The organism is Leuconostoc sp. C5 (assembly GCF_056530425.1).
On sequence record NZ_CP134351.1, the window covers coordinates 1,190,587 to 1,248,257 of the forward strand.

Sequence of the window (57,671 nt, forward strand, 5' to 3'; positions counted from 1 at the left end):
GTTGACTCATCATGAAACTCGTAATCCTCAAATTTTTTTGTGCCAAAAATAATTTTTGAAAAAATTGAATAAATTTTGGTTCGAATGTTAATGGGCACTTTGGCAATTTGAGATTCAAAGTCATCATGAAATAATATCTCTTCAAAATGATACACATTGTTTCCACCACGCGAAAACCTATCACCATTCAATATTTTTTGTTCTAATATATTATGAGTCCAATGTTTTTCTAAATAATCTAAAGTACTATTATCATCAAAAACGTTGTTTAATCGCATTGAAAAATTGTTACCAACAACATCAATAATATCCGTTTCCCAATTCTGACCCAAATTGGGTGAAAGTAAGCAAAAACAGACATTGGGAACTGGCTTGCATAAGGATACAACATCAGGCAGCTGTCCGATTTTTGGCGAACGATAATGGACCGGTACCGTTTCCTTAGGATGAAGGCTTGTTAAAAGTAAAGTCAAAGTTGTCCTTAGACTAGAATCTGAATAAACAATTGGATCCGCAAGTATTTTCTTCATCGTTTTGTCGTAATTCAAGGTTACTTCATCGAATTTTTGAATAATATTTCTCATTGCGACTAATTCATGAATTCTCTTTACCAAAATTTCTCTGTCTAAATTATCAAACAATTGTGTATTAAAATAAAACTCAATTTTATTCATAATAGCTCCAACAATTGTTTTTCGTACTGATCAAAAAAACCATCCAAGGATTTACTCATTCTGCCATCAGAATCAATTGAAAGCGGTTCAATCCTAGCGACACTCTTAAGAAAAAGAATACTTAAATCAGTCATAGCTAAATCAGAATTTTTAACCAAAACTCTAAGTGTATTTATAACATGATCACTATGGGTTTCCATAACTATTTGATTGTCCATTTCATAAGCAAGTTTATTTATTACTTTGACTAAGTTGACTTGTGCACTAGGATGCAAATGAAGTTCAGGGTTTTCAATGCATATAGTTGAGTCACGATTCGAAATGAGAGTTAGAAGCAGAGGTAATGTATATTTAATACCTGTTCCAACATGGTCAATTTCGACGTTATCTACTAGAATCTGGTAACTATCATATTTCTTATTGATTTTAATATCAGTTTTGATTAACCCTATTTCAACCATCAGTTTTGAAATCGTTGTCGTCAAATCGTCATCTGCTAGTGATTGCGAATTAGAATATAAATAATCAGCAAAGAAAGGGTTGCCACTTTCAGGTACATAACCTGATTCAATCCAGCCCCCTTCTTTCTGTCTGGTTGTACTTAGAAAACGATCAGCCCGTACAAAAATAAGATTCAATTTATTTTTGCCTTTTTTGTTCGACTTAACAGATGCATAATTATTTTTTGGAACACGTTGGAAAAAAAATTCAGAATATACTTTATTCTCACCATCAATTCCTATTTCAAATGATTCGGAGTTTGCATCATTTTTCAAGAGTTCATTGAAGCCTATGAAATCCCAATCTTTTTTGAATCTCAAATCAATTGTTGACTGTGAATTGGCTTTCATGGAAAAAAGTTTTAGAGACTGTATTATCGTTGATTTTCCGGAAGAATTTGTTCCAGTCAATAAATTTATTTTTTTAAAATCAATAGTTTGGTTAGCATAGCATTTAAAATTTTTTAATGATAATTCTTTAATCATGATGAATAATCCCCCATTATTTCGTTTAATAATTTTTTGATTTGTAAATCAACAAATTGAATATTTTTGTTATTATTTGTCGCTGATGATATCGACAACAACAGTTTTGAGTCCGTATTTAGAATATTATCAAGGTCGGATTTGAATATCCCAGCTTCTTTATTAGCTGTAGTGCCAATATCTACATTTAGCAAGTTAATTAGTATTTGAGTATATAACAAAGTATTAATTGGACCCTTACGTTTTTTGTAAGGTTTTCTAAAAGCGTCTTTGCCAAAAAGCCAATATGCTTTAAATAAAACTTTGTAATAAACATTCTCAATTTCATTAAGCTCATAATTGTTTAGACTTTTCATATAAATTAAAAGTTTATCCAAAAAAGTATTCATATTCCCGTTATAGCTAATTTCGTTCTTAACCTGCCACAAATATGCACCTGCAAATCTCAAAATAAACTCATGATGTACGAATCTATTGGTATTTACTGCGCTTGAGACTAATTCCTTAAAATATTCATTTTCTTCAATTTTTTTATAAAAATCACGGATACGGTTTGAAGTTACAGAATTTCGAAGTTCTTGTGGTGAAAGCCTAATTCCTGTCGTATTTAATCTCTTAAAAATATCAAGTTTCACTTCATCCGGTGTGCTGGAATTTATGACAAAACAAGTTATTTGATAATCCCTTATTTTCCTCTTAATGTGTATTGGTAGTTCTTTATCATTATCACGAATTTTTTTATATTTGAAGCCATTCAAATTCGACAAGTATTCCAAACCACTGAGCTTAAGATTTCCTGACATAAATTCATAAATAGCATTCAATCTTTGTAATCCGTCAGCTGGTAAATAACTTTCCGAACTGTTTTGATTCAAATAAATTGACGGTATTGGAATATTTAACAGCATCGATTCAATCAACAAACTTTTGGCTCTGTTTGTCCACACAAAGTTCCTTTGAAAATCTGGTCTTAAGTTAATAGTTGGTTCTTCATCTCCTTCGTAACCAGAAATGTAATTAAAAAGAGTTAAAACGGAAAAGAGCTTTAATGCATATCCAACATTTTCAGGATTATAAGGGGGTCTGTCAACATCATCATCATCTATCTCAGTACTTTCTAATCCATCTAACTCTCGTTCTGACTTTTCATGAAACTTTTTTTGATAAAACTCAATTATTTGATTTTTAGGGATTATGCCATTGTAATTTTCAGCGAAATCATAAATATCAGTATTTTCACCAATTTTTATTTTGTTGTCTTGATCGATTATGATGTATTCATTATCTGCTTTTAAGTCCACTTAGATACCGCCTTTGACTGTACTTTTTTCACTTACATAATTAATGAATCTAAAATTATGTAATGGTTGATTCACGTATCAAAAAATACTTATATAGTGTAAGAATATAAATACTTTTAACCATTTTATGCTCAATATTATACTCGTTTGGAAACATTAATCAAATACGGCTATTGAAGTTGATAAAAAAAATAAAAAATCATTTTCTTAATTTAATGCAATTTTAGTATTGCTTTTCAAGACAGGAGATACAACAGTTACATAATCAAAACGATTATGAATATTATTAATTTATAAAAACTTACTGCTAATTATGATCTCTAAACTGGTATTACCTATTATGAGAATTAATTGACTCCCCCCAAATCCGATTGAAAACATTTTGAAGCGCTTAAATATAAAAATATAGAATTAGAATTTTCTATAATTTAATTTTATAGAATTCATTGTCATCATTTGTTATTACTTCGAATAGCTTCTCCAATACTGTATCCGTGACTTCAAATTTATCAGCTAACATTTCTTTTCAATTTTGATCAAACGTTTTAGGTGAAAAAAATCCTGATAAAATACTGTTTTTTTTGTCACAGATGGTGCTGGTAAGTGATGATATTGATCGCTTTTATCATCCGCATATATTGTTAAATAGTCATTGATTGTCATGAATTAATCCTCTATCTTCCCCTTGAAACATGATTTTCATATTCTTCTTGTTGCCGTTCCACAACCTCTTTGTGCTGATTTTCCATAAAGCGTCGCTCAGCAGTTAACTCAGCGCGTACTTCTTGTTGCCAAATTTTACTAATTTTATTAATCGAACGGTTATTTTTAAAAATTTGAGGCTCTGATTTACGATTTAAGACAGCTTGATTATTCATTGAATATATTTGCTTATCGGTATCTTTTAAAGCCTCAGAACGCCATTGAGAGTCATTTGACTTCTTGTGAGCTTTTTGCGTTTTTATTCGTTGAAATATTGATGCCAACCGCTGATCAATCGTCTCTGGTTCATCTATGCCATTCAAATGCCGATACAATTGATTAGCTAAGCGTTTTTTAAGTTCTGCCTCCTTATTTTCAGACCATTTACGTTGCCCTTTCCTCATCACACCTTGATCTTCGATATTAATATCGTCGTATTTTCTTGCCAACGCGATAAATCTATTGTAAGCGTTTTCTTCATTATTTTGCAAGACTTTATCAATTAAATCACTAGTTAACAGATTAGCTTTAGCCATTCTCCCTCTACCACTGGTCAAAGTCGTATTACCAACTTGCCATTTGCCATGTAAATCTTGTGGTAAAGCCTGATAAATCTGTTTGATTTGTTTCGCATATTGGTCACTAGCTAAATATTGGTCTGTACTGGCAACGATTTCATCTTTACAGGAAGCTACGCCTTTCAATATTTCTTGGCGCCTATTAACCTCTGATTGAGACATTAACTGATTGCGAAATTGTCGTTTAGCCTTCTCAATTTTTTTTAATGGTATGACACCAACTTGCTGTCCTTTTTATGGCCCAGTTTGTTTTAACATCTCAGGGCGAGTTTCAGGACTGATTTTGGCAAACCATAGATGCATATTTAAGTGGTCCGTATCTTGATGAATAACACCAAACCATGCCACATCTTCTGGGGTTTCTCCTAAGGGCAAACTAAACCCCTGATTAATTAGCTTTTTGGCAACGACTTGCTCTGCACGTTTTAATTTGTTTTGATCTAATATCCCTGTTTCAGGGTCATAGAGTTTATTTTGAACTAACCAATCCCCTCTGATAGAAAAGGCCAACTCATAGATATTGTTGCCATTTTGTTGTGCTTCATCCAGTCTTTTTTTTAAACAAGAGATGTCATGGTTATCATAGTTTAGCTTGTCATGACTAAATACTGGTTGATTTTCAGTAACTGCGGTTGAACGTGTTGCATAGCCCTGCCTACGACTACCTTCAAATTGTTCTGACAACGTTATCACATCCTCTATTGTGCCGTTATTGGCCTCACTAGTTTTAACCTTGCCATTTTGGTCTTTAAGAGAGTAATCAACTAACTCACTATACTGCCAACCATTCCCGTTAGCGACATTTGCCGTGACAAAATGGGCCGGCAGATTCACCATAGCTGTCTTTTTTTCACCCATTGTAAAGGCGCCTAATTTACCAGTCTTCACCATTCTCAAGTGCCTCCTGAATTTCTTCTAAAGATGAAAAATCTTGTTTATATTTTTTAATTAAATCAAAGCCATGTTTAACTGATATTTGTAAGATATAGTCAATATTGTTATACGACATTTGATAATTATTTTTTAAGACCAAAGCCATCTGAGCTGTATAGTAATTTGTTTTGTCCCGTTCATATTGACTATCTGCCATTTCATTAACTTGCGCTGGATGATGCCAATTAAACTCATCAAGATGCTGTATATACTTTGCCAGTTTAATTTTTCTTTGTTTTTGGTCCTTAGTCCTCATCTATTTTCCCTCCTGCTTGATGATATTTTTTGATCAATTGCTTATCTCGGCTACGAATCTTTTTATATTCTCCATAGGACTGTGCTAGCTCATTGTTTGGATTGAGTTCTGTTGGTGCGCCAAATTGTTGAAATTCTGTCGGATTGATTGGATTAATGGCGTATTTGACAAACCCATTATCCAAATTAATCCCTTCTGGTATGTATTCTAATTGCCGCTGTTGCATGGTTAACAGAAAGCCGAGTAACGTCTCGATATTGCTGAGCTGTGTGTCCCGTTTTTTGTCTGCCTTAGACGGGCCAGTGTGATTAACCTTCTGGGCAAGATCACTATAATTCAAGTTTGCATTACTGGGATTTAATGCAACGTTTTCTACGAAAAAGTGCAAGGCAAATTTGTAGATACCGCCTTTTGAAAGTTGTCCATTTAAAGCAGCTGGATGACGTTGCACCCAATGACTCATCTGCTGAAAATACCATTCTTCTTCACGTGAATTTCTGATATTGATTGCTTTCGATTGTATGTTAAATACCTGTTCATCAACATTCATTTCTTGAATTACTTCGTCAATAAAATCTAATTCTGATTTCACGTCAAGCGGAATATCTTCGGGTAAATAGATATCATAAGCCTTTAGTAAATAGTTCTTACGCTTCAACAATGTTTTCATGTGCTGTGCTCTGATTTCAACAGTGTCCTTCATAATTGATGTCCTTCCTCTCAAAATAAATAACGATATTGTTCAACCATAATGAGCAACTCAAGTAAAGTAATCACAATGAGTTGCCTACTAGCATTTGGTTTAATTAATTTGTCTTGAATGCGCCAAACCTTGATACCATAAATCACATCCATACCTAGGTGAATAATGAGGACAAATGGCATCACTAAGATACCGTTTGGAATATTAAATTTTTTAAACAAACAAGCATATAGCAGCATCAACACAAAACTACCAATGGTACTTTGTATAATGATCAATTGCTTGATATTTTTTCTATCGTCGGATTTTTTTTTATTTTGCATCACTATCTTCTCTCTCTCGGCTGAACCGTTTAAATAATTAATTTTCCAGCCATCCTCAACATTGAAAACGTAGACGTTAAATTTTAAAGTGTTGTCATTTGACTGTGCCATCATGTGAATACCACGAGGGACTAACTCAACATTTTTGTAAACTGGTGTGACTTGATAACGAACATAATTATCTTTTGACTGATGCAAGTAATCAGCAATTTCTGTTTCGTAAGTCACCATACTTTTAGCATTGACACGGCTATCTGCGTTCAATTGTCGTGTTCCCGTGATTAGGTTTTTGGCTTCGTTGTTTAAACCAGTAAATTGATACCCAATCAAATGACTACGGTTGTATAACCAGTCGGTATTATTCGTTCCAGTTTTAATGACATGGTAGCCTGGCGTTTTAATTGTTAACCGTTCACGCGCTTGATACTTTTGAGATGGTGGCATCAATTTCTGGTTAAGCAGTGCATTAGCTACTTGTGGTCTGCCTAACCAATCTAGTGACGCAAGTTTTTACCAGCCACCCTGTTTAATTTGCAAATCCTCTTGACTAAATGTTGGTTGATTATGATTGATTTTGACAACGATTTGCCCCGCATATTTCAAATTAACTAATTCATCATTTTGTGTCGGTGAGCTACTTTGTTTATCAATATTAATCAGTTGTGAGTAAGAACCTATTGCGACTATTCTTTGCAAAATCGACACACGGTTTAAATACACAACGCCTATCAAGATGACAATAACTAATAAAATTCTTCTCGCAAATCGACCACGTTTATAATTTTTCATCTGAACTCCTTTTATTTATTCAAACTCATCAAAGTTAATCGAGTGCGGAAATTTTTTTCCTGAGGGCGAGCGTTGTTTTGTATTTGCTCAATATCATCTGCCAATGGTGGTAAATAAAAATCTAAACGTGAAATAATTTTTTTAGCTAACTCACCAAAGACAAGCGTGTTGTCATTATGATCTTGAATCAAATTATTGTTCGCATCAATCAGCTCATCAATATCCGCATCCAATTTTTTTTGAAGCATCCATCCTTTCCAATCGTTGCGCATAGACTTCAATTAGTTCTCGAATTAATTGATTAGCTGTCACATCTTCTTTCAATGCATGCTCCTCTATAATTTCTAGTGCATGCTTATCAATGTTTCTGACTGTTTTAGTTATCCCTGCCATACAACCTCCATAAAATTATTTAGTGAACTGGGAACAGGTTAAGGGGAAAGGAAATCCTAATCGGATTTATCCCGCCGTGCGGGTCTTTCAAAGGATTTCCAAACTATTGTCGTGTAAAGGCATTTCTTTACGCCTGTTTCACTATTTCTTTACGCTCAACTCGGATAAAAAATAGCCCTTTTGTGAGCTTTTTTCATGATTGTACTTTTACAAATCAATTGGTTTTGGCAAAAATGATTTGCCTTCTTGAACTTGCTTTTTAGTCTTTTGATATTGACTAATATTTGTCTTGGCACGTTGGATATTTTTTTGTGCATCACTGATTTGTGTTCGTATTTGTGTAATGGCATCACGCGCATTATCAATGCTAGTTTGTGTATCTGAGTCATCAGACTGGGCAAGTATTTTTTGGTACTTTTTGATGGAAGATTGTTGTTGATCAATTGCTTTTTGATATTCAACAATCGCGCTCGTATTCTTTGAAATCAGTTTTTGTTGTGCCGAAATTTTGGCATTACTTTCGCTAACTTCTAGTTCCTTTTGAGTGACAAATGTTAGTGAATTAGACTTAGAAACTTTGTCACGATTTATGATGAATTTGCCGCTTGCGGTATTACTGTTTGCGTTAGTTTTCTTTGCACTTGAACTATCAGCAACTACGCTACTTGGCGCTTCGACTGTGGCAGTATTGATGCTTTTATCATGAGCAGTTAGTGTTACAGCATTGAAGTTATGACTCAAGTTTTTAAATTGGATCACGAGTGTATTATTTGAAGTTGGCACAACACGCCCAGTAACTTGATTGCCACCATGATCGGTCATAGCAGTGAATTTAATTTTGCTAATATCAACCAAATCTTGATCAGAAACAGAGCCGTCAGAAATTGTATAATGCAGTTCCAAAACACCATTATTTTTATTAAAAACACTTTTTGTTAGACTAGCGGTTTTGTTCAAAGTGCCAAATGACACTGGCGTATTTAATTCCGTACTAGGCAAATTTGAAGGTCGAGGTGTGATACTAACCAGTACAGTTGTCCCAAAGTCTATCAAAATAAATAGGCTAAATATGCCAATTAAATTGCGTCGTTGATGCTCCAAAAACCAAGTACCAAAGCGACTAAATTTTTGAAAGATATTTCTAAACTTATCAGCTATTGTGATTATTGCAGTCATTGTCCTACCCCTCTACATATTCAAATGCGTTGCTACTAAAGTCAGGGTATCGTGGCAAATCATTATCCGTCATATCTTGTTGTTCAACTTGATTTTTTGATGACGAACTAGATTTATAAATGCGGAATTGTGTCACTTGATTTTGCATAGCATAAATTTTTTGACCTGTATTTTTGTCGGTGTAATTGTGATTGCGCATCACAAATTCAACCTCAACTACTTGACCAACATCAGTCACATAATCACGAATCAATTCTGCCGTTTTGTTAAAAGCAACATAATCAATATAAGTGGCTTTGCCATCCTTTAAATCATTAATGGCTAATTTGAAGTAGGCAATTTTGGTTTCTTTTTCACCTCTTACAGTGAAAGTTTACGTCACGAACTAAACGTCCTACGTGATGATTATTTTGCATAATAATTGTTCCTCTTTTGTCTTAATAATTTTAAAATTGGATCAGCTTGTGTCGCTAAATAATCACGCATAGCCGTTGACAAAATAAATACTTCCGTATCACATTGAATCTGTTTACTTGTTAAATCTTTGACGATTGTACAACCAACATAATGGTTGCCTGCTGAGTCGGTAAATAGCTTTCCTTTGATTCTCATGCTCCCTTCACCATGCCAATAGGAAACCAATTTTTTGTCCAAATCAATATGATCACCACATACTTTCTGAACTCCAATAACGTAGTATTTTTTGCCAGCCATCCTCTTTTGAGCTTTCTTTTTAAGCGTATTTGATTTCGTCATGTTGATACTCCCGTGGCTTAGCTACCAGATGAAAAGGTAAACGATAATTTCTCATCAATCTTTGAATCATCTTAAATGATTGATAAGAGGTACGGTATAATCTCACTGCACCTTCACTTTGTAATTCATGGTTTTCAATTGCTTTAATCACTTGTCGGCTTAGTTCTCCTGACGAGTTAGCCACAAAAAGAATATCAGCATTGAAAAAGTCTACTGCAATAAAAATGTTATATTGGTTTGCCATTTTGCCTCTCCCCTCTCAATTTAAAGTTAGAACCTTGATACTGATTGATTTGTTGTAACAGCGATCTTCAAACGATTTTCAAGTCCCTTAGCAAAATAATTACCGTATTGGTTAATACCAACCAAGTGGTATCGCATATACTCCAATTGCTTACCACCAATCTTTAACAAAAATAATTTGATACTGTCATCACCTTGCAACTGCTTTTGTAGTGCCAAAACCGAATTGTTCTTTTCAAGCTCACTTGTTAAAAATTTATAACCTCGATCAAGTGCAGTAACAACAACTTGTGCTTGCCCAGGTTCATTCAGCAGTAAATCAGGAATCAATGTTTGGACTACTACCCTTAAGGCTGGATTGTTCTGAATTGTTTTCCCGATAACCACCAAAGGTTGTTGAGAATTATTTGAACTCTTAATATTATTTTTTTCATCCTCATCCAAAAAGTCTGTTTCAGTATTAATCAACTCAGTCTTACTTAACTCAGTATTACTAGTGTCGTAATTTGCGACTTCTTGAAGTCTCGTTTTACGACTACCTTGTTACTACTGGCATCAGCTAACTTTTCTGTGACATCTTTAATTTCTAAGTTACCAACATAAATACGATTGGGCTTATTAAATCCCTGTCGTTCTTCTTCTAGAAGTCCGTATTATTGTAGTTCCTTTTTAATTCGAATAACTTTGTCTTTCCCCACGCCCAACATTTTAACCAGTTTGTCGTTTGGATAATATAAATACACGTTGCCAGACTCATCAATCCATTTATGTTTGATAGATAATTTGAAACGTTCTTTCAAAATGCTATAAGCCATTTTGGATTCAATTTTCATCTGTTGATAAGGTTCGGCAACAAATAGAGCTTTTGGAACCATGAAAAATTGTTCACTGGTCTGAACTTGGTTTAGGCTAATTCTTTGCATATTCTTTCCCCCAATCAGTCACATCCTTCTCGATACTCATTAATAATCCTCAACAATTCAATTTCGGAAATATCCAAGACTCTAGCTACTCTAGAAATTTCGTCCCCATATATTTTGACTGTCCCTCGCTCAATTCTTGATAAACGACTCCTATCAATTTTCATTGAATCAGCTGCTTCATTTTGTCCCATTCTTTTAGCCAATCTTTTCTGGATCAAAAAATCACCTAATTTCATAATTGCTCTCTCCAATCAAATATGAGTTACTTTTACTACTCTTTTTCTGGTACAATATACTTTCAACAAAAATCATGAAATTATTTGACGCTTATTTTGGTCAAAAAAAAAGCATACTACTCTAAGAGTAGAAATACTATCATATCAATCATTAAAACGTTATTTTAAAGTAATATTCTATTTCATAATAGAATGTACAACAAAAAAGGTTTCTCTGTCTAAACAGAGAAACCTTTAAAATTTATTTAGGTTTGACTAGTTCATCATATCGTTCAACAATCACACTAACATTTTGTTGTCCTCTATAAATGGCATAACCAATGATAAAAACAATTAAAATATTGATTGTGCCTAAAACTAATCCTGTACCAAATAACCAAACATTTCGATGGACAAAGAAATAAGTAAGAAGAATGCTTAGACCAACAATCATTGAGAAAAAGGATTGCCAATGTTGAAGATTTTTAATCATTTTCTGCTGATAAGAGATTTCACTTTGATATCCCTTGTCCAAATTTTGTATGCTCTTTGCCATAATAAATACCTTCTTTATGCCTTAATAACTTAGTCCAGGATTGAAGAATCCAACTAACACGCCGATCAAAGCAACAACCACCAAAATGAGCATAACCCGAATAGGTGAAATGTTTTTCTTAGCCATTAACCACCAACAAAATACAATAAACAAAGCGGTCAATAATCCTGGATACACCGAGTCTAATTTGTCTTGCAAAACTAAGTACGCTTTCCCAGATGAGTTTGTTAATTTAAAGGACGTTTTTACGGTCACCCAAGTGGCAGCGACGCCACCGACAACCATACCGCCGACGGTTGCAATCGCTTTACGAATCGCTTTTCCTTGAGCGCCAACTAAAATTCCTACCGCCTTATCTCCTAATTCATAACCTTTGAAGTAGGCAAAACGCATACCGAAGTATCCAAGTAAGTTCCAAACGATAATATAAAATATTGCACCAAGCGGTGATCCACCGTCGGACATCCCCAAAGCAATTCCAAGAATAACTGGGATCAATGTTCCGACAACTAGTGAGTCCCCAATTCCTGCAATTGGCCCCATTAAACCGGCTCGTAAACCATTGATTGTTGTATCATCAACATTGCCATGATTGGCTCTTGCCTCTTCCAAACTAGCCGTAACACCGACTATAACAGTACCTAACTGTGGCTCTGTATTGAAAAAAGCCGTGTAGGTTTTCATTGCCTTTTCTTGATCTTCCTTGTTGTCATACAATTCTTCCACAATAGGCAACATTGAAGTCAAATAACCAAATGTCTGCATGTGTTCTTGAGAGAACGCTGTAAGATGGCCATAAAACCAGTAATGAAACGACTTGTTTAAAGTCTTACGAGAAATTTTCTTTTTTTCTAAGTTATCCATCTTAAATATCCTCGTCTTCCTCATCATCGTCGGTCACATCAGTATTTGATCCCGGAGACGCAACTTGTCGATTGGTGCTAATTGCCATGTCTAACTTGTATGAAATCATGGCGAAAATTAATGAAACCACTGTCACTGAGACCAAGTTCAAACCTAGAGAAGCAGCAAATGTAAAGCCTACGAAAAACGGAATGAAATCAAGTGGACTATCTACTATTTGCTTCAACAAAATTGCGATACCTACACAGGGGAGTAAGGCACCAACTGTGAACAAGGTTTTCATTGGAATACCATCCATTGGTAATGCTGTCTTCAATGCAGTAACAGCACTAGACCCAAAATGTGTCATGAATAGTGTTGGAATAAATGAGAAGAAAAAGTGTGAGATCCACGGGAGTCCCCAATCCACAACATACAATTTCTTAAATTGCCCTTTTTCAACTGCTCGCCATCCAATGTGTTGCCAAACCAAGTTCATAGTTGCTGTTCCGTAGAACAACACCGTTCCAACAGTTCCGACTAATGTACCCATTGATTTAGCTAAATCAGCAGCATTTCCTGATGTTGCTACTAATCCTTGAGCATGAATAGCAACCATTGCTAATGGTATACCGATGTAAGAGACCGCTCGAAGATCCGCCGAAACAGTGCCTCCAGGGGTAACCAACGCGATATAGACTAACTGCATCGCTACACCAGCAGCAATACCTGTTTTAAGATCTCCCAAAACCAATCCACAAACTAAGCCACCCACTAACGGACGCCCCAGTGTATAATTTCCAATTGTGGATCCTGCCATACCTGGCATGGAAGACAAACTTGCAAAAATACCTAAAATACTTGCTTGCACCCAACTAATTGTCATATTTCTAACCTCTTTTTATGTTAGACTACAGATTAAATTTTCCTCTAAAGGCATCCCAATAGCCAATTGATACATCTGGCAACAATTGAAACTTAACTTGGTACCCTTTCGCTTGAATATCATCAAATGCTCTAGCTTCCTCAGACGTAATAGACTGATTATTTCCTAATTTCACTGCGTCAGGCCGATCATTGGCTGGACCAACAATCACCGTTTTTACATCATCAGGCTTGAACCCAAAATCAACCAAAATTTTTTTCATATCCTGTGGCGTTTTCGTAATTAGAAAATATTGTCGATCGGAATCCAAAACTTGTTGTGCTTTTTCTTGGAAGTGGTCTAGTGTCCAAACAAACGTTTTCTTTTCTGAGGCACTTTTGAATGCATCCTTTAGAATAGGATTTGTGGCTGCTGCATCATTAACTGCTATCAAGCCATCACAAGGATATTCTTTAGCCCAGCGGGTCACGGTCTGTCCGTGAATAATTCTATCATCAATACGTACAAATGAAATACTCATAATTACTTCGTCCTTTCAAATCTCATCATCGTCCTCTGGATCATCATTCATCTCAAATTGTTTCAAAGCAGAGACTCCTTCACGTAATACACTGCTAATTAGTTCGTCTTTACTGGAACTGTCTTTCAAGATAGCAGCATTGAGTGCCATTGGGAAATTCATCCCACCAAGAACAATTGTACTTTCTAACCTATTTTCTTGATTCAATACGTTTACAACGGTAGTCAGTGGACTACCGCCGATGATGTCCCCTAGAATAAGCAATTCTGAATTTTGTTCAAGTGTTGATAATAAAGATTTGAAACGATTTTCAAAATGATCTGTATCTTCACCTGATTGGAGCCCTATTGCTTTCACAGTTTTAATACCATCACCAACAAACATTCCCAGAGCGTCCTTGAGCCCCTCTGAGAACTGGCCGTGGCTAACCAAAATAAGATAGTTCATTCTTTTCTCCTATCTTTCATAAACGGAATGTTGTTTCATTTGTTACTATGAAACCCTTTGTCAGGTATTATGTAAGCGCTTGCATAACCTAAATCTTATTCTACTCTTACTATCGATAAAATACAATAATAAATAACAATATTATATGAAGTCTCTCATAACTAAAAAACCATAGCTCTTTGCTATGGTTCGTCATGTATTTCCTTTAAAGATGTAGACATCTCAAGTATTTTCTTTCTGATGTTTTCCACAAATAACAGCGTTTCATCATCAATGCCATTTTCAAAGGTCCAGTTAAGCGTGTCAAAGACAATACTAGCGCCAAATTTTGCAATCAATTCGTTATACTTCAAAGATGATTTTTCACTGAGATACCTCAGCCAATGCTGATATAATGTATCCTCAAATTTTTGTTTTAAATTAAATTTCGGTTCATTGATTGTAAATAAAGCTCGAATAATCTGTTTGTTGTTGACTAATTCATTGTAGAAATGTGTAATCGTTTCTTCAAATTGCCCAGAAATCAACCCCTCAATCCTTTTATCCACAATTTTTTCAAATACTGAAAACTGTGTTTCGACAAGCTGATTTAAGAGGTCATATTTATCTAAATAGTGCAGATAAAATGTTGATCGGCTTGTCATAGCTTGCTTACAAATTTCTTCCACAGTTATTGATTTGAAATTTCGTTCATTCAACAAGGTAACAAAGGCCATCTCAATGTTTTTCTTCGTCTTTATTTTTCTAATATCCGCCATACAAAATAATCCTTTTCTGTCCATAACTAGACAGGTCAAATCATATCGTCCATTTATGGACATTACTAATATCAACTGATAATTGTTTGACCTTATTTTATTAATTATAATGAGTTTAACAAATAAAGAAAGAGGTACTAATATGTTTTATGAATATATCAAAAATAATCCACAATGGAATTTGCAAATAAATCGTCAACTTGAAGGAATCAAAGAAAGTTCAAAAGTGAAAGATGATTTAAAAATAATCATACCTAAACTAACAAATGACGCTTCTTGGTACAAAACTTGGTTCTCATTCGGTGAATTACGCGAAAAAGAAGAAGATCATGCTCTCGCTTGCGCTTATTTTGGCCTTGCCCAGTTTTACTTAAACCAAGATGACGAAAATAAGCAGACAGTTGTTCACCGATACTTAAATAATTTTTACCGTGCACATACTGAAATTGATTATGAAAGTTATCAAGTACCCTATCAAAAAACATTTTTGCCTGCCATAAAGGTCAATATAAATCCCACAGCCACTAAAACTTTGATTATCATCAACGGTTTTGATAGTTTTATGGAAGAAATATTAGTTGCGGTCAATTTCTTTAAGGGAACCGATTATAATGTGATTTTATTTGACGGTCCCGGTCAAGGACGAGCCTTAATTGATAATAACATCAAGTTCACACCATATTTTGAAAATCCTGTCAGTGCAATCATTGATTATTTTAATTTAGACGAAGTTGATGCGATGGGTGTTTCATGGGGCGGTTATTTCGTTATTCGTGCTGCTGCCTACGAAAAGCGAATCAAGAACGTTGTTTGTTATGATTTCTTTTATGACGGATTAAATACTTTTTTGAAAGATTTTTCAAAAGACACACGAAATCATATTCGTCAATTACTACAAAATAACGACGTTGAAAAAACAAATCAATTAATCCCTACTTTGATTCATTCTGATGCCAACTTAAACTTTCTCTTTACAAAAGGCTATGAAAATACTGGTACTGACACCCCTTACTCACTGCTAAAAGAAATTGAAAGGCATACAGTGAAAGGAATTGGACATTTAGTGAATCAAAATGTATTGTTACTCGCCGGAAAGGATGATCAATATGTACCTTTTAATGACTTGGTCCTAGAACAACAAGAATTAACGAACGCAAAATCACTTGAAACTAAAATTTTCACTAAAGAAACTGGTGGTGAACAGCATTGTCAAGCTGGAAGATATGATTTAGCTTTAGTTGCCATTCAAAAATTTTTAGCTGCACACAGTGAGGATTAAAATACACTGGTTTGATCGATACTTTTGATTGTTTTAACCAATTCATGTTTTTTGGAATCTGAACCTATGGTATAATGAGAACTTCAAAAGGAGTTTAAAAACATGGGACGATATCAAATTGACTTTAAACAGAAACAAGCTAATGCTAAGTACAAGTCTAGTCAACAAACACAAGCTACTAAAGCCGAAAAAGTCGCTGCTATTAAGTCAGCCTTACTTTCACAAGCAAAGAAACAAGATAAGTAATTGTCTTGTTTTTTGTTTGTTCGGCAAAAACCTAATTTGATCAGCTAAAGGTTCGCACACTTTCAATGACTTCCTCTGAACGACTAATTAATTTTGCACCTAATTGTAATAGCTCATTAGTTCCCTGAGAATTTTCAGAGAAAATAGACCCAGGTACAGACAGCACTTCTCTGTTATTTTGTAGCGCATAGTTAGCAGTTATTAAACTACCAGACTTTATTTTAGATTCAATAACCAATGTAGCCGATGATAGACCAGCTATGATACGGTTCCTTGCTGGAAAATGAGACTTATGCGGCCCAACATCGCGTGCATATTCACTTAAGACAATGCCATGTTGTGCAACTTGTCGTTGTAATACTTTATTCTTTGCAGGATAAGCAATATTCAATCCTGTACCTATAACTGCTATAGGCACGCCCTGATTGGCGAAGGTAACTTGGTGAGCCATTACATCGATACCTTTAGCCAGCCCTGAAACAATAGCTGTTCCCCTATTTATTACATTTGGCAATAGTGATCGTAAGCATTCTAATCCATAGGGCGTAGCAGTTCTTGTGCCCACTACCGCTAAATTAGGTAATTCCAGTGCGTTTAAGTTACCTTCATAAAACAGAATTAATGGCGGGTCAAATATTTCTTTGAGCTGTATCGGATAGCAGTCATCAAAATAAGTAAAATAATTTTCCTGACTTGTTTCTGCCTTCTGACAAGCTGCTACATATGTAGCTTTTATTTTAGCAATATGTTGCGGTAATGGTCTGACTACTGCCAGTAAAGTTTCAATATTCCAAGGATAATTCTCTGGTATCAGATGATTATCAATTACTTCAATGACCCTTTTTTCTCCAGCATGACCAATGCCTGAAGTTAAATGTAAACCTAATAAAAACTGTTTTAAAATCATATTATTTTCCTCTTGAAATAATACGAAGACCAAAAATAAAAAGCTTATGATTTATCACAAGCCTTCCACAATTTCACTCAAATATTCCCAACGATTCATTTTTTCTTCCAAGTCCTCATTTAGCGAATCTAACTCTTTTTGTAAGTCGCCTAGCAAGACATAATTTGTACCATTTTGAGCCATCTCTTCAGGAATTTCGGAGATTCTTTGTTCAATTGAAGCTATATCATCTTCAATTGTTTGCCACTCTTTTTTCTCATTGTATGTCAACTTCTTTTTTTGCGGCTTCTTATCAGCAACTACTTTTTCTTCTTTTTGTGCTGGTGCTGATTTTGCTAAGTCCATCGCCAGATAGTCACTGAACAGGCCATCAAAGCGTTTGATAACACCATCCCCTTCAAACATATATAGTTGATTAGCAACTTTATCCAAAAAATAGCGATCATGGGAAACAGTAATCACGGCCCCAGCAAAACCAGACAGGAAATCTTCTAGAACAGTTAATGTTCCAATATCAAGATCATTAGTTGGCTCATCAAGCAAAAGCACATTAGGTTGTTGTAATAGCAGTTTCAATAAGTACAGCCGCCTTTTTTCACCACCAGACAACTGTCGAATTAATGTTCCATGCATAAATGGTGGAAATAGAAATTGCTCTAATAAGTCCGAGACACTAATTTGATTGCCATCTTTGTCCTTTACAGTAGTTGCAACATCTGACAAATAAGCAATCACACGCTTATCATCTGGAATCTCTTCAGTAACCTGTGTATAATAAGCCATCTTTACAGTTTCACCTAATTCAATGATTCCGCTAGTTAATGGCACTCTCCCAGCTATTGCGTTCAAAAAAGTAGACTTTCCCGCGCCATTAGCACCTGTGATACCAATACGATCGCCAGAGGAAACTCGTAAATTGAAATTTTCAAAGATTTTTTTATTGTCGAATTGAATAGTCGCATCTTCAATAACAATTACTTTTTTCCCTAAACGTTGCTGTCCAAGATTAACAGCCACATCTTCATCGAGCTGCAAGGTGCCCATATTAGCTTCTAACTCAGCAAAAGCATTCTCCCTACCTTTTTGTTTGGTTGTTCGCGCACGAGCGGATTTACGCATCCATGCTAGCTCTTGTTTGTATAGTTGCTGTTGCTTGTGTTCAGCGACCTTTCCCTGCTCAATACGCTGAGACTTTCCACTCATATAATCTTGGTAATTACCTTGGTATTCATACAAATCGCCAAATGATAATTCGAATATTCTTGTTGTGACAGCATCCAAAAAATAACGATCATGAGTAACAACTAAAACTGCCCCCTTATAGGCAGCTAAATACTTTTCTAACCAAGAAATAGAATCAAAATCTAAATGGTTGGTAGGTTCATCCAATATCAATAAATCTGGCTCTTGAATTAAAACTTGGGCTAATCCAACTCTTTTTCGTTGTCCCCCTGAAAGTTCGCTCACTTTTTTATGCAACTCTGGCATATGTAGCTGTGTTAGAATTGTTTTTACCTGAGATTCCGTTGTCCAAGCATCATCTCGGTCCATAGCATCTTGTGCTTTTTCAAAATTTTGGGCAACTTTTTCATCTGTTGGTTGCTCCCCATATTTTCGCAAAGCATATTCATACTGTCGTATCGTCTGGAATACTGGTTGATCACCAGACAAGATTGCATCCATCAATAAGGAGTGGTCATCCAAATAAGGGTCTTGCGCCAGATATCCGATTGTATAGTCATTTTGCTTCGTGATTGTTCCAGCATCAGCTGGCTTTTTTCCAGAAATGGCATTCAGAAGAGAAGTTTTTCCACTGCCGTTTACACCAATTAAACCAATTCGATCACCTTCCGTAATCAAAAATGAAATATCATTGAAAAGAACCTTTTCGCCATATGTACTTTTTAAATTGTCTACTCTAAATTGTTTCATAATACTATTATAACCATTATTGGGGGTTTATATCTCAATAAGTTTTAGATATAATAAGATAACCATTTTAAGGTAACAGAAAGGATTATTTTCATGAATTTAACTGCTAACATCGCTGGTTTCAACTTCGACCATATTTTACTCAACGCTGCAGGTGTTGTGTGCCAGACTAGCGACGAATTAGATAGTGTTCTAGCATCAGACTATACAGGCGCAGTTGTTACGAAATCAGCAACTCCAAGCCTTCGCCCGGGTAACGTCTCACCTCGATATCATGAATTGACCAATGGCTTAGGCACGATCAATTCAATGGGCTTACCAAATGAAGGCTTTGACTATTACATGGATTATGTTACCCAAAAACAAACAGACAAGCCGATCTTTTTCTCAGTTGCTGGTTTATCAAAGCAAGAGAACTTAGATATGTTGCACAAGATAGAAGAATCAGAATTCAATGGTCTTGTTGAATTAAATCTATCTTGTCCTAATGTGCCCGGCAAGCCTCAAACAGCTTATGATTTTGAAACAACTGAAGAAATTTTAACTGAAGTATTTTCATTTTTCACCAAGCCTCTTGGCGTTAAGTTACCACCCTACTTTGATATTGTGCATTTTGACAATATTGCAAACATTTTAAATAAATTTCCATTAGCCTTTGTCAATGCTATCAACTCAATTGGTAATGGCCTTGTGATTGATGAAGAAACTGACACAGTTGTGATTAAACCGAAAGGTGGTTTTGGTGGTGTCGGTGGTCCCATTGTCAAAGCAACAGCGCTAGCTAATGTTAGAGCACTACGTCAGCGGTTAAACCCAAGTATTAAAATGGTTGGAACTGGTGGTGTTACTTCTGGACGTGATGTTTATGAACACGTTTTGTGTGGCGCTGACTTAGTTGAAGTTGGTTCACAATTAGCAATCGAAGGAACATCTGTTTTTGAACGTTTGGAAAAAGAGTTAGCAGCTATTTTAACAGAAAAAGGCTATAATTCTCTTGATGAAGTCCGTGGGCAGTTGAAAATAATTGAGTAAATAAAAAAAGTTGGCTTACGCCAACTTTTTTATTTTGTGTTTTGTAATGTTACCACATCACGTGCAATCATTAGTTCCTCATTTGTCGGAATCAATAACCCAGTTACTTTAGAACCGGATGTTGTAATAATTGTTTCTTTACCACGAACATTGTTTGCTTCTTCATTTAGATCAACGCCCGCAAATGCCAATGATTTCAATACTTTAGCACGTGTTACTGCATCGTTTTCACCGATACCTGCTGTAAAAATAATAGCATCCACACGACCCAGTTCAGCAAAATACTGCCCTGCATAACGAATCACACGATCGTAGAACATATCCAATGCCAATTGCGCATGAGTATTGGTTTCCTGAACATTTTCCAAATCACGCATATCACTTGAAATAGTTGAGATGCCTAATAGACCAGATTTTTTATTTAAGACATTAAGCATTTCTTCATTTGAAAGGCCTTCACGTTCTTGAATATAATAAATTAATGATGGATCCACATCCCCAGAACGAGTCGCCATTGTCAAGCCAGCAAGCGGTGTGAATCCCATTGACGTATCGTATGACTTACCATTTTTAATTGCCGTTACTGATGCTCCAGCACCTAAATGAAATGAAATCGCATTAAACTCGTCTAATGGTATTCCTAATTTGTCTGCCGCACGTTCAGTTACATAACGATGTGAAGTTCCGTGCGCACCATATTTACGAGCACCGTAGCGTGCGTAGTATTCATATGGCAAGCTATATAGATAATTCTTTTCAGGCATTGTTTGATGAAATGATGTATCAAACACTGCAACAGAAGTCGCATGTGGCAACAATTTTTGGAATGCTCGAATCCCCATTGCATTAGCTGGGTTGTGCAGTGGGGCGTAATCAGCTAAGCGATCTATCTTGGATAACACGTCATCATCAACAACAACTGAATGATTGAACCACTCACCACCAGCAACAACGCGATGGCCAACACCTGTTATTTCTTGAAAATCTTTAATAATTCCTAAATCTGATAATTTTTTTAACATCAAATCAATTGCTGCATGATGATCTTTAATTGGTAATTCAGCTTCGTATTTCTGATCACCACTTTTTGTTAATGAAATTGTACCATCTTCAGTACCAACCAAACGAACAGGTTCAACATCTGCACCATACTTAACTGTGATGATTGCATCGTCCATACCAATTCGTTCGATTACCCCTTGTGTAATAACTGTTTCCTCGGGCATTTCTAACAATTGAAACTTAAGTGAAGAACTTCCGGCGTTTACTGCCATTATTTTTGACATCTGCGTCTACTCTTTTAATCCTTTTCTTTTCTAAAACTATATTATACAGTAAATTTAAGATAATAACGATAATATATTCCAAATTAAGTAAGCGTTTTCAAAAATAAAAATATGGTAAACTACTATATATAAATAGAAAATGTGCGCAAGGATATTATGGTTAAAAAATGGCTTTTAAGTAATTTGATTGGCATCATCATTACTGTCAGTATATTAATTACAGTAGTAGGATTAATTATTTCACTCGTTTCAAAAGAAGAGATTATTACCCATCCCAACAATGTTCAGTTTCGAAATGGCCCTGGGCGACAATACAAATCATTAGCTTCACTAAAAAGTGGTACACGACTAATTGTGATAGACAAGAAACACGGCTGGTGGCAAGTCCGCCGTTCTGACAATGAAAAAGTCGGCTGGGTGGCCAGTTGGGTGGCAAATTCAACCATCTTAAAAACAGCAAAACCGATTAGTGAAGCCACTATTGTTTTAGACCCTGGTCACGGCGGTTCTGATACTGGTGCCCTATCATCAAACGGCAAGTATAAAGAAAAAACATACACTTTACGTACTGCCAGGCATGTTAGGGCAGCCTTAAAACCTACTGGTGCTCGTGTCATCATGACAAGAGATAGTGATAAAATTGTGCCACTTTTGAAAATAGCCATTCCTGGCGAAAAAAATAAAGCCGATGCACAGATATCCTTTCACTTTGACTCTTCAGCAGAGGGTACCAAAGCAACCGGTATTTCACAATATTATTATCACAAAAATTCTAAAACGCTAGCAGAAGTAGTTAGTTCCTCGTTAAATAATATGCCTTTGAATAATCGAGGTGTTGATACAGCTGCTTATATAGCAATAAAAAATACTAGTCAACCTGCAATCTTACTTGAAAATGGCTTCATCAATAACAATGCTGACTTGAAATATATTCGTAAAAGCAGTTATCAAAAGAAAATTGCCAAAAACTTAACTACGGCCCTAACGACTTACTTTAAACAAAACACGGAGATGAAATAATGTCACTATTTAAAAAAGCAAAATCACAAATTGAAGAGAATGCAGCTAATCAAGCCACAGAAACAGTTGAAAATCGTCTAGATGGTATGATTGTCCAACCGTTTGCTTATAAAAAACTACTTATTATCTACCGTATCGAACAATATCCTAGTACTAGTAATCACATTGAAAACAAAATATTATCATTTGATCGCAAAGAACCATTGTCCGAAGCTCGTTATAACGAAATTATTACTCGCTTGAAAAACGATGAAAGTGATCGTATCGCCATTGTTAATATCTTACCTCTAGTTGATTAATGAAAATTAAAAACCTTACCCGCTAAGCGGTAAGGTTTTTTTATTACAACCAACGTCTGTTATTGCGGCGCCAACATGGTTAATCCAATGCGATTTCTTTTTTCATCAACATCAACAATCCAGACCTCAACAATATCACCAACAGATACAATTTCAGATGGATGTTTAATACGACGTGTACTTATTCTAGAAATATGCACAAGTCCATCGTGTTTGACGCCCAGATCCACAAATGCGCCAAAATCCACAACATTGCGAACGGTACCTTGTAGTTTCATACCTGCTTTCAAATCTTCAATGTGCATAACATCAGATTTTAGCAATGCCCCTACCATTTCTGAACGACCATCTCGTCCCGGCTTTTGTAAGCTCATAATCATATCATGCAACGTTTGTATACCAACATCTAATTGCTCCGCTGTGTGCTCATTATCTAATCGGTTCAATACCGTATTAGCTTCATCTGTCGCTAAGTTTACTGGGTTTATGTTTGCTAATGACAATAACTTTTTAGCAGCGGTATAACTTTCTGGATGAATATCCGTGTTATCTAATATATTCTTACCATCCACAATACGTAAAAATCCAGCAGCCTGTTCATACGCTTTAGGTCCTAAACGTGGTACTTTCTTGATTTGTGTACGTGATGTAAATTCACCAAAGTCGTTTCGATAATTAACGATATTTTGAGCCAAATTCTTATTTAGGCCGGCAATGTGAGCTAATAACGCAGGTGAGGCTGTATTTAAATTAACCCCAACTTGGTTAACTGCTGTTTCAACAACCTTGTCTACTTGTTCATCTAGTGTTTTTGCATTCAAATCATGCTGATATTGACCAACACCAACGGACTTTGGATCAATCTTGATTAATTCAGCTAACGGGTCCTGAATCCTGCGCCCAATAGAAATCGCACTGCGCTCTTCCACGTGTAAATCAGGAAATTCTTCCCGCGCCTGCTCGGAAGCAGAATAGACTGAAGCGCCCGCTTCGTTGACAATGGTATACTTTACACCGGCTGGCAAATTTTCCGCAACAAACTCTTCAGATTCACGAGACGCTGTGCCATTCCCAATTGCTACCAGCTCTACCTTGTAATCTGATACCAATTGTTTGAAAGTGTTAATTGCTTCGGACCGTTTCTGCACATTAGCTGGTTTATGCGGATAGATAACCTGCTTAGCTAAAAACTTGCCATTGCTGTCAATAATTGCTAATTTTGATCCTGTACGAAATCCTGGATCAAAACCCATCACAATTTTATTCTTCAGCGGTGCTTGCATCAAAAGATGATAAAGATTGTCACCAAATACCTTAATGGCTTGCTCTTGTGCTTGGGTTGTCAATTCTTGTCTAATTTCTCTTTCGACTGCTGGACGAATAAAACGTTTATAAGCATCTTCAATGGCATGTTGTAATATCTCATATCCTTGGCCTGTCGGATTTTGCCCGTTCAACTCTTTCGTTTGAATAAAGTGCATCATACGCGCCTCAGAAAAATCAATTTTCACTGATAATATGCCCTCTTTTTCACCTCTGTTCACTGCTAAAATACGAAATTTATTGTTGAGAAGTGATTTAATTGTTTCAGTAAAATCGTAATATTGCTCGTAAACTTTTTGCTCATCTTTTCCAGCCATACCACGCTTTAAGCTAGAAACCAACAACCCATCTACAGCCATTCTCAAGCGTAGCCATTGACGATAATTAGCATTTTCACCGATTTGTTCAGCCAAAATTTCATGCACTCCTGCACGCACATCGACCATAGTTGGTAAAGCTTCATTAACGTAATTTCGAAAATCATCATCAATATTACTATTAATATGCGTCATTAACCAGTCGGCAAGTGGTTGCAGACCATTTTCTCGTGCAACCATCGCTCTGGTCCGACGTTTTTGTTTATATGGTAAATATATATCTTCCAGTCCCTGAAGCGTCTGAACGTCTTGAATACTCTTTTGCAAAGCATCAGTCAATTTGCGTTGTTCAAAAATGGCTTTCAAAACTGTATTTTTTCGTTCTACTAACTCTTTTGACCTTTTTGCAATAGATTGGATATCACGAATCTGTACTTCATCCAGTTCACCCGTCATTTCTTTTCGATATCTGGCGATGAAAGGGACAGTTGATCCTTCGTTAAGCAAGGTTAGTGTAGCATTAATTTGCTTTTTAGTTATATTCGTTACTTTAGCCGCAACACTTTGCGCAATAACGTCTTGCGTTGGCTCATGTTGTATTAATTCTGTCATGTTTAGTGTGTTTCCTCCACAAAAACTATTATACTAGATTACTGCTGGAATATATTTAGAATAATAATCATGACTGCACAAAAAAACACTACCAAAAAGTAGCGTAATCATCTTTATCAAATCTATTGTACTAGCAATACACTGGTTTCAGCATGCTCTGAAACATATCGAGCCGTTGAACCCATGAATACACGCATGACAATATTAGTACCGGTTTTTCCCATTACGATTAAATCAGGACTGAGTTGTTCTGGGACCTGATCAGCCAAAACAAAACGAGCATCACCTTGTAGGACATGTGTATCAACTGCAATTTCAGCGTCTTTGACAACAGCTGCTGCCTCATCAAGTTTTGCTGATGCTGTATTAGTCATTCTCTGCACCAAAGAATCATAAAAAGATTGGTCAGAGTCGTAATAAGTGATGGTTGGATACTGAATTACATTAACGATATCTATTTTAGCATCAAACTTCTTTGCCAATTCAACGCTAAAATCGACTGCTCTTTGAGCTGCTTCGCTACCGTCTATCGCAACAACAATTCTACTAATCATAAGTGCTTCCTCTCTGATATAATCATGCATGCTACGCTACTCAAATAAATTATCTGTTAGCATACCATCGTTTTGAGTAACAAAAAACAACTTGCTTTTTGACGAAAACTGCCCTATATTCTCACTTTGGGGAACATAAACATCATCTTGCTTAAACTAGTCATTTAACATCATGCACGTGGCAATACTTGTAAACTAATAGCATAAACTACGAACAAGTTGTTTTGGGGTCAGCTAACCGTCTTTAGAAACTCACCTAACCTATAACTTCAGTATAACCCTTATTGATTTCTTTTGCAAACGCTTACAGGCAGGCCAAAAAGCCCTCTGCTTGACATGAATCAATCCTTTTTCTCCTCAGTTTGATTCAATAATTTTTCTTGCAGATTAACTGATTTCTTGAGCAGCTCATTGGTTTCATGCTGTATCTTAATTAACTTTTTCGTTTCTTCAAGTTGTGCGTTATAACCCAAAGTCTCTGAGGCCTCTTTGATTAAAAATTTATTGACCAATTTAACAAAGAAAAAGACACATGCAGCAATAGTACATAACGTTAGAAAGTTTTCAAAAACACTACGTAATGGATCTAAGACTAAGTTGCTTTTGGCCGAGTGGTTTTTTGAAAATAGCAGTAAAGACAAATAATAAAACAAATTAGAAGCAAAACTAATCACACTTTTGATTAAATCAGTCAAACTACCACCGACAATGACACCTATAGATAATTGAATAATAGCTGGAGAAGTTATAAACTTTCTAAATTCATTAACTTGTTCGGTAGCAATATTATCAGTTATTGGTAGTTTTATTTTTTGCATATTTTTCATCCCTTTTAGTCTGCCATTAGTATGATGACAAAATAATGTTTAATAATTACCTGTTTATTATTCCATGTTGCACTAAATTTTTCAACCAACCGTTCTAATCAAAAAACCGTTTATAATAAACGGTTTTTCTAACGATTCATGAAAATAATAATTATTTAGTCTCTTTTGATGTTCTATACTTAGTTCTTAATCCTGCTAACAAACCAACTTGTACCAGTATCGCAATTAAACTAGATAGCACACTAGCGTTACTAGTCCCTGTTTTTGGTAAGGATGAGGATGATGAAGTAGTAACTTTTGTACTCTCGGCTTTGTCATCATTTTCGTTTGTTATTGATGTTTCATTAGTAGCAGTCGTCACTGATGAAACATTTTCTGCAGGGTCATTACTTGTTTGAAGTGTTTGTTCAGCATCGTTGCTTTCTAAATCAGCCGTAACTGTTACAGTGCTGTCCGGTGACTCAACTGTATTGGATGAGTTTGTGTCCGTTTCGCCAACAGCGTCTTCTGCAACTACTGTTGAACCATCTTCTGTTTTGGGCGCTGACGATGTGGCCGAATCATTATCTACTGGCGCACTGTTATTAGTTGATTCTTGGGCATTATTTTCAGAAGTACTTGGGATACTCTCTCCTGATGGTGCTGACGGTGCACTATCCGGCTTATTTGCAGGTGCTTCTCCACCAGGAAAACTACCACTACCTGGAAAAGTTCCTTGACCAAATTGTCCATCTGGTGGTGTCCCCATGTTGCCCATACCACCTTCAGCGGTCATACCTGAGCCACCACCTTGACCAGCAATGATATCCGTTGAGGTACCGTTAACGCTTACTTGATACGTTTCACCGGATACAATGCCCTCCGTTGATATATTTAGATACGTTGTCGCGTCAGGAATAGTTGTGGAGAAAATTTCCTGCCCATCTTTTGAAACAACAATTGTTGACCCAGCTGTTACGGATCCAATAGCTACATAGCTTTGTGTTGATTCCGTATCTGGCGTCCCTTCTGTTCCGGTACCACCCCAAATAATTGTTCCACCTGTAAATGTAATTGTACCATCTGCATCAAGCGCACCATTATCAGGCGTTGAATTAATTAAATCTATGATTGTACCGCCACTAATATTGATGTCACCGTTGGAATCTAGCCCATCACCATTTCCTCGAATGGTTAAGATGCCACCGTTAATATTAATTGCTTGTGTGTCAGTAGATCCTGCATCGTATTTAGTTTGATCTAACTGAGCATTGATAATATCGTCACTTGAATTCAGGTTAATCGTTCCACCGTTAATTGTTACGATTTCCCCTTCCAAAGCTTCATATGACTTAGTAATATTTAACGTACCAGAATTAATAGTTAAGGTGCCATCAGAGGATATACCATTCATAGTTGAACTAATATTTAAGGTACCATCACCATCAATTGTTAAGTCACCATTAGCATATATGGCGCCATTCGGATTTGTTGTATCTAATGACTCTTCATCTTCAACGACTACAGAAGTTGTGATATTGTTTGTACCCACTACTTCAACCGACAAACTACCAAATTGCTTACCATTAAGCACAGCACCAATTTGGTTGGCTAAATCAACATTGTTAAATACTAACTTTACTGCCGCAGTTACTGGTGCGTTAACAATTATTTGTGCATCAGTCGCTGTACCCTCAATATTGTAAGTTCCAGCTTCGCTAATTGTGACTGTGTTTCCATCACTAGTTGCACCATCTCCTGTAATTATCGCTGAGGATGAATTAAATGTTATATTACTCGTGTTTCCCGTAGATGCATTTAACGTATTACTTGTTGTGTCAGTCACACTACTTGTTATATCAGCTGTTGATGTATCTGTCGCACTGCTTGTTGTGTCGCTTGTACTATCAGCCGTTGTTGATTCGTCTGTCGTACTGCTTGTTGTATCACTTGTGCTATCAGCCGTTGTTGATTCGTCTGTCGCACTGCTTGTTGTATCACTTGTGCCATCAGCCGTTGTTGATTCGTCGTCTGTCGCACTGCTTGTTGTATCACTTGTGCTATCAGCCGTTGTTGATTCGTCGTCTGTCGCACTGCTTGTTGTGTCACTTGTGCTATCTGTTGTTGATGATGTATCCGTCGTACTGCTTGTTGTGTCACTTGTACTATCAGCCGTCGTTGATGCATCCGTAGCACCGCTTGTTGTGTCGCTTGCACTATCTGTTGTTGATGATTCGTCTGTCGCACTGCTTGTTGTGTCGCTTGCACTATCTGTTGTTGATGCTGTGTCTGTCGTATAAACAGAGTTTGTCGATGTGGTATCCGCACTAGCAGTGATCTGACCAAGACCACCAATAACTAATGCAGATAAACCAGCAAATAGCCAAACCTTACCAGCCTTATACATTTTATAGCGTTTTGAAATAACAGCATGTGCAACCTGAGACTTTTTATTCATTTTTTCCTCACTTATTCAGTAGTGTTTTACCAGCAGAGATTAAATTACTCATTGAAAGTCACATCATTGTGACAACCCTTAATTGGCATACGTTTATCATATAGACTGGAAATTAAAAGAAGATTAATTTAAAATTCTATCAATATTAAAATCACTTCCAACATTGTTTGACAAAATATTTTATCTATAGTATATTTAACTCAATTCATAACTAGGAGTTCATTATGGTGTTACCTTTTGCTACATTTAATTCAACATGCTGCAGTACAACGCGTTTTCGATGTTGTACTGTTTATTGAGCATGAATTTTTTGGGTATATCATAACTTAAAATTTTCTACTTACACAGTTAAACTATCAAAACGCGAGAATTCAATTGAATTTTCGCGTTTTTTGTTTGTTTTTTACTAAGAAAATATACAAGGATACATTATGCTAATCAAAAACATACATCAATTAATTGGCCAAACACCGTTAATTGAACTGCAAATACCTGTTCCAAACCAAAGTCGCATTTTTGCAAAACTGGAGATGTTCAATCCTGGTGGTAGCATTAAAGACCGTTTAGGACAATTCTTACTATCAGATGCTTGGCAGCGAAATCTAATTAATCAAAATTCAACGATTATTGAACCGACTGCCGGAAATACTGGTATTGGCTTGGCATTAGCTGCGCAACAATATAAATTACCAACCATTCTTGTTGTACCTGAGAAATTCAGCGCTGAAAAACAGCAACTCATGAAAGCCTTGGGCGCAACAATCATCAACACACCTTCTAACGAAGGCATTATAGGTGCCATTTCCAAAGCAAAATCGATAGCAGCTGACATTGAAAACAGCTACTTGCCAATGCAATTTGCGAATCCTGAGAATCCTGAAACATATTACAAAACGCTGGCACCAGAAATCGTTACAGATTTGAAAAACGAAAAGATTGATGCTTTTGTTGCTGGTGCTGGTAGTGGTGGAACTTTTGCTGGAATTGCCAAATACCTCAGTGAATATGATGCAACTATAAAGAATATTGTTGTAGAACCCGAAGGATCTATTTTAAATGGTGGCCCAGCGCATGCTCACCGCACAGAAGGTATTGGTGTTGAATTTGTGCCACCATTCTTCGAATCAATTCACATTGACAAAACATTAACTATTAGCGATGACAATGCCTTTCAGCAAGTTCGATATGCTGCCGAGAATCTAGGACTTTTTATCGGTAGTTCGAGTGGCGCGGCCTTGGCTGCTAGCCTACAGATGGCAGAAACTTTGCCGCCACAAAGTAATATTGTCACGATATTCCCAGACAGCAGCGAACGTTACATGAGCACAAACATTTATGGAAACTGAGGAAAGAAAAATGAAATTTGATACACAACTTATTCATGGTGGCATTAGTGTTGACCAATCAACTGGCGCCGTATCTGTCCCTATTCATATGGCTTCAACCTTTAAGCAAACTAAAATTGGCGAGGCAAAATATGAATATTCAAGATCTGGCAACCCAACCCGTGAAGCCGTAGAAAGCTTAATTGCAGACTTAGAGAATGGTACTGCTGGCTTTGCTTTTGCATCAGGATCTGCGGCGATAAGTACTATTTTTTCACTATTTTCATCTGGGGACCACATTATTGTTGGAAACGATGTTTATGGTGGTACATTTAGGCTAATTGACAATGTCCTAAAAAGAACAGGTCAGACATTTACAATTGTCGATACCCGTGATTTATCTGCTATTCAGGAAGCTATTCAAGATAATACTGTCGCCATTTACCTTGAAACACCAACTAATCCTCTATTACGCATTAGTGATATCAAGGCAATTTCCGAACTTGCTCATCGTCATAATTTATTAAGTATTGTTGACAACACATTTGCTTCTCCCTATGTACAAAAGCCAATTGATTTAGGTGTGGACATTGTTGTTCACAGCGCTTCAAAGTACTTAGGTGGTCATAGCGACCTCATTGCCGGCTTAGTTGTTACTAAAGGTGAGGAACTTAGTGAGAAAATTAAGTTCTTACAAAATGCGATTGGTGCAATCTTGGCCCCTCAGGAAAGTTGGCTCCTACAACGAGGTATGAAAACGCTTGGATTAAGAATGCGTGCTCACCAGTCAAATGCGCAAACAATATTTGACTACCTTAAAACACAAGATAAAGTTGGTAAAATATATTTCCCTGGTGATCCTGATAATCCTGACCACGCTTTAGCCAAGCAACAGATGAATGGTTTTGGTGCCATGATTTCATTTGAGCTAAAGGCTGGACTGGATCCAGAACAATTCATTAGTAACTTAAAAATCATTACCTTAGCAGAGAGTTTAGGTGCACTTGAAAGCCTAATTGAAATCCCAGCTAAAATGACTCACGGCGCCATTCCTCGTAATATCCGGCTATCTCATGGTATTCAAGACGAACTAATCCGTCTCTCTGTGGGTGTTGAAGATATTGAAGATTTAATTGAGGACCTAGAACAAGGTTTTAATCAATTGAAATAATAGTGGAGAAAAAATGTTTTTTACTGCTAAATCGATTCTAAAGCGCGACCCAGCCGCAAAAAGCCTTATGATGGTGATTTTAACTTACCCTGGGTTACATGCACTGTGGTTTCATCGTGTTGCTCATTGGCTTCATATTCATCACCGTTATTTGCTCGCTGCCATCATTGCTCGTTGGTCAGCCAAACGAACTGATATATTTATTGCCCCCGGTGCACAAATTGGTCGTGGCGTATTTATTGATCACGGCGTAGGTGTTGTTATTGGTGAAACTGCAATTATTGATGATGGTGTAACTATATTACACGGTGTCACTCTGGGTGCTCGTCATACGGTGACAGAACGTAGACACCCTCATATCGAGAGCTACAGCTTCATTGGTGCTCATGCGCAAATATTGGGCAATATTACTATTGGTACAAATAGTAAAGTTGGCGCTAATGCTGTGGTTTTAAACGATGTGCCCGCCTATTCTACTGCTGTGGGTAATCCTGCACGCCTAGTCTAGTATTTTTCCCTTCTATATAAATATAATGATAAAAAGCGACTAGAAGTTAATTTAGTCGCTTTTTATCGAGATCAATTACTTCGGTACCAATGCGTCATTTTCGGATTATATCTAGCCACTTACCTAACATGTATTACAAAAATAACCTTTCAATCTCGAATCGGTTATCAATTTTTGATATACCGTGCCAAAAGGAAAAAGAGCAAGCCCATGTTGAGCTTGCTCTTAATTTATCTGGATAATATTAAGGGTATTAATTACTTAACGGCATCCTTCAAAGCTTTACCTGGCTTAAATGCAGGTACCTTTGAGGCAGCAATTTGAATTTCTTCACCAGTTTGTGGGTTACGGCCCTTACGAGCAGCACGATCACGAACTTCAAAGTTACCAAAGCCGATCAATTGAACCTTTTCACCGTTCTTCAATGCTTCTTCGATTGATGCAAAAACTGCGTCAACTGATGCAGTAGCATCCTTCTTTGTCAAACCTGTTGCCTTAGCAACTGAATCTACTAATTCTTGCTTGTTAGCCATTTTCTTGTCTCCTAATAAGAGTTTTTTTAACGCATGATGCGCTCCGTGAAATCTGTCGAAACATTATTTCATGTAACTAGAATAACATAAGAAACGCCAAATGTGTAGTGTTATCAAGGGTTTTCGGGATTTCGTAACATTTGTGTTACATTAAAAACATATTTTTGCAACGTTTACTTTCGTGCGCGAACAATGAGTTTGATTGGCGTACCAGTAAAGTCAAATGATTCTCGAATTTTATTTTCTAAGAATCGTTCATATGAAAAATGCATAAGTTCAACATCATTAACAAATATGACAAATGTTGGTGGTTGTGTTGCGACTTGTGTCGCATAATATACTCGTAAACGACGACCATTATCTGAAGGTGTTGGATTTATTGCAATAGCATCCATAATGACATCGTTTAATGTTGAAGATGTTATACGCTTACGATGATTATCGTCAACATCTTTAACCATTTGTGGCAATCTATCTAAACGTTGCCCTGTCTTAGCAGAAACAAACACAATTGGTGCATAATCTAAGAATTTAAATTCTTCGCGAATTAAATTCTCAAAGTCAGACATCGTCCGATCATTCTTTTCAATCGCATCCCATTTATTGACAACAATGATCATTGCTCGCCCAGCTTCATGAGCAAACCCAGCCACGTGTTTATCTTGTTCTCTAATTCCTGCTTCCGCATCAATAACCATCAAAATAACGTTGCTATCATCAATAGCTTTCATAGCACGCATCACGGAGTACTTTTCAGTATTCTCATAGATTTTCCCGCGCTTACGCATACCGGCTGTATCAACCATCACAAATTCGTCACCTTCTTCAGTCACAAATCGTGTATCAATAGCATCACGAGTAGTCCCTTCAATATCAGAGACGATCACACGTTTTTCACCAAGCATAGCGTTGACAATTGATGATTTACCAACATTTGGGCGGCCAATTATACTAAAACGAATCGCATCGTCTTCTTGCTCGGCAGCTTCATCAGGAAAATGTTTTACAATTTCATCAAGTAAATCACCTAATCCCAAACCGTGTGATCCTGAAACTGGGAATGGATCCCCAAGACCTAGTGCATAAAAATCATAGACATCATGGCGCATTTCAGGATTATCTACTTTGTTGACAGCCAGAACGACAGGCTTATCAGATTTATATAGCATACGTGCAACTACTTCATCAGCCTCAGTTAATCCTTCTCGGCCGGAAACAACCATCACAATAACATCAGTTTCATTAATTGCTAATTCTACCTGTCCACGTATTTCCGCTAAAAACGGTGCATCACCGATTTCGATACCACCGGTATCAATCATTCGAAATTCATAATTTAACCATTCAGCTGATGCATACAAGCGATCTCGCGTGACACCGGGCATGTCTTCAACGATCGCAATTCTTTCTCCCGCCATACGGTTGAAAATAGTTGATTTACCAACGTTTGGTCGACCGACAATTGCTACTATTGGTGCTGACATTTTGGCACCTCCTTTGTATAAATAAATTTATCATAAAAAAAGAACTGGCGAACCAGTTCTTTTCAATAGAATTCTTAGAACTTACCATCAAAGAGGTCGCCCAATGTTGCAGCTGAATCATCTTGTTGCTTATAAGCAGCAATATCTGCACGTGATGCTGAACTATCCTTTGAATTTCCACGATCTTCACGTTCTGGCTTTTCTTCCAATGCCTTCATTGACAATGAAATACGTTCTTCGGCAGGCTTAACATCCAAAACTTGAACTTGAACTTTATCGCCTGACTTCAAAACTTCTGAAGGGTTTTCGATACGCTTGTGTGAAATTTGTGATACGTGAACTAATCCTTCGATACCAGGGAAAATTTCAACGAATGCTCCGAAGTCTTTTACACGCTTAACAGTTCCTTCAAGAACTGTTCCGGCAGGAGCTTCTTCAGCAACCTTATCCCAAGGTCCAGGTTGTGTAGCCTTGATTGACAATGAGATACGTCCCTTTTCAGCATCTAAGGCTAAAATTTTAACGTTAACTGTTTCACCCTTTGTCAAAACATCAGCAGGGTTCTTAACACGATCATGAGAAATTTCTGAAACGTGTACCAAACCATCAACGCCACCTAAGTCAACGAATGCTCCGAAGTCAGTCAAACGAGCAACTTTACCTTCAACAACTTCACCAACTGATAGCTTTTCAAATGCTTCTGCTAATTGTGCTGCACGTTCTTGTGCTGCAACTGCCTTACGTGACAAGATTAAGCGTGCCTTGGCAGCATCAATTTCAATAACTTGTGCTTTAATATCTTTATTCTTAAACTGGTTCAAATCTGACACGAAACGATCAGCAACCATTGATGCGGGTACAAAGCCACGAACACCATTAACATCGACAACTAAACCACCACGTACAGCATTGATAACTTTAGCATCAACTGTATCACCTTCACCAAATGACAAGTTTTCCCATGCCTTACGTGCTTCCAAGCGCTTCTTTGACAACAAGTAAGATACGCCTTCCTTGTCGCTTGTTACATTAGAGATGACAACAGCTTCAACACTGTCACCAACCTTCAATTCGTCTGCCAGATTAATGTTACGATCGTCTGAGTACTCACGCGCTGGCACAACTCCTTCTTCACCGGTATGCAAACCAATAACTGCTTGGTTATCGTTATCAACGGCTAGTACTTCGCCCGTAACGACATCTCCTACCTTAATTTGATCTGCACTCTCGAGAGCTGCTAAAAGCTCGTTGTTTGTTTCACTCATGACGTCAAACGTCCTCCTACAATTTACACTATGAATATAGTGTACCAAATATTTTAGTTCTTGTATAGTAAAAAACACGGTTTAACCGTGTAAATTAGAAACTAATATTATTTTCGATAATGTTGGCTATTTTAGCCACAACATCGTCAATACTTTGTCCCGTTGTATCCACTAAAATAGCGTCCTTCGCTTGTGTTAATGGACTAATTTGACGATGAGAATCTTTGTAATCTCGCGCTTCAATTTCGCGCTTCAATGTTTCGAGATCAGTAGTCATCCCTTTAGCAACATTTTCTTTATAACGTCGTTGGGCACGTTCATCAACACTTGCTACAAGAAAAATTTTGACATCTGCTTCTGGTAACACAGTTGTGCCGATATCGCGGCCGTCCATAATCACACTGTTGTTATTAGCTATTTCACGTTGACGATTGACTAAATTAGAACGTACATCCGCAAAGGAAGCCACTACAGACACATTGTTTGTCACTTCAGCGGAACGAATTTCCTCCGTGACATCGGTATCATTCAAAAATACACGTTGAACTGGTGTACTAGGTTCAAAGCGTATTTCCGTTTGTGACAATAAGTTTTTTATTTTTTCTTCATCATTATAAGCAATGCCGTTCTTTTTTGCAGCTAAAGTTATTGTTCTGTACATTGCACCTGTGTCAACATACACATAATTTAGCTTTGTTGCTAAAATTTTGGCAATAGTAGACTTACCGGCAGAAGCTGGGCCATCAATGGCAACTTGAAAATTCGTCATAATAATAAAAAGTCCTCTTACTGAATGTTTAGTGCAGTACCAGCATACTGTGTGTAATTATCAACTGTTAACCCTGGATTTAATGCAATAACTTGGCTAGTTGTCATCCCGTGTGTAACTGCAAAATTATACAACGTTTGACTAGCACCCAAAACTGCAGTAGTGGTTGTGGAACTACTTGATGCTGAACTTGATTCAGCCGTCTCAGTAGAAGATGAACTAGCAGATTCCTCACTTGAAGCAGCTTCACTGCTACTTACTGATTCTTCTTCAGAAGAACTTGATGCACTTGACTCGGAAGATGATGATTCAGAAGACTCAGAAGACGTAGATTTAGTAGTTGATGAACGCTTTGTACTTGAAGAAACAGCCGTTTGTGGCTTTGATGATTTTTGATTAGCAATCATGCCATACACAGGTACAAAAGATATAACTGCAAGCGCTAATACAACAAGCAGAACACGAAATCCTTTATTTGGGGATTTTGAATCTGACTTTCGGGAAAATTTTGGTTCGAGTTTATCTTTTTTGGGCCGCTTTGAGCGGCTCATGTTGTTTGGGTCAAAATCGTTCATAGAAACGACCTCCATTTTATTGGTTCACATAAAATTTTACCACACCAACACCGACTTTGCTCATAATGTTTTGTTAAGAATGAAACCTTCTCTGGAGCGGCTGTATTGCCCTTAATATGATCATACTCACGACAAACCATATAATACCCTCGATAAGATTGAACGGTAATACCATACCGATAAAATAGTTTTTTAAACCAATGAATTTAGCAATGTCGAAATTAGCAAACCTCGCATACAAAGGTATAGCTACAAACCAATTGATGACAATCGCAACAATTGTCATGACAAACGTGCTGCTTATTAACGGCAGGATTTTTTTTTGCCAATTACTATACTGCTCAAGGTTGGGCATTGTAATTTTTAAGACTGTGATAAAGGCCAAAACAACCAGTAAATTAACCGGTAGTCCTAAATAAGTGTTAACCCCCTCATTTGCCAAAATTAACTTTAGCAAGGTACGAATTAAAATGACCCACAGTGAAGCAGAATAATTTAACCAATATAAGCCAATGACAACTGGTACGATTGAAAAATCTAGTTTCAAAAAATCGGCACTAGGAATGATTGGCACTTGGGGAAACAGCATCAAACCAAATGAAATAGCGCTTAGTATTGCAATTAATGTAGTACGTTGCACTCGCGTTACAGGAATAATTGACATAATTCTTTCCTCTTGTTTGCTCACCTCACCAGTAGATGCAAACAAAAAACCACAGATTTTGTCAGGGTACAACAAAAAATGCAGCTTTCACTTTCTTTTTTAGACTTCTTTATACCCGACTTTACGGTCGGCTCTGGATTTTGACCAGATCAGCTGCAAAAGCAGGTCGCGGGCTTACCATGAAAATTCATGTCTCACCGCCGGTTGGGACTTACACCCGACCCTGAAGTTATTATTAAATTTGATTTTATTGTATCACGGTGTTACTTACGACGCAACAATTTGTAATCTTGTGCCTTTAAGCGTTTGATCTCTACGCTTGTTAATTTACGATACTCGCCCGGCTGTAGACCAGTGACATCAAAAAAGGCATACTGCTCACGCTTAAGCTTTTGCACTGGTAGGCCAACCTTTGCGAGCATGTTTTTGACCTGATGATTACGGCCTTCATGAATAGTTAGACGGACCATACTTGTTCTTTTTGTCGGCTCAATTCTTTCAATGGAAACACGAGCTGGCGCAGTTTTACGTCCTTTTAGGACCACTCCACGTTTCAAAGGAGCTAGCTTTTCTTCGGTTGCAATGCCTTCAACCTTTGCAACATAAGTCTTATCGACTTTAGTTTTAGGATGCATTAATTGATTAGCCACTACACCATCATTTGTTAATAACAAAACACCAGTTGTATCATAATCTAGACGGCCAACTGGATAAACACGTTGATCCACATCCTCTAAAATATCCAATACCGTACGACGACCTTTTTCATCATCATTGGTTGTCACAACTCCACGAGGCTTATTTAACAGGTAATAAACTAACTTCTCACGCCCTTCAATTGGCGCACCGTCGACCTGTACTTTATCATTTGCAGTAACTTTCGTACCTAATTCGGTAACAGTTTGCCCATTAACTTGGACACGCCCATTGATGATCAATTCTTCTGCGCCCCGTCGGGACGCTAGACCCGCTTGGGCAATAATTTTTTGCAGTCTCTGTGCTTCTTCAGACATTTTCTTTTTCACTTTCTGATTGATGTACATCAAATGCACTCGTAAATAGTTCGCCATCAATATCATCACTTAAATCTAACATATTAAAATCAGGTAACAGAGGTAATTCTTCAATACTTTTCAAACCAAAATAGTCCAAAAATTCATCGGTGGTACCAAACATGATGGGACGTCCTGGTTCGTCTTTTCTGCCAACTTCGTGGACTAGTTGCCGTAATGCTAGCTTCTGTAAAGTTCCTGAGGATTGCACACCACGAATTGTATCAATTTCAACACGTGTAATTGGTTGCTTATAAGCGACAATAACTAGTGTTTCGAGTTGTGCTTGCGATAATGTTGCATTTACAGGTGAATCAAAATACTGTTTTACTGTGCCACCAAGTTCCGGTTTAGTCACTAGGCGATACACATCGTCACTTTTACGAATTTGTAATGCACTACTTAAATCAGTATCATACTTTAACACAAGTTCTTCAAGCAATCCTTGTATTGCTGAACGATCAAATCCAGTGATAATGCTCATATTTTTCACGGAAATGCCTTCATCGCCAGATACAAACAATAGTGCTTCTATTTGACTTAAATTATTCATCTTCGCCAAACGCCTCAATTTCTACATAAATTTCTTGTTGTTGGTGCTCTTGGTGTAATTTTAATCTTTTATCTTTGGCCATTTCTAATAACGCCAAAAAGGTGACTACCAAATGCTCCCGCTCGTAAATATCATCAAAAAAAGAAGCAAATGGAATCATATCCCCCGTTTGATGCTGTAAGAAATGTTTATTGATGTTGTTAACAGCTTCCTCAAGAGAATATGTTTCCGCAGTAACATGCCTTCTGATGGGTTTTTCCTGCTTTTTTCGCCGCAATAGTTGAGCAAATGCTGTTTGTAAATCCCCTAACGATAAACCAGGAGCTAAAGTTATGGGATGTTCCAAATTATCAGGAGCCTTCATTTGAGTACGTGGAAAGGATTGTTGTTTTAATTGTTCACGTTCACGCAAAGATTCGCTTGCCACTTGAAATTGTTTGTAGGTCAATAATTGTAGCATCAGCTCTTCACGTGGATCCGCATACTCTTCATCTACGGCATAATCATCTGGCTCTTCTTCTGGTAACAAATCAGCGGACTTTATCTTAACTAAAGTAGCAGCCATCACTAAATATTCACTTGCTACATCAAGCTGCATAGCCTGTTGTGCATGAATAAAATCTAAATACTGAGATGTAATGTCAGCAATTTTCAAATCAAAAATATTCATCTCGGATTTCTTAATTAAGTGTAATAACAGATCGATTGGCCCTTCAAAATCACTTAATTTAATTGTTAGACCGTTTTTCGCGATGTTGCTTTTCTCCATTTGTTAATTAACTTTTGATTATCCAAGGTACCCATTAAGAAGGCTTCAGAATGTTGCTCTTGATAATCAGAAATCATGTCGAAGTAGTTTCTGACACTGCGTGACTCTGGGGTTAAGGCAACATGACGAATTATAGCAATATTATTATTATAAATCTCAACACCTAGAACACCAAGTACTTGTCCTTGAGACTCTTTTTGCCAAACATATAAAGATCTTGCTTCATTATCATGATACCATGCTATTTCCGCATTTAAATGAGATATTTCACGTAGCCCTGGCAGCAACGATAAAATACCCATAATTGTTTTTTCATCTGATTGTCTTGATTGTGTCAACATAATTTTTACGCTCTGGGGTGGTATTCATCATACACTTCACTAAGTCTTTTTTTCGAAATATGGGTATAAATTTGTGTTGTCGAAATGTCCGCATGCCCCAATAATTCTTGAACTATACGCAAATCAGCACCGTTCTCTAAAATATGGGTAGCAAAAGAATGACGAAGTGTATGGGGAGAAACATCTTTAGTTATTCCAGCAGTTGTTACCAACTTTTTTATAATCTTCCATATTCCCTGTCGTGAAATTTGATTTCCACGATCGTTTAAGAAAACATAAGGAGACTCTTTGTCTTTAAGTAAAACGATACGGCTTTCATTAAAATATCGAGTCAGCCAATCAATCGCAATTTCACCAATTGGAATAATACGTTCTTTGTCACCTTTTCCAAGTGTTTGAATCAGTCCCAATTGCAAATGAAGGTCACTCATTTTTAAATTAACCAATTCACTGACACGCAAACCAGTTGCGTACATCACTTCTAGCAATGTTCTATTTCGAAGACCAAGTGGTGTATCTTCTATCGGTGCTTGTAATAAACGGTCAATTTCCTCTATGCTCAAAACTGCTGGTAGGTGCTCTGCTTTTTTGGGTGGGCGAACATCATTCATTGGATTATGAGCGACGACTTTTTCTCGCACTAAATAGCCAAAAAAGTTACGCAATGTCGTAACCATTCTAATCACTGAACTATTGGATTTTCCTAGATCTCTGAGTTGATTCAACCACGACAAGATAACAATATGATCAACTTGATCAAGCACCAGTTTCTCACCATTTAGATACTCACCAAATTGTACCAAATCTTGGTGGTAACTCTTAATTGTATTTTCAGATAAGCCACGTTCAATTCGAATATAGTGTAGATAATCCACTATCGCATTGTCAATTTCTTGCATCATTTCTCAACTAATTTTATACCATCGTCAATTTGTTCAATTAGTCTATCCTTGTATAAATGACCCAAGGCTCGTTTGAACTGACTCTTACTAAATCCAAATTGACGCTTGATTGCCTCTGGGTTACTTTTATCATTGAATGGTAAGAAATGATCCGCCCGTCGTTGCAATTGCAACAATAAGAATTGTGCATCCTCATCCATGGTCTTATAGGCCAAAGGTTTCAGTGATAGATTTAATGTGCCATCATCACGGACGCCGATAACACGTGCATCTACAACTTGTCCTAAACGTGGCTCATCGTCACGTTGCGAAGGATGAATAAAACCAAGATAATATTCATCAGTAATAACCAAAGTACCTGCCATTTTGTTACGATAAACTGTGGCTTTAACTGTGGTCGACTTCATACTTTCCGGTGCGCGACGCGATACAGCATTAATAATATGCTGTTGTGCTATTTCACCCCACAAACGGCCTTTATGATCTTCTTTAATGGCAATCATCAATTTGTCGCCTTTTTGTGGCCAAAGTGTTGAAATCGTTGGTAGATCATCAAGAGAAACAACGATATCCTTATTCGGCAAACCGATTGAAACAAAGACGCCCAAATCATGTCGATTCGCTACGACTGTTCCCCAACCGTATACTGATTTCTGTACAGCAGGCGTTTTCTTGGTAATTTGTAATTTGTGTCCTTCATTTTCATATGCAAAGCCAGTCACAAATCCACCGATTTTGAGAGGCTTCTCAAGTTCTGACTTATCAATTTCATATGTAAAGCCGTCGACTTGTGCAAAGAAATATTTTTCATTTTCATCAGTAACGTTTGCTTTAATTATTGTTCCAACTTTTGGATTCATAGCGTTTTCCTTAACGTACGCAACATCACGCACTTTTTATAATACTTATAGTTTACCATGTGTGGTTTACATAATCTATAACGGTCAATTAACCTTTTAACAAATTTTTCACTTGATTAGCAACAAATTTACCGTCAGCTTTTCCTTTGACTTGAGGCGTGACAATAGCCATCACTTTGCCCATATCTTTTGGAGATGTAGCGCCCGTCTTTTGGATTGCGTCCTTCACCAATTCGATAACCTTTTCGTCACTCAAAGGTTCTGGCAAATACTTTGCTAAAATAGCTAGCTCTGCGCGAATACCAGCAGCTAAATCTTCTCGATTGCCTTTCTCAAACTCTGTCAACGAATCTTGACGTTGTTTAACTTCACGTGAGAGGACTGTTAATTCTTCTTCCTTTGTTAAATCATGGCCTAAATTAATCTGCTCGTTCATAACCGTTGATTTAACCATGCGAATCACTGACAAAACATCTTTGTTTTTGTCTTTCATGGCCTGCTTTATATCATTATTTAACTCTTCTAATAAACTCATGTATATCAACCTTTCAAAATTTAATCTATTGTTATTCTACCATAAAAGAAAAACGCCACCTAAGTGACGTTTTAGAATCGAATTAACGACCCTTCTTCTTGTTACGCTTTTGTGCTGCTTCAGACTTCAATTTACGAGCAACTGAAGGCTTAACATAGTATTCGCGCTTACGGTATTCTTGGAGAGTACCGTCTTTTGAAACACCACGCTTGAAGCGACGCAATGCATCATCCAAAGATTCGTTCTTACGTACGATGACCTTTGCCATGTGATAACCCTCCTTTCTCGCATTTTATTTCGTTAAACGACATGCAGTAAATACTTATCTATTATGACAGACTTTCACGTAATCGTCAATACTATAAACACTGTAATCATGCATTTTATAGCAATTTCCAACATAATTAGTGATCAAGCTTAGATGTGTGCTTTGTATCCGTCATGCGCCAATAAACTAGCAAACTAATGAACACAACCACAGTAACATAGACGAAAAACAAATTTTCGTGATTTATTTTTTTCAGGTACAAGGCAACGTATTCAACCGTGCCACCAAAAATGGCGACCGTCAAGCCATAAGGCAATCCAACACCTAATGCACGAATTTCAGTTGGGAACATTTCAGCTTTAACAATTGCATTAATTGACGTATAACCTGTAACAATAATTAATCCAGCCAGCATAAGTAAGAAAGCCCCCATCCCCGTTTTCACTTGTTGCAAAGTGAGAAAAATAGGAATTGTAAATATTGTCCCCATAATACCGAACCAAAACAATAATGGTTTACGACCTATTTTATCCGATAATGCACCGGCGATAGGTTGTAAAATCATAAAAATAAATAATGCTGCAAAGTTGATCAGTGTGACTTCTTGTGTTGGTAACCCAACAGAATTAATCATAAATTTTTGTAAATAAGTTGTATAAGTGTAGAAAGCGATTGTCCCACCGAGTGTTAATCCAACTACCGTCATGACAGATTTTGGATACTTTAACAAAAGTCGTAGACTACCATTATTGTTTTTCTTTTGTGCCTTAAATTGGTCAGATTCTTCCATGCTCAAACGAAGGAACAATACTACAATGGCTCCCAGAGAACCAATAACAAATGGAATACGCCAACCCCAGTCAGTCAACATCTCTTCTGATAATACTGATTGTAAAATAATTTGAACACCCAAGGCAATGAGCTGTCCACTGATTAACGTTACATATTGAAATGAAGCATAAAAGCCACGATGCCCGCGGCTGGCCATTTCAGAAAGGTAAGTTGCTGAAGTACCATATTCTCCACCCAACGATAATCCTTGGAATAGCCTTGCCAACACCAAGATGATTGGTGCAGCAATTCCTATTACATGATAACTAGGTGTTATCGCAATTACAAGCGATCCTGCGGCCATAATCAATACTGATAAGGTTAATGCGGCCCGTCGACCATGTTGATCCGCATATTTACCTAACACTAGACTTCCTAGAGGTCTCATCAAAAAGCCAATTGCGAAGACTCCTGCCGTACTTAATAATGCGGCCGTTTTGTCATGGCTGGGGAAAAATGATGGGGCAAAATAGATAGAGAACGAGGCATAAACATACCAATCGAACCACTCAATTAAATTACCTAAGGATCCCTTTAAAATATTACTGACAATTTTCTTTTCTGTACGTTGCATACGCTCACCTCATAATGTTTTCTTTACTGTAACGAACGCATAAAAAATAATCATCGTCATATTGCACAACTTTTTTAATTTTATTTGTACACAATAAGCAAACATGGCATAATAGTAACAACACAATTGGAGGTCAATTATGAACGTTAAAGAATTATTAGCTAACCCCGTATTAGCAGAATACCCAATTTTAGCAGGCACCGAAGGGCTCAATCGCGAGATCAACCAAGTGGGTATGATTGATGCACCAGATTTTGATGAATATATTGCTCCTGGTCAATTACTGCTCACTACCGGCTTTTTGTTCAAAGAAGATTGGACATTACTGCGAGACTTAATTATCGCGCTAGATCATCATAATGCTGCTGGCTTGGGCATTAAGACGAACCGGCATTTATCACAGTTGCCACGTGATATTATTATATTAGCCAACAAACGTCGAGTACCAATCCTCATGACCCCAACTGATGAATTGATGCCACAAACAATTCAAAATATTACTGATATTATTCTGAACACTCATACGGGTGAACTGCATCAAATTGTTAATATTAATCATCAGTTGTCAACGATGCAAACTAATAATACTTATCAGCATCTGTTAAATCTTAGCGCGGAAATTTTAGAAGCACCACTAACCTTGTTGGACTCACATTTTCGTGCCTTATATGCCAGTACTGATTTACTTCCGCAACGTGACTTTTTCACCAAATTTTTACGAGAAGAATCTGGAATTGATTATTTGAATTTAACTCAAAAGGTGCACGTTACCTTCAATAATACAATTTTCGAGATTTCTCCCATTTTTTCTGCTCTAAACGAAAATAAAGCCTTTGCAGCTATTATGAGTTCGAATAAGACACTATCAGATTTTGAACTTTTAAAACGCGAACAAGTAATTACTGCATTGGGATTTTCAAATTCGAGAACCGATTTGTTAAATGAAACTGAGTTTCGCAACCGTTCTGGCTTCTTTTTGAACATTATGCAACACGGGCTAAGTGATGACGCGATTGACAATTATCTAAAGAACGCAAATATTGATTCTAAAAATCCCTATCGCGTAGCGGTTATTGACTTTACAGCAAAAAAAACAGTCATTGAAACACATCAATTTGAAATATTACAAGCACTGACACGCTGGTTTGTTAACGAATCAAACTGGTCTGTACTCCTATTTTCCTATAAACAGCAACTGATTTTGTTAGTTGATAACAAAATTGATACACGCGCATTTCTCAAAGAACTATACGATTTTCTAACATCACAATCAAAGTTAGAATATAACTTTACCATCGGCTTTTCTCGAGTCGCAGAACCCATTCGTGCATTAGCAGATCTTTATGAACAAGCTAACCATGCGCTTCAGCTGACATCAGTAGCACATCCGATTATGCGATTTAGACCCAAGAGTGCCCAAGAAATGTTAAACTTGTTACCCAAGCAAGAGAGCGATGCTTTTGTGGAAAGAATTCTAGGCCCAATTTTAGACAATCCAAGTCTTCTCAAAACTTTGGAAACCTATATGTTCTTACATCAAAATGTAACAGCCGTCGCTTCTGATATGTTTGTACACCGGAATACCATTAATTATCGCTTGAAAAAAATATCTGAGTTATTAGATGTTAACCTTGACATGCCTGATGTTTTGGTCGATATTCAATTGGCTTTTTTGTTACTTGATTAGGCATAATGCACAATAGATTACCCTATTTTTTGTTCACTAATAAATGAGGGTTTAATGATAACTGTGTTAGAATTGTTATCAATCGAGGAGGCATAATATTTATGAGTCAACAAAAAAACGCAACGATGAATGCCGATGGTACCATACGTGGTTTGAAAAAGAAGCACGTACAGATGATTGCCATTGGCGGTACCATTGGTACAGGACTTTTCTTGGGAGCCGGAAACTCTATAGCTAAAACTGGGCCATCTATTTTGATTGTATACGCAGTACTTGGTGCATTTTTCTTTATGATGATGCGGGGAATTGGTGAAATGCTTTATGCAGACCCTTCCCAACATACATTTGTTTCTTTTATCAGTAAGTATGTTGGTGCTGGAGCGGGATATTTCGCTGGATGGTCCTATTGGATTGGACTACTTTTCGTAGCTATGGCAGAATTAACAGCCGTATCAACTTACGTTAAGTTTTGGTTCCCAAGTTGGAAAACTTGGATAATTCAAATTCTCTTTTTGTTTGTTTTAACTATGATTAACTTAATTGCCGTCAGAGTATTTGGTGAAACAGAATACTGGTTTGCCATGATTAAGATCATTGCTATTGTAGCGATGATTGTAACTGGTCTAATATTAATCTTTACAGGATTTAAGGCGCCCGCAAGTGGTGGTCATACTGTCGCTTCATTTAGTAATGTATTCTCAAACTTTTCACTATTTCCAAATGGTGCTTCGATGTTCTTCGCTGCCTTTCCAATGGTATTTTTCGCCTTCCAAGGTATGGAATTCGTCGGTATCACAACAGCTGAAACGGAAAATCCACGTGAGGTTCTGCCAAAAGCCATTAATACAATTATTATCCGTATTTTGATTTTCTACTTAGGTGCCATGATTATTATTATGTCGATCATTAATTGGCATGTTATCGCTAAAACACCTGAATCAAGTCCCTTCGTTATGGTGTTCCAATTGGCTGGATTCAAAGCGGCTGCTACAATAATTAACTTTGTCGTACTAACATCTGCTGCTTCAGCCTTAAACTCAGCTATCTATTCTGCAGGACGACACTTCTACCAATTAGCTGAAGAGTCAGATTCAAAGTTTATGATCAATTTTCGTGAAATTTCATCAAATGGCGTTCCTGCTAAAGCAATTATATTCACAGCTATCTTAGTGTTAATATCACCAGTGATTAATTCGATACCACAGATTACCAGTGCATTCGGTTTAATTACATCGATCTCATCAAACATGTATATCATCGTTTATGCAATGACAATGTATGCTCATCGTAAATTCCGTGAATCAACTAATTTTATGCCAGATGGCTTCCTGATGCCAGGATACAAGTGGACTAGTCCACTAACATTGCTATTCTTCGTCAGCATTTACGCCAGTTTGTTCTTTCAAGCAGACTCTCGTGTTGCTGCCATCGGCGCAATTTTGTTCACGATAGTATTCGGTTACCTTTCTCACCGAAAGTTTTCTACAAAAAATGCAGTAACCGTGTAAAAAATAAAATAGAACAAAAAAAGGAGACAACATGATGTTGTCTCCTTTTTTATTAACTATAACTCTGGCTCGTAGAAACGTCCCACAGTGTGTTCGATTTTCCAAGTAGAAGAGAAAGCTTGTTCATCAACCTCTTTGATTGCTTCTCGTAACTCAAATCGTTCTTGCTGCGTGATAACGGTTAGTAGCACCGAACGCTCCCTCCCAGTGTAACCACCACGCGCCTCATCGATAATGGTAACGCCTCGTCGAAGCTTATTTTGAATACTATCCACCATTTCATCTGGTTTAGTAGTAATAATCATCACTTGCATTTGCTGCTGTCGTGTATAGAAAACATCTATCATTCGTGAACTAATAATAACACCTACAATTGAGTACAAAGCATACTTCCAACCATATGTTAGCCCAGCACCGACCATAATCAAGGCATTGAAAGATAAATTAATTGGTCCCATTTTAAAGCCGTAATGCTTCTTAACTAAGAGACCAATAACATCTAAACCACCTGTTCCAACGCCATACCGTAATGCTGTACCAACCGCCATACCATTAAGCGCGCCACCAAACATAGCGTTTATTAACGGGTCAGTTGTTAAAACACGCGTGGTATCAAAGACAGGAATTAACGCCGAACTGAGCAAAACTGCTAGCGTTGTAAAGATAGCAAATCTCCACGACAACTTCCACCATGCAACGGCTAACATTGGTAAGTTAACCAAGGCTAGCGCTAAAGCGACGGGAATTCTATCGCCAGTTAAAGTCGAAACAAGTTGGGCAAATCCTGTGAATCCAGAGGAATAAATATGCCCTGGATGCCAGAAATAATTCATTGCAAAGGCAACGATTACACCATAAAATACCGCGCCACCAATACGACCAGCGTACTGGTTTTTCATAAAATTGTGAACAATTTTTTGCATAATCAATATGTATGTTATACGAGAAAAAATCTAATGTATAACACACATTTATCTCCAAGTTTTATCTAAGCTAATAATAACACGAATTTGTTTGATAACAATTACTCTGCTTCTGGAACAAACAATCCTAATTCGTTCAGTTGTTTGCCTTCAACACGAGTTGGTGCCTCAGTCATTGGTTCAGTAGCTCGTGAATTCTTTGGGAAAGCAATCACTTCACGAATATTTTCTTGGCCAGCTAGTAGCATTGCCAAACGATCCAATCCTAGTGCGATACCGCCCATTGGTGGGAAACCATATTCCATACCCTCAAGCAAAAATCCAAAGGCTTCATGTGCTTTTTCAGGAGTAAATCCAAGTGCCTTTAGCATCTTTTCTTGGATATCCATACGATGAATACGAATTGATCCAGATCCTAGTTCGTAACCATTTAGTACTAAATCGTAGCTTTGCGCATGTGCCTTATGAGGATCTTCACCATCATTCAAGTAGTGTAAGTCTTCTTCATTTGGCATCGTGAATGGGTGATGAGCAGCAATCCAGCGGTCAAAGTCTTCAGAGTATTCAAACAATGGCCAATCCACAATCCAAGCAAATGCCCAAGGATTCGTTTGATCAATCAAATCTAATGCTTTAGCTGTTTCACGACGCAAATAATCTAGAGTCGCTGAAACGACATCAGCACGTCCGGCACCAAATAACAACAAATCTCCGACTTGAGCGTCTGCCGAAGCAATCAATGCTGCCTGTGCTTCGTCATCAAAGAATTTAGCAATAGGACCGGTCAAGCCTTCTTGCGCTACTTTCATCCAAGCTAGACCTTTTGCACCGAAACGTTCGATGTATTTTGTTAGCTTGTCAATGTCTTTACGTGAATAATGGTCAGCCCCACCAGGAACAGCCAATGCTTTAACAACACCGCCACCATTAATAGCATTTGCAAACACACCAAATTCACTATTTTTTACTGTTTCAGACAAATCCTTGATTTCGTAGGCTATACGTAGATCTGGCTTATCAGTACCAAAGCGATTCATAGATTCTTGCCATGTCAAAGTTGGAATTTTATCCGTGTCAAGATCAAAATCTACAACGTCATGCATCATCGCCTTAACCCATGCATTGACCAACTCACGGATTTCATCGGCTGTCATAAATGACGTTTCTACGTCCATTTGCGTGAATTCTGGTTGACGGTCACCACGCAAATCTTCATCACGGAAGGCACGGGCAATTTGGAAATAACGATCGAACCCTGCACCCATCAACAATTGTTTAAATAATTGTGGTGATTGTGGTAAGGCATAGAATGACCCTGGGAAAACACGAGATGGCACTAAGTAGTCACGGGCACCTTCTGGTGTTGATTTTGCTAGTACTGGCGTTTCGATGTTAATAAAATCATGAGTATCCATAAAATGCATGGCGCTACTCATAATTTTTGAACGAATGCGCAAGTTTTTTTGCATCTCAGGGCGGCGCAAATCTAAGTAACGATACTGTAGCTTTAATTCTTCATTGGCATTCACATCATCTTCAATATAAAATGGTGGTGTTTTTGACGTTGACAAAATTTCCGCCTCTGTTACATCGACTTCGATTGTTCCAGATTTTATTTTTGTGTTAATTTGATTTTCAGCACGTTCAATAACATGCCCAGTAATCTTTAGAACATATTCACTACGAACTTTTTCAGCGACTGCTAGTGCGTCCGCATTTGTTGCGTTAAAAGTTAATTGTACGATACCTTCTCGATCACGTAAATCAACGAATATCAAGTCTCCAAAATCACGTCGTTTTTGCACCCAACCGGTCAATGTGACTGTCTGATCTAAATATGTTTCATCAATTAATCCTGCGTAATTAGTACGTTTCATTCCTTGTTCCCTTCTGCATCCATGATAAGTGGTAAATTGGTATAAAGCTCTGACAATTGAACAGACTTTTGTTCGCCATTGGTCATATTCTTGATGTTAACAATTTGTTCTTCAAGTTCTTGCTCGCCAATCGTTATGACATATTTGGCATGATGACGATCAGCTGCCTTGAACTGTGCTTTCGCTGATTTTGACAAATAATCACGTTCAGCAACGTAACCAAATGAGCGAACAGCTTGAACAATTTTTGTTGCGATAACATCAGTAGTATCACCGATGTTAACTACGTAAAAGTCTAAATTCTGTTCCTCTGTTGGAGCAACATTTTGCGCTTGCAATAAATCCAACAAACGTTCTACACCAATACCAAAGCCAACACCTGGTGTTTCCGGACCACCAAATTCCTCAACCAAACCAGAGTAACGACCGCCACCAGCAATCGTTGCAGCGCCTTTTAAACTTTCATCTGTAGTCATGATTTCAAAAATTGTGTCGTTATAATAATCCAATCCTCGAACCATTGTTGTGTCAATGTCAAAGTCTAAATTCAATGCAGTTAAAATATCTTGCAACTTTTCCCAGTGTTTAGTCGATTTTTCAGACAAAAAGTCCAGGATTGATGGTGCATCTGCAACAAAGACCTGATCACGGGGATCTTTAGAGTCCAATACACGTAATGGATTTTTTTCTAACCGAGCTTGTGAATCTGCAGATAGTTCATCAAAATGAGGTTTCAGATAATCAATTAAAGCTTGTCGGTAAGCATCCCTGGACTCCTTATCTCCCAAGGTATTAATCGCAACTTTCAAATTTTTTAACCCAAGCGTTTGGAAAAAATCAATGACCATCGCAATTACTTCAGCATCTAATGCGGGCGAATCTGATCCGAATACCTCTGCACCTATTTGATGGAATTGACGGAAACGACCAGCCTGTGGCCGTTCATAACGGAACATCGGCCCCATGTAAAATGCCTTATATGGTTTGTCAAATTCCGGTCCATATAATTTATTTTCCACATATGCTCGGACGACACCTGCGGTACCTTCCGGACGCAAAGCGATATGACGATCACCCTTATCATGAAAATCATACATTTCTTTTGTCACAACATCAGATGTATCACCAGCTGAGCGTGAAAAGACTTCGAAATTTTCAAATAACGGTGTGCGAATTTCTTTGAAATTATAGTCACCAAATAAAACACGGGCAATTGCTTCTACATGTTGCCACTGTACTGTTTTTTGAGGCAGTAAATCTGCTGTTCCTTTGGGACGTTGAAATATTGGTTTTGCCATAGTTGTTATCGTTTTTAGTGTTTTTTATCAGAATTTTGAAGTATACGACATGTTAGTTAACATATTCATCGCTATCCAAAAATAATCAACAACTGTAAACGTATTTCCTCCATTATTTTTTATCTTGCTATATAAAATCCGAAAAAAACGCCCTCAACGATTTCTCGTTAAGGGCGCAAATGCACGGTACCACCTTAGATTTTAACATTTTCATGTCACTTTAATTGCTTAACGCGCAACCACGAGCTATCTTGATCAATAGCAACCTCCAAGGTGTCCAAAATTACGTCTTTGTTTTGCTCGCATCTTCCGCAAAATTTCTTCATGTCCAGACAGTAATTTTTCCAATTCATCGGTTCTAATATAGATAATCATAGCTGTAAGGCTGAATAAAGTCAAGTGAAATATTTAATCTGTTATCTTATAAGTCACCGTGTATTCCTTCACCTGATTAGCTGGCAGCACAATATCCCCAAATCCCTCATGATTCACGGCGTCCGGCAATGTTTGCATTTCAACAGCAAGTGCTGTGAATGGTGCATTTTCTGCCCAATCATCATCGTGATCTTTGATTCCTGGATTAGTCATAAAAATAACAACACCATTCCGATCTGAATCGACTGTTAGTGTTCGACCACTAACAGGCTCTTGCACAATAACACCAACTTCATCACGCTGCTCATCTAGCAACCAGGCGTCATCAAATTGATCATCCCCAATTTTACGTAGCTGTGAGAAGTCAAATTTGGAATGCTGATTTTCTACCAATCGGCCAGTAGGAATTGTTTCGTTATCTACTTCAACATGTTTGTGAGATGCCACTCGCAACTCATGATTTGTGATATCAGCATCTTTTCCAGCTAGATTAAAATAAACATGTGTCATAGGATTATACAGTGTTGGTTCTGTTGATTCACCACTAAACTTAATTGTTAACTTATCGTCGTCATAAAGTGTGTAAGTCACATTCATCTGTAATTGGCCAGGAAATTCATCGTCAAACGTATGTGACAAAACAACTTCTGCAGCGGTACCCATGTTGCGTGCTGTTCCTTGCCAGTTAATCGTATCAAAACCATTTACACTTGAATGTAAGACATGCCCATTTTCATTTGGTGTTAATGTGAATGACGTGCCGGATAAATTGTATGCAGTTTTAGATAGTCGACCACCCACACGTCCAATAGTATTTCCAAAATGAAAAGGATTGTCTAAGTAATGCTCTAAATCATCAAATTGAACAAGCAATTCTTTTTTCTCTCCTGATCGCTCAATAGAAAAAGACTGCCATATCGCACCATACGATATAACCGTTACTTGAGTATGATTAATGTTTTCTAACGTGAACGCGGTTACCTTTTCGCCATCAGGCAATGTACCAAACACTTCTTCTGTAACTTTCATATGCTACCTCTTTCATTTAATTAAAAATTTTGTTTAAACTATTTATCTAACCCAATAATAAATCACTTGAATAACACATAACAAGTATTATCACTTATCAATAAATATTTTTAAAAAATGATATACTAATGTTGGAAGCGCTATCATTTTATTTTTAAAAAGGTCGTTAAATTATGGAAAAATCATTATTTAATATCGTTAATGAGCACACGCTTGAATCAAGTATATTCTTTGATTTTTCTGGCGTTAGTAAGACTTTTTCTGGTCATGCTTCTGGCCCATTAAAACGTTCACATTATTTGCTTCACTTTGTCTTAGAAGGCCAAGGAACTTACTTTACCATGAATCATAAATATACCCTGAAAGCAGGTGACTTTTTCCTTATACGACCTGATGAAACAATTTTTTACCAAGCTGATTTGAATAATCCGTGGCATTATGCATGGATATCCATTGGTGGTACTGAAACAGCGCAATTAATTGAGAACTTCTCGCCTTTTCGCAATCACCATGATACTTTCTCTTGCGCAACTGTTGAAAATTATCTTAAATTAATTGTTGAATCACTAACGTTAACAAGTCATAGGCCACAAACCGAATTGCGATTAAATCAAATTGCTAGTGAAATACTCCTGTTGCTAATGAAGGAAAACACTTGGAACGTCGTTGAGCATCAAAACGCAACAATACGCCCCATGTCAGAATACACTAAATTATCATTGGCCTATATCAATAATAACTTTACTTATGACACATCTATTACTGACATAGCTGATGCTATCAAAATCAACCGTTCTTACCTCTCGCGACTCTTTCGACGAGATGTAGGTATTTCACCAAAAAAGTTTTTATTACGCCTTCGTATTAACGAAGCTTGCCAATTACTTCAAACAACCCAGTTATCAATTAATCAAATTTCCGAAAAGGTTGGTTTTAGCAATCCATCTGTTTTCGGCCACTCATTTACAGAGCTCATCCATGAAACACCCAGTGCATATCGAAAACGAAGAAGTTTCAACAATATCCAAGAACAACACTCATTAGAATGGCAACAGATCAATGATATTTTAGGACATTTAAGTGCTGTGCAGCAATCTACTTAATCATTAAGCTTAGTCGTGCCATTGCCAACATGTGCCACGTAAAATTCTGGGGCATAGCCGACCACATTCATATAGTCATCATAGACTTTGTTTTCAAAATTGGAAATGGCTGTTTCTTTAACAAGTGCTATTGCACAACCACCGAATCCAGCACCTGTCATTCGTGCTCCTAAAACACCTGGCTGTTTTTGTGCGGACTGCACTAGCGTATCTAATTCAAGTCCAGTAACTTCATAATCTGCTTTTAGAGAGGCATGAGAATCATTCATTAGTTGTCCAAATGTTTGCAAATCACCGTCGGACAACGCTTTTTTTGCTTTTAAAGTGCGCTGATTTTCATAAACTGCATGACGTGCTCGTTTTACGAGTGTTTCGTCGTGAATTAATGCAACATTGTCATCAAATTCTTCATCAGTCAATTCACCTAATGAGTTAATATTAAGTTCTGTTTGTAATAACTTTAAAGCAGTTTCACATTGTGCGCGCCTTTCATTGTACTTCGAATCGCCTAATTCACGACGTTTATTCGTATTCATAATAACAATCGCATATTCACCAAGAACAATAGGAACCAACTCATACGTCAAAGTATTTGTGTCTAACAAAATAGCCTTTTGTTCTTGACCAAAACCAATTGCAAACTGATCCATAATGCCAGTATTGAGACCAAAGTATTCATTTTCAACTTTTTGACCAATTTTAACTAATGATAACCTAGAAACATCCAGATCAAACAAATCCTCTAAAACAACACCCACTAATAACTCTAACGACGCTGATGAGGAAAGGCCTGCACCATTGGGAATGTTGCCCTCGACCAACAGATCAAATCCTGTGTCGAGTACATAACCCTGCTCTATTAATTTGACGATAACGCCTTTAACATAGTTGGTCCACCCATCATTTTCGTCAAAATCAAGCTTCTTATAGTCTAACTGAACTACGCCTTTTTCATCAAAATTAACCGAATAAACTAAAATACGATCATCATCTCGTTTTCTGGCAACACCGTAAGTCCCATAGGTAATTGCAGCCGGAAAAACGTGACCGCCATTATAGTCCGTATGCTCACCAATTAGATTAATCCGACCTGGCGAAAAATACTGTTGGGTTTCGTGAGGGCCAAACTTTTCAGCAAATTTCGTGTTTAGTGCCTTAATTCTTTTCATGAGTAGTCAACCTTTCAAATTATACTAATTACTTCTTGCTGTAGCGTAATTCAAGTTCTGCAACTATCTTCGCATGCTTTTTTTCAGTTAGTGTCACTTTAAACATGAAAATAAGTAAAGAAATAATCATCAATGCTGCAGGAATATAAAATGCATATAATTTATAAGTATGGATGCCGCTGGCCGTCATATCATTAAATGTTGCATTTCCGGTCATACCAGCAGCAATTGCAACAAACCCAACAATAGCATTTGAAAATGCGCCAGCTAATTTATCTAATAACGGACGTAATGACAGTGTTACGGCCTCGTTCCGCTGACCATTTTTCCATTGTCCATACTCCACAGAATCTGTAATCGTCATTAACACTGACAAAAAGATAAGTTGTTGTGGGAAATAAAAGAATACTAAGCCAAGGCCAACAATCCACAAGTTACTACCGGCTATTGTAAACATGACATATGCCAGTACCATCAGGGCAATACCACTAGCAAACACATAACGACGTGTCATTACTTTGGCCAAGAATGGGAATAAAGGCACAGCAATTATACCAGTAATCATTGAAATCACACCAACCATCGCAAACTCTGTTACGTGACCGATAACAAATTTAAAATAAAACAGCAGCACGCCTGTGGTTGCTACGTTGGCAATTGCGTAAAACATGTAAGATAGTGCTAACCAAAGCAACTGATCATTCTTAAGGATGGCCTTAAAAACGTCAATAATATTGTATTTTTCGCTGGCTTGTGTCCTTAAAACGGTTTCGTTTTCTTTTGAAAATTTAGCTGTTACTATTGCTGAACCAGCTGACAAAACCGCAACAATTAATGCAAACCAGAACCAGCCAGTTGCACTCTCTTTACCACTACCACCCGTGAGCACAGTAAAGAATGCCACAATAGGTACAACCAAGGCAGTTGTACCATTAGCACCCAATGATGAACCAAAGCGAGCAAATGTTGCTAAAGTACCACGTTCCGCGGTGTCAGTTGATAACGCCGGAATCATTGACCAAAAGGCAATATCTTTGAATGAGTAGAAACTATCCAAAATGATAAAAACAATTGTAAACAGTACGAGGTAGAGTGTTGGGTTACTAACAGATAAACCGAAAAAGTTTGTGAAGATTGCCAGTAAGGATATACCCGAGACAACTCCACCAATCACTAACCAAGGTTTGAATTTTCCAAATTTGGTTCGTGTATTATCAATAATACTACCAATAATCGGATCAAAAATAATTTCTACTAAGCGAATACCGACGACTAGTGAGGTAACAATACCAATATACTTGGACTCAGTCGCCTTATCACTCCCCGCAAATAGTGTGCTTGTAACAAAAATCATGAAATATGTTGATAACGTTACATAATACGCATCGTGCCCGAATGCACCAAAAGCGTATGAAAAACGTTGCTTCATTTTATCAGACATCTTTCGACTCCTTATATTTTATTAAGTTCAGGGTATGTATTAACAATACTATGTAAGCGTTTACAAATAAAGTGTAATTTGTATCCTTTTTTCGTTGTTTTGTGATATTTATTGAAAAATAAAAACCCGTCGCCGGCGAGACGTTGGGTTCTGTCTTTTAAATAAATTGGGATAATCCAGAATGAAAGAAACTATTACGCTTGATTGGCTGCATATTCGCTCAATGCGCGATCAATTTCAAGCAACTCCTCTGGTGAAAATGATAGATTGTCCAAAGCTTTGACATTTTCTATGACCTGTTTTGGATTACTAGCACCAATCAAAACACTAGCCAACTCAGGAATTCGTAAATTCCAAGCAAGTGCCATTTGTGGTAGCGTTTGACCTCTCCTTTGTGCAATTTGATTCAACTTTTGCACCGTATTAATTGTTGGTTCAACTTTTTCTGTTGTCAAAAAGGGGATTGTTACTTTGTTCGCACGTGAATTATTTGGAATACCTTTCAAGTATTTATCTGACAACAATCCTTGCGCTAAGGAGCTAAATCCAACCGCACCTTTTTTATTTTCTCCTAATGTTGTAAACAAACCTCGCTCAGCTTTACGATCAAACATATTATAACGTGGTTGATGAATGATGAATGGCGTCTTTAATTCTTTAAAAATATCGATAATCTCTTGTGTTTCTTGACTTGAATATTTAGAAATACCAATATAAAGCGCCTTCCCTTGACGAACCAATTGGTCTAAAGCTTGTGCGGTTTCTGCAACTGGCGTCATCGGATCAGGACGGTGACTATAAAAAATATCAAAATAGTCTAAACCAGTGCGTCTTAAACTTTGATCTGCACTGGCAATGATGCTTTTTCGAGAATTCCAATTACCATAAGGGCCTGGCCACATTTCGTGACCAGCCTTGCTTGCAATAACCATTTCATCTCGATAAGGTTTCATATCCGTAGCCATAATCTTGCCGAAATTTTCTTCAGCACTTCCTGGTATAGGACCATAATTATTGGCTAAATCAAAATATGTGATACCTAAATCAAAAGCTTGGTGAATAATTTCCTTTTGGTTTTCGTAGGGATCCACACTACCAAAATTATTCCAAAGGCCCAAACTAATAGCTGAAATCTGTAATCCACTGTTACCAATTCTGTTATATATCATTTTCTCGTAACGATTTTTATTAGCGCTATACATTTGCTTCTCCTTCTTCATTTGACCACGAAAAACTATAATGATAATGAT

65 protein-coding genes, 1 pseudogene and 1 riboswitch (2 of these 67 only partly in view) are annotated in these 57,671 nt (G+C 37.1%); of the genes and pseudogenes, 11 read left to right on the forward strand and 55 right to left on the reverse strand.

All coding sequences use genetic code 11. The features are described 5' to 3' along the window. The 25 genes and pseudogenes from RHP56_RS06005 to RHP56_RS06125 form a co-directional block, all read right to left on the reverse strand. A protein-coding gene (locus RHP56_RS06005) for a hypothetical protein (RefSeq protein ID WP_129870162.1) crosses the window boundary here: on the reverse strand, positions 1-674 show its 5' portion. The gene continues 178 nt to the left of window position 1, outside the view; the window shows 674 of its 852 coding nt (coding positions 1-674); the start codon lies at positions 672-674; its stop codon lies off the left edge, out of view. After that, the gene (locus RHP56_RS06010) at positions 671-1,660 is read right to left on the reverse strand and encodes an AAA family ATPase (protein WP_129870346.1); all 990 of its coding nucleotides are present in this window, start codon (positions 1,658-1,660) and stop codon (positions 671-673) included. The genes RHP56_RS06005 and RHP56_RS06010 overlap by 4 nt, the downstream gene beginning before the upstream one ends. Further along, positions 1,657-2,961 (reverse strand): GmrSD restriction endonuclease domain-containing protein, encoded by a 1,305-nt coding sequence (locus RHP56_RS06015; protein WP_129870163.1) that lies wholly within the window; start codon positions 2,959-2,961, stop codon positions 1,657-1,659. The genes RHP56_RS06010 and RHP56_RS06015 overlap by 4 nt, the downstream gene beginning before the upstream one ends. Before the next feature lie 513 nt (positions 2,962-3,474). Further along, on the reverse strand, positions 3,475-3,624 hold the full coding sequence (locus RHP56_RS06020; RefSeq protein WP_257999860.1) for a hypothetical protein: 150 nt from the start codon (positions 3,622-3,624) through the stop codon (positions 3,475-3,477). A gap of 11 nt (positions 3,625-3,635) precedes the next feature. After that, positions 3,636-4,403: a hypothetical protein gene (locus RHP56_RS06025; RefSeq protein WP_462794667.1), complete on the reverse strand. Its 768-nt coding sequence runs from the start codon at positions 4,401-4,403 to the stop codon at positions 3,636-3,638. 72 nt (positions 4,404-4,475) lie between these two features. After that, entirely contained in the window at positions 4,476-5,132 is a 657-nt protein-coding gene (mobL, locus tag RHP56_RS06030; RefSeq protein ID WP_462794668.1) for a relaxase MobL, read from the reverse strand. After that, a complete protein-coding gene (locus tag RHP56_RS06035) occupies positions 5,116-5,430 on the reverse strand; it encodes a hypothetical protein (protein ID WP_102753559.1) in 315 nt (104 codons plus the stop codon). The genes mobL and RHP56_RS06035 overlap by 17 nt, the downstream gene beginning before the upstream one ends. Beyond that, positions 5,420-6,133 (reverse strand): hypothetical protein, encoded by a 714-nt coding sequence (locus RHP56_RS06040; RefSeq protein WP_102753558.1) that lies wholly within the window; start codon positions 6,131-6,133, stop codon positions 5,420-5,422. The genes RHP56_RS06035 and RHP56_RS06040 overlap by 11 nt, the downstream gene beginning before the upstream one ends. 17 nt (positions 6,134-6,150) lie before the next feature. Then, positions 6,151-6,945, reverse strand: a pseudogene (locus RHP56_RS06045) (DNA/RNA non-specific endonuclease); the annotation flags it as partial. Between the two features lie 21 nt (positions 6,946-6,966). Then, entirely contained in the window at positions 6,967-7,245 is a 279-nt protein-coding gene (locus RHP56_RS06050) for a hypothetical protein (protein WP_242512466.1), read from the reverse strand. An 11-nt stretch (positions 7,246-7,256) separates the two neighbouring features. Continuing rightward, positions 7,257-7,493: a hypothetical protein gene (locus RHP56_RS06055; protein WP_242512467.1), complete on the reverse strand. Its 237-nt coding sequence runs from the start codon at positions 7,491-7,493 to the stop codon at positions 7,257-7,259. After that, positions 7,462-7,638 carry a hypothetical protein gene (locus RHP56_RS06060; protein WP_242512468.1) on the reverse strand — a complete coding sequence of 59 codons (177 nt, stop codon included), beginning with the start codon at positions 7,636-7,638 and terminating at the stop codon, positions 7,462-7,464. The genes RHP56_RS06055 and RHP56_RS06060 overlap by 32 nt, the downstream gene beginning before the upstream one ends. Positions 7,639-7,845: 207 nt before the next feature. Beyond that, entirely contained in the window at positions 7,846-8,814 is a 969-nt protein-coding gene (locus RHP56_RS06065) for a coiled-coil domain-containing protein (RefSeq protein ID WP_102753557.1), read from the reverse strand. Positions 8,815-8,818: 4 nt separating this feature from the next. Further along, positions 8,819-9,154 carry a single-stranded DNA-binding protein gene (locus tag RHP56_RS06070; protein ID WP_330221306.1) on the reverse strand — a complete coding sequence of 112 codons (336 nt, stop codon included), beginning with the start codon at positions 9,152-9,154 and terminating at the stop codon, positions 8,819-8,821. Between the two features lie 65 nt (positions 9,155-9,219). Next, complete coding sequence (locus RHP56_RS06075; protein WP_102753556.1) at positions 9,220-9,570, reverse strand: hypothetical protein; 351 nt, start codon at positions 9,568-9,570, stop codon at positions 9,220-9,222. Further along, positions 9,548-9,814 (reverse strand): hypothetical protein, encoded by a 267-nt coding sequence (locus tag RHP56_RS06080; protein WP_102753555.1) that lies wholly within the window; start codon positions 9,812-9,814, stop codon positions 9,548-9,550. The genes RHP56_RS06075 and RHP56_RS06080 overlap by 23 nt, the downstream gene beginning before the upstream one ends. A gap of 26 nt (positions 9,815-9,840) precedes the next feature. Further along, the gene (locus tag RHP56_RS06085; RefSeq protein WP_242512469.1) at positions 9,841-10,281 is read right to left on the reverse strand and encodes a hypothetical protein; all 441 of its coding nucleotides are present in this window, start codon (positions 10,279-10,281) and stop codon (positions 9,841-9,843) included. A gap of 185 nt (positions 10,282-10,466) precedes the next feature. Beyond that, positions 10,467-10,736, reverse strand: coding sequence for a replication initiator protein A (locus tag RHP56_RS06090; RefSeq protein ID WP_242512470.1), 270 nt, complete (start codon positions 10,734-10,736; stop codon positions 10,467-10,469). Positions 10,737-10,750: 14 nt separating this feature from the next. Then, positions 10,751-10,972 (reverse strand): helix-turn-helix domain-containing protein, encoded by a 222-nt coding sequence (locus tag RHP56_RS06095; RefSeq protein WP_102753554.1) that lies wholly within the window; start codon positions 10,970-10,972, stop codon positions 10,751-10,753. Between the two features lie 241 nt (positions 10,973-11,213). Continuing rightward, complete coding sequence (locus tag RHP56_RS06100; protein WP_010279016.1) at positions 11,214-11,507, reverse strand: hypothetical protein; 294 nt, start codon at positions 11,505-11,507, stop codon at positions 11,214-11,216. 21 nt (positions 11,508-11,528) lie between these two features. Continuing rightward, positions 11,529-12,371 (reverse strand): PTS system mannose/fructose/sorbose family transporter subunit IID, encoded by an 843-nt coding sequence (locus RHP56_RS06105; RefSeq protein ID WP_011679989.1) that lies wholly within the window; start codon positions 12,369-12,371, stop codon positions 11,529-11,531. 1 nt (position 12,372) lies between these two features. After that, entirely contained in the window at positions 12,373-13,236 is an 864-nt protein-coding gene (locus RHP56_RS06110) for a PTS mannose/fructose/sorbose/N-acetylgalactosamine transporter subunit IIC (protein WP_011679990.1), read from the reverse strand. Positions 13,237-13,261: 25 nt separating this feature from the next. After that, on the reverse strand, positions 13,262-13,756 hold the full coding sequence (locus tag RHP56_RS06115; RefSeq protein ID WP_102753553.1) for a PTS sugar transporter subunit IIB: 495 nt from the start codon (positions 13,754-13,756) through the stop codon (positions 13,262-13,264). Between the two features lie 15 nt (positions 13,757-13,771). Continuing rightward, entirely contained in the window at positions 13,772-14,203 is a 432-nt protein-coding gene (locus tag RHP56_RS06120) for a PTS sugar transporter subunit IIA (protein WP_102753552.1), read from the reverse strand. A 182-nt stretch (positions 14,204-14,385) separates the two neighbouring features. Beyond that, positions 14,386-14,961, reverse strand: coding sequence for a TetR/AcrR family transcriptional regulator (locus RHP56_RS06125; RefSeq protein WP_011679993.1), 576 nt, complete (start codon positions 14,959-14,961; stop codon positions 14,386-14,388). Between the two features lie 142 nt (positions 14,962-15,103). Between RHP56_RS06125 and RHP56_RS06130 the strand changes: the two genes are divergently transcribed. Together RHP56_RS06130 and RHP56_RS06135 are read left to right on the forward strand one after the other, a co-directional pair. After that, positions 15,104-16,240 carry an alpha/beta fold hydrolase gene (locus RHP56_RS06130; RefSeq protein WP_025268181.1) on the forward strand — a complete coding sequence of 379 codons (1,137 nt, stop codon included), beginning with the start codon at positions 15,104-15,106 and terminating at the stop codon, positions 16,238-16,240. A 102-nt stretch (positions 16,241-16,342) separates the two neighbouring features. After that, positions 16,343-16,486 (forward strand): hypothetical protein, encoded by a 144-nt coding sequence (locus RHP56_RS06135; protein ID WP_011679995.1) that lies wholly within the window; start codon positions 16,343-16,345, stop codon positions 16,484-16,486. Between the two features lie 40 nt (positions 16,487-16,526). On the opposite strand, the gene dprA is transcribed toward RHP56_RS06135, so the two are convergent. Together dprA and RHP56_RS06145 are read right to left on the reverse strand one after the other, a co-directional pair. Next, the gene (gene dprA / locus RHP56_RS06140) at positions 16,527-17,393 is read right to left on the reverse strand and encodes a DNA-processing protein DprA (RefSeq protein ID WP_050895076.1); all 867 of its coding nucleotides are present in this window, start codon (positions 17,391-17,393) and stop codon (positions 16,527-16,529) included. A 54-nt stretch (positions 17,394-17,447) separates the two neighbouring features. Beyond that, positions 17,448-19,325 (reverse strand): ABC-F family ATP-binding cassette domain-containing protein, encoded by a 1,878-nt coding sequence (locus RHP56_RS06145; RefSeq protein WP_025268183.1) that lies wholly within the window; start codon positions 19,323-19,325, stop codon positions 17,448-17,450. A 93-nt stretch (positions 19,326-19,418) separates the two neighbouring features. Here RHP56_RS06145 and RHP56_RS06150 point away from each other — a divergent pair, with 93 nt between their 5' ends. After that, complete coding sequence (locus RHP56_RS06150; protein WP_050884812.1) at positions 19,419-20,357, forward strand: dihydroorotate oxidase; 939 nt, start codon at positions 19,419-19,421, stop codon at positions 20,355-20,357. Positions 20,358-20,386: 29 nt separating this feature from the next. Here the strand turns inward: RHP56_RS06150 and RHP56_RS06155 are convergent, their stop codons facing one another. Next, positions 20,387-21,643 carry an acetate/propionate family kinase gene (locus tag RHP56_RS06155; protein WP_050895079.1) on the reverse strand — a complete coding sequence of 419 codons (1,257 nt, stop codon included), beginning with the start codon at positions 21,641-21,643 and terminating at the stop codon, positions 20,387-20,389. 156 nt (positions 21,644-21,799) lie between these two features. On the opposite strand from RHP56_RS06155, the gene RHP56_RS06160 reads away from it, so the two are divergent. Together RHP56_RS06160 and RHP56_RS06165 are read left to right on the forward strand one after the other, a co-directional pair. Then, entirely contained in the window at positions 21,800-22,663 is an 864-nt protein-coding gene (locus RHP56_RS06160; RefSeq protein ID WP_011680000.1) for an N-acetylmuramoyl-L-alanine amidase family protein, read from the forward strand. Next, a complete protein-coding gene (locus tag RHP56_RS06165; protein WP_011680001.1) occupies positions 22,663-22,962 on the forward strand; it encodes a hypothetical protein in 300 nt (99 codons plus the stop codon). Before RHP56_RS06160 ends, RHP56_RS06165 begins: the two co-directional genes overlap by 1 nt. 59 nt (positions 22,963-23,021) lie before the next feature. On the opposite strand, the gene RHP56_RS06170 is transcribed toward RHP56_RS06165, so the two are convergent. From RHP56_RS06170 to RHP56_RS06185, 4 genes are all read right to left on the reverse strand, one after another. Further along, complete coding sequence (locus RHP56_RS06170) at positions 23,022-25,214, reverse strand: Tex family protein (RefSeq protein WP_462794669.1); 2,193 nt, start codon at positions 25,212-25,214, stop codon at positions 23,022-23,024. Between the two features lie 122 nt (positions 25,215-25,336). Further along, positions 25,337-25,768, reverse strand: coding sequence for a universal stress protein (locus RHP56_RS06175; protein ID WP_010290893.1), 432 nt, complete (start codon positions 25,766-25,768; stop codon positions 25,337-25,339). Between the two features lie 341 nt (positions 25,769-26,109). Beyond that, entirely contained in the window at positions 26,110-26,586 is a 477-nt protein-coding gene (locus RHP56_RS06180) for an MscL family protein (RefSeq protein ID WP_102753777.1), read from the reverse strand. Between the two features lie 160 nt (positions 26,587-26,746). After that, the gene (locus RHP56_RS06185; RefSeq protein WP_102753458.1) at positions 26,747-29,032 is read right to left on the reverse strand and encodes a carbohydrate-binding domain-containing protein; all 2,286 of its coding nucleotides are present in this window, start codon (positions 29,030-29,032) and stop codon (positions 26,747-26,749) included. Positions 29,033-29,463: 431 nt separating this feature from the next. On the opposite strand from RHP56_RS06185, the gene RHP56_RS06190 reads away from it, so the two are divergent. The 3 genes from RHP56_RS06190 to epsC are packed head-to-tail and all read left to right on the forward strand — an operon-like array spanning position 29,464 to position 32,036. Next, positions 29,464-30,378 (forward strand): PLP-dependent cysteine synthase family protein, encoded by a 915-nt coding sequence (locus tag RHP56_RS06190; protein ID WP_102753457.1) that lies wholly within the window; start codon positions 29,464-29,466, stop codon positions 30,376-30,378. 10 nt (positions 30,379-30,388) lie between these two features. Continuing rightward, entirely contained in the window at positions 30,389-31,528 is a 1,140-nt protein-coding gene (locus RHP56_RS06195; protein ID WP_025268190.1) for a trans-sulfuration enzyme family protein, read from the forward strand. 13 nt (positions 31,529-31,541) lie between these two features. Next, entirely contained in the window at positions 31,542-32,036 is a 495-nt protein-coding gene (gene epsC, locus RHP56_RS06200) for a serine O-acetyltransferase EpsC (protein ID WP_084014794.1), read from the forward strand. A 257-nt stretch (positions 32,037-32,293) separates the two neighbouring features. Here epsC and RHP56_RS06205 read toward each other — a convergent pair whose 3' ends face one another. The 15 genes from RHP56_RS06205 to RHP56_RS06275 all read right to left on the reverse strand — a co-directional run bounded on the left by RHP56_RS06205 (position 32,294) and on the right by RHP56_RS06275 (position 44,011). Beyond that, on the reverse strand, positions 32,294-32,569 hold the full coding sequence (locus RHP56_RS06205) for an HU family DNA-binding protein (protein ID WP_002814789.1): 276 nt from the start codon (positions 32,567-32,569) through the stop codon (positions 32,294-32,296). A gap of 173 nt (positions 32,570-32,742) precedes the next feature. Next, on the reverse strand, positions 32,743-34,053 hold the full coding sequence (gene der, locus RHP56_RS06210; protein WP_102753456.1) for a ribosome biogenesis GTPase Der: 1,311 nt from the start codon (positions 34,051-34,053) through the stop codon (positions 32,743-32,745). A gap of 74 nt (positions 34,054-34,127) precedes the next feature. Then, positions 34,128-35,318 (reverse strand): 30S ribosomal protein S1, encoded by a 1,191-nt coding sequence (gene rpsA, locus RHP56_RS06215; protein ID WP_011680008.1) that lies wholly within the window; start codon positions 35,316-35,318, stop codon positions 34,128-34,130. A gap of 94 nt (positions 35,319-35,412) precedes the next feature. After that, a complete protein-coding gene (cmk, locus tag RHP56_RS06220) occupies positions 35,413-36,090 on the reverse strand; it encodes a (d)CMP kinase (protein ID WP_164907664.1) in 678 nt (225 codons plus the stop codon). Positions 36,091-36,104: 14 nt separating this feature from the next. Then, positions 36,105-36,662: a hypothetical protein gene (locus RHP56_RS06225; RefSeq protein WP_002814796.1), complete on the reverse strand. Its 558-nt coding sequence runs from the start codon at positions 36,660-36,662 to the stop codon at positions 36,105-36,107. 73 nt (positions 36,663-36,735) lie between these two features. Next, a complete protein-coding gene (locus RHP56_RS06230) occupies positions 36,736-37,326 on the reverse strand; it encodes an ECF transporter S component (protein WP_011680010.1) in 591 nt (196 codons plus the stop codon). 98 nt (positions 37,327-37,424) lie between these two features. After that, a riboswitch (FMN riboswitch) is annotated at positions 37,425-37,561 on the reverse strand. Between the two features lie 28 nt (positions 37,562-37,589). After that, positions 37,590-38,339 carry a pseudouridine synthase gene (locus RHP56_RS06235; protein ID WP_011680011.1) on the reverse strand — a complete coding sequence of 250 codons (750 nt, stop codon included), beginning with the start codon at positions 38,337-38,339 and terminating at the stop codon, positions 37,590-37,592. Beyond that, positions 38,332-38,931: an SMC-Scp complex subunit ScpB gene (scpB, locus tag RHP56_RS06240; protein WP_102753455.1), complete on the reverse strand. Its 600-nt coding sequence runs from the start codon at positions 38,929-38,931 to the stop codon at positions 38,332-38,334. The genes RHP56_RS06235 and scpB overlap by 8 nt, the downstream gene beginning before the upstream one ends. After that, the gene (locus tag RHP56_RS06245; protein ID WP_042253040.1) at positions 38,924-39,700 is read right to left on the reverse strand and encodes a segregation and condensation protein A; all 777 of its coding nucleotides are present in this window, start codon (positions 39,698-39,700) and stop codon (positions 38,924-38,926) included. The genes scpB and RHP56_RS06245 overlap by 8 nt, the downstream gene beginning before the upstream one ends. Then, entirely contained in the window at positions 39,667-40,041 is a 375-nt protein-coding gene (locus RHP56_RS06250) for a hypothetical protein (RefSeq protein ID WP_010293841.1), read from the reverse strand. The genes RHP56_RS06245 and RHP56_RS06250 overlap by 34 nt, the downstream gene beginning before the upstream one ends. 5 nt (positions 40,042-40,046) lie before the next feature. Continuing rightward, entirely contained in the window at positions 40,047-40,943 is an 897-nt protein-coding gene (gene xerD / locus RHP56_RS06255) for a site-specific tyrosine recombinase XerD (protein WP_042253043.1), read from the reverse strand. Beyond that, on the reverse strand, positions 40,940-41,803 hold the full coding sequence (locus RHP56_RS06260) for a CvfB family protein (protein ID WP_011680014.1): 864 nt from the start codon (positions 41,801-41,803) through the stop codon (positions 40,940-40,942). The genes xerD and RHP56_RS06260 overlap by 4 nt, the downstream gene beginning before the upstream one ends. 88 nt (positions 41,804-41,891) lie before the next feature. Continuing rightward, entirely contained in the window at positions 41,892-42,338 is a 447-nt protein-coding gene (locus tag RHP56_RS06265) for a GatB/YqeY domain-containing protein (RefSeq protein ID WP_014324863.1), read from the reverse strand. Positions 42,339-42,420: 82 nt separating this feature from the next. After that, the gene (gene rpsU / locus RHP56_RS06270) at positions 42,421-42,606 is read right to left on the reverse strand and encodes a 30S ribosomal protein S21 (RefSeq protein WP_011680015.1); all 186 of its coding nucleotides are present in this window, start codon (positions 42,604-42,606) and stop codon (positions 42,421-42,423) included. Positions 42,607-42,742: 136 nt separating this feature from the next. Continuing rightward, a complete protein-coding gene (locus RHP56_RS06275; protein ID WP_014324864.1) occupies positions 42,743-44,011 on the reverse strand; it encodes an MFS transporter in 1,269 nt (422 codons plus the stop codon). Positions 44,012-44,150: 139 nt separating this feature from the next. On the opposite strand from RHP56_RS06275, the gene RHP56_RS06280 reads away from it, so the two are divergent. After that, complete coding sequence (locus tag RHP56_RS06280) at positions 44,151-45,698, forward strand: PucR family transcriptional regulator (RefSeq protein ID WP_102753452.1); 1,548 nt, start codon at positions 44,151-44,153, stop codon at positions 45,696-45,698. A 101-nt stretch (positions 45,699-45,799) separates the two neighbouring features. Further along, the gene (locus tag RHP56_RS06285; protein ID WP_011680018.1) at positions 45,800-47,206 is read left to right on the forward strand and encodes an amino acid permease; all 1,407 of its coding nucleotides are present in this window, start codon (positions 45,800-45,802) and stop codon (positions 47,204-47,206) included. 56 nt (positions 47,207-47,262) lie between these two features. Here RHP56_RS06285 and RHP56_RS06290 read toward each other — a convergent pair whose 3' ends face one another. The 4 genes from RHP56_RS06290 to RHP56_RS06305 all read right to left on the reverse strand — a co-directional run bounded on the left by RHP56_RS06290 (position 47,263) and on the right by RHP56_RS06305 (position 52,708). Then, positions 47,263-48,129 (reverse strand): YitT family protein, encoded by an 867-nt coding sequence (locus RHP56_RS06290; protein WP_002814812.1) that lies wholly within the window; start codon positions 48,127-48,129, stop codon positions 47,263-47,265. Positions 48,130-48,230: 101 nt separating this feature from the next. Then, the gene (gene aspS, locus RHP56_RS06295; RefSeq protein WP_025268198.1) at positions 48,231-50,006 is read right to left on the reverse strand and encodes an aspartate--tRNA ligase; all 1,776 of its coding nucleotides are present in this window, start codon (positions 50,004-50,006) and stop codon (positions 48,231-48,233) included. Further along, a complete protein-coding gene (gene hisS / locus RHP56_RS06300; RefSeq protein ID WP_102753451.1) occupies positions 50,003-51,304 on the reverse strand; it encodes a histidine--tRNA ligase in 1,302 nt (433 codons plus the stop codon). The genes aspS and hisS overlap by 4 nt, the downstream gene beginning before the upstream one ends. A 408-nt stretch (positions 51,305-51,712) precedes the next feature. Next, positions 51,713-52,708 carry an aldose epimerase family protein gene (locus RHP56_RS06305; RefSeq protein ID WP_102753450.1) on the reverse strand — a complete coding sequence of 332 codons (996 nt, stop codon included), beginning with the start codon at positions 52,706-52,708 and terminating at the stop codon, positions 51,713-51,715. 173 nt (positions 52,709-52,881) lie between these two features. On the opposite strand from RHP56_RS06305, the gene RHP56_RS06310 reads away from it, so the two are divergent. Beyond that, complete coding sequence (locus tag RHP56_RS06310) at positions 52,882-53,811, forward strand: AraC family transcriptional regulator (protein WP_011680022.1); 930 nt, start codon at positions 52,882-52,884, stop codon at positions 53,809-53,811. Here the strand turns inward: RHP56_RS06310 and RHP56_RS06315 are convergent. The 4 genes from RHP56_RS06315 to RHP56_RS06330 form a co-directional block, all read right to left on the reverse strand. Continuing rightward, positions 53,808-54,980 carry a galactokinase gene (locus RHP56_RS06315; protein ID WP_011680023.1) on the reverse strand — a complete coding sequence of 391 codons (1,173 nt, stop codon included), beginning with the start codon at positions 54,978-54,980 and terminating at the stop codon, positions 53,808-53,810. The genes RHP56_RS06310 and RHP56_RS06315 overlap by 4 nt on opposite strands. Before the next feature lie 28 nt (positions 54,981-55,008). Further along, positions 55,009-56,421 (reverse strand): glycoside-pentoside-hexuronide (GPH):cation symporter, encoded by a 1,413-nt coding sequence (locus RHP56_RS06320; protein ID WP_011680024.1) that lies wholly within the window; start codon positions 56,419-56,421, stop codon positions 55,009-55,011. A gap of 194 nt (positions 56,422-56,615) precedes the next feature. Next, the gene (locus tag RHP56_RS06325) at positions 56,616-57,623 is read right to left on the reverse strand and encodes an aldo/keto reductase (protein WP_014324870.1); all 1,008 of its coding nucleotides are present in this window, start codon (positions 57,621-57,623) and stop codon (positions 56,616-56,618) included. Continuing rightward, positions 57,616-57,671, reverse strand: partial view of a beta-galactosidase gene (locus RHP56_RS06330; protein WP_102753586.1) — the 3' end only. The gene runs 3,055 nt beyond the window's last position; 56 of the gene's 3,111 nt are visible here — the last part of the coding sequence; the start codon falls outside the window, past its right edge; it ends in the stop codon at positions 57,616-57,618. Before RHP56_RS06330 ends, RHP56_RS06325 begins: the two co-directional genes overlap by 8 nt.

Bases quoted from the DNA above. Each gene is read 5' to 3' on its own strand.
- RHP56_RS06010 (WP_129870346.1), bottom strand. From the start codon at position 1,660: ATGATTAAAGAATTATCATTAAAAAATTTTAAATGCTATGCTAACCAA.
- RHP56_RS06020 (WP_257999860.1), bottom strand. From the start codon at position 3,624: ATGACAATCAATGACTATTTAACAATATATGCGGATGATAAAAGCGAT.
- RHP56_RS06025 (WP_462794667.1), bottom strand. From the start codon at position 4,403: ATGTCTCAATCAGAGGTTAATAGGCGCCAAGAAATATTGAAAGGCGTA.
- mobL (WP_462794668.1), bottom strand. From the start codon at position 5,132: ATGGTGAAGACTGGTAAATTAGGCGCCTTTACAATGGGTGAAAAAAAG.
- RHP56_RS06035 (WP_102753559.1), bottom strand. From the start codon at position 5,430: ATGAGGACTAAGGACCAAAAACAAAGAAAAATTAAACTGGCAAAGTAT.
- RHP56_RS06040 (WP_102753558.1), bottom strand. From the start codon at position 6,133: ATGAAGGACACTGTTGAAATCAGAGCACAGCACATGAAAACATTGTTG.
- RHP56_RS06050 (WP_242512466.1), bottom strand. From the start codon at position 7,245: ATGAAAAATTATAAACGTGGTCGATTTGCGAGAAGAATTTTATTAGTT.
- RHP56_RS06055 (WP_242512467.1), bottom strand. From the start codon at position 7,493: ATGCTTCAAAAAAAATTGGATGCGGATATTGATGAGCTGATTGATGCG.
- RHP56_RS06060 (WP_242512468.1), bottom strand. From the start codon at position 7,638: ATGGCAGGGATAACTAAAACAGTCAGAAACATTGATAAGCATGCACTA.
- RHP56_RS06065 (WP_102753557.1), bottom strand. From the start codon at position 8,814: ATGACTGCAATAATCACAATAGCTGATAAGTTTAGAAATATCTTTCAA.
- RHP56_RS06075 (WP_102753556.1), bottom strand. From the start codon at position 9,570: ATGACGAAATCAAATACGCTTAAAAAGAAAGCTCAAAAGAGGATGGCT.
- RHP56_RS06080 (WP_102753555.1), bottom strand. From the start codon at position 9,814: ATGGCAAACCAATATAACATTTTTATTGCAGTAGACTTTTTCAATGCT.
- RHP56_RS06090 (WP_242512470.1), bottom strand. From the start codon at position 10,736: ATGCAAAGAATTAGCCTAAACCAAGTTCAGACCAGTGAACAATTTTTC.
- RHP56_RS06095 (WP_102753554.1), bottom strand. From the start codon at position 10,972: ATGAAATTAGGTGATTTTTTGATCCAGAAAAGATTGGCTAAAAGAATG.
- RHP56_RS06100 (WP_010279016.1), bottom strand. From the start codon at position 11,507: ATGGCAAAGAGCATACAAAATTTGGACAAGGGATATCAAAGTGAAATC.
- RHP56_RS06105 (WP_011679989.1), bottom strand. From the start codon at position 12,371: ATGGATAACTTAGAAAAAAAGAAAATTTCTCGTAAGACTTTAAACAAG.
- RHP56_RS06110 (WP_011679990.1), bottom strand. From the start codon at position 13,236: ATGACAATTAGTTGGGTGCAAGCAAGTATTTTAGGTATTTTTGCAAGT.
- RHP56_RS06115 (WP_102753553.1), bottom strand. From the start codon at position 13,756: ATGAGTATTTCATTTGTACGTATTGATGATAGAATTATTCACGGACAG.
- RHP56_RS06120 (WP_102753552.1), bottom strand. From the start codon at position 14,203: ATGAACTATCTTATTTTGGTTAGCCACGGCCAGTTCTCAGAGGGGCTC.
- RHP56_RS06125 (WP_011679993.1), bottom strand. From the start codon at position 14,961: ATGGCGGATATTAGAAAAATAAAGACGAAGAAAAACATTGAGATGGCC.
- RHP56_RS06130 (WP_025268181.1), top strand. From the start codon at position 15,104: ATGTTTTATGAATATATCAAAAATAATCCACAATGGAATTTGCAAATA.
- RHP56_RS06135 (WP_011679995.1), top strand. From the start codon at position 16,343: ATGGGACGATATCAAATTGACTTTAAACAGAAACAAGCTAATGCTAAG.
- dprA (WP_050895076.1), bottom strand. From the start codon at position 17,393: ATGATTTTAAAACAGTTTTTATTAGGTTTACATTTAACTTCAGGCATT.
- RHP56_RS06145 (WP_025268183.1), bottom strand. From the start codon at position 19,325: ATGAAACAATTTAGAGTAGACAATTTAAAAAGTACATATGGCGAAAAG.
- RHP56_RS06150 (WP_050884812.1), top strand. From the start codon at position 19,419: ATGAATTTAACTGCTAACATCGCTGGTTTCAACTTCGACCATATTTTA.
- RHP56_RS06155 (WP_050895079.1), bottom strand. From the start codon at position 21,643: ATGTCAAAAATAATGGCAGTAAACGCCGGAAGTTCTTCACTTAAGTTT.
- RHP56_RS06160 (WP_011680000.1), top strand. From the start codon at position 21,800: ATGGTTAAAAAATGGCTTTTAAGTAATTTGATTGGCATCATCATTACT.
- RHP56_RS06165 (WP_011680001.1), top strand. From the start codon at position 22,663: ATGTCACTATTTAAAAAAGCAAAATCACAAATTGAAGAGAATGCAGCT.
- RHP56_RS06170 (WP_462794669.1), bottom strand. From the start codon at position 25,214: ATGACAGAATTAATACAACATGAGCCAACGCAAGACGTTATTGCGCAA.
- RHP56_RS06175 (WP_010290893.1), bottom strand. From the start codon at position 25,768: ATGATTAGTAGAATTGTTGTTGCGATAGACGGTAGCGAAGCAGCTCAA.
- RHP56_RS06180 (WP_102753777.1), bottom strand. From the start codon at position 26,586: ATGCAAAAAATAAAACTACCAATAACTGATAATATTGCTACCGAACAA.
- RHP56_RS06185 (WP_102753458.1), bottom strand. From the start codon at position 29,032: ATGAATAAAAAGTCTCAGGTTGCACATGCTGTTATTTCAAAACGCTAT.
- RHP56_RS06190 (WP_102753457.1), top strand. From the start codon at position 29,464: ATGCTAATCAAAAACATACATCAATTAATTGGCCAAACACCGTTAATT.
- RHP56_RS06195 (WP_025268190.1), top strand. From the start codon at position 30,389: ATGAAATTTGATACACAACTTATTCATGGTGGCATTAGTGTTGACCAA.
- epsC (WP_084014794.1), top strand. From the start codon at position 31,542: ATGTTTTTTACTGCTAAATCGATTCTAAAGCGCGACCCAGCCGCAAAA.
- RHP56_RS06205 (WP_002814789.1), bottom strand. From the start codon at position 32,569: ATGGCTAACAAGCAAGAATTAGTAGATTCAGTTGCTAAGGCAACAGGT.
- der (WP_102753456.1), bottom strand. From the start codon at position 34,053: ATGTCAGCACCAATAGTAGCAATTGTCGGTCGACCAAACGTTGGTAAA.
- rpsA (WP_011680008.1), bottom strand. From the start codon at position 35,318: ATGAGTGAAACAAACAACGAGCTTTTAGCAGCTCTCGAGAGTGCAGAT.
- RHP56_RS06225 (WP_002814796.1), bottom strand. From the start codon at position 36,662: ATGAACGATTTTGACCCAAACAACATGAGCCGCTCAAAGCGGCCCAAA.
- RHP56_RS06230 (WP_011680010.1), bottom strand. From the start codon at position 37,326: ATGTCAATTATTCCTGTAACGCGAGTGCAACGTACTACATTAATTGCA.
- RHP56_RS06235 (WP_011680011.1), bottom strand. From the start codon at position 38,339: ATGTCTGAAGAAGCACAGAGACTGCAAAAAATTATTGCCCAAGCGGGT.
- scpB (WP_102753455.1), bottom strand. From the start codon at position 38,931: ATGAATAATTTAAGTCAAATAGAAGCACTATTGTTTGTATCTGGCGAT.
- RHP56_RS06245 (WP_042253040.1), bottom strand. From the start codon at position 39,700: ATGGAGAAAAGCAACATCGCGAAAAACGGTCTAACAATTAAATTAAGT.
- RHP56_RS06250 (WP_010293841.1), bottom strand. From the start codon at position 40,041: ATGTTGACACAATCAAGACAATCAGATGAAAAAACAATTATGGGTATT.
- xerD (WP_042253043.1), bottom strand. From the start codon at position 40,943: ATGATGCAAGAAATTGACAATGCGATAGTGGATTATCTACACTATATT.
- RHP56_RS06260 (WP_011680014.1), bottom strand. From the start codon at position 41,803: ATGAATCCAAAAGTTGGAACAATAATTAAAGCAAACGTTACTGATGAA.
- RHP56_RS06265 (WP_014324863.1), bottom strand. From the start codon at position 42,338: ATGAGTTTATTAGAAGAGTTAAATAATGATATAAAGCAGGCCATGAAA.
- rpsU (WP_011680015.1), bottom strand. From the start codon at position 42,606: ATGGCAAAGGTCATCGTACGTAAGAACGAATCTTTGGATGATGCATTG.
- RHP56_RS06275 (WP_014324864.1), bottom strand. From the start codon at position 44,011: ATGCAACGTACAGAAAAGAAAATTGTCAGTAATATTTTAAAGGGATCC.
- RHP56_RS06280 (WP_102753452.1), top strand. From the start codon at position 44,151: ATGAACGTTAAAGAATTATTAGCTAACCCCGTATTAGCAGAATACCCA.
- RHP56_RS06285 (WP_011680018.1), top strand. From the start codon at position 45,800: ATGAGTCAACAAAAAAACGCAACGATGAATGCCGATGGTACCATACGT.
- RHP56_RS06290 (WP_002814812.1), bottom strand. From the start codon at position 48,129: ATGCAAAAAATTGTTCACAATTTTATGAAAAACCAGTACGCTGGTCGT.
- aspS (WP_025268198.1), bottom strand. From the start codon at position 50,006: ATGAAACGTACTAATTACGCAGGATTAATTGATGAAACATATTTAGAT.
- hisS (WP_102753451.1), bottom strand. From the start codon at position 51,304: ATGGCAAAACCAATATTTCAACGTCCCAAAGGAACAGCAGATTTACTG.
- RHP56_RS06305 (WP_102753450.1), bottom strand. From the start codon at position 52,708: ATGAAAGTTACAGAAGAAGTGTTTGGTACATTGCCTGATGGCGAAAAG.
- RHP56_RS06310 (WP_011680022.1), top strand. From the start codon at position 52,882: ATGGAAAAATCATTATTTAATATCGTTAATGAGCACACGCTTGAATCA.
- RHP56_RS06315 (WP_011680023.1), bottom strand. From the start codon at position 54,980: ATGAAAAGAATTAAGGCACTAAACACGAAATTTGCTGAAAAGTTTGGC.
- RHP56_RS06320 (WP_011680024.1), bottom strand. From the start codon at position 56,421: ATGTCTGATAAAATGAAGCAACGTTTTTCATACGCTTTTGGTGCATTC.
- RHP56_RS06325 (WP_014324870.1), bottom strand. From the start codon at position 57,623: ATGTATAGCGCTAATAAAAATCGTTACGAGAAAATGATATATAACAGA.